General features: G+C 41.8%; 62 protein-coding genes (1 of these 62 only partly in view). 19 read left to right on the top strand and 43 right to left on the bottom strand.

Features of this window, described 5'->3' with window-relative positions; translation table 11 throughout:
- Positions 1-443 precede the first annotated feature (443 nt).
- Positions 444-1,151 carry a hypothetical protein gene (locus tag ACVCDT_RS00005; protein ID WP_447131259.1) on the top strand — a complete coding sequence of 236 codons (708 nt, stop codon included), beginning with the start codon at positions 444-446 and terminating at the stop codon, positions 1,149-1,151.
- Positions 1,152-1,211: 60 nt separating this feature from the next.
- On the opposite strand, the gene rplQ is transcribed toward ACVCDT_RS00005, so the two are convergent.
- From rplQ to ACVCDT_RS00115, 22 genes are all read right to left on the bottom strand, one after another.
- A complete protein-coding gene (gene rplQ, locus ACVCDT_RS00010; protein ID WP_447130692.1) occupies positions 1,212-1,613 on the bottom strand; it encodes a 50S ribosomal protein L17 in 402 nt (133 codons plus the stop codon).
- 37 nt (positions 1,614-1,650) lie between these two features.
- Positions 1,651-2,640, bottom strand: a complete 990-nt coding sequence (locus tag ACVCDT_RS00015; protein WP_447130693.1) for a DNA-directed RNA polymerase subunit alpha — start codon at positions 2,638-2,640, stop codon at positions 1,651-1,653.
- A 22-nt stretch (positions 2,641-2,662) separates the two neighbouring features.
- Positions 2,663-3,283, bottom strand: a complete 621-nt coding sequence (rpsD, locus tag ACVCDT_RS00020) for a 30S ribosomal protein S4 (protein WP_447130694.1) — start codon at positions 3,281-3,283, stop codon at positions 2,663-2,665.
- 24 nt (positions 3,284-3,307) lie between these two features.
- Entirely contained in the window at positions 3,308-3,697 is a 390-nt protein-coding gene (rpsK, locus tag ACVCDT_RS00025; protein WP_007625676.1) for a 30S ribosomal protein S11, read from the bottom strand.
- 12 nt (positions 3,698-3,709) lie between these two features.
- The gene (gene rpsM / locus ACVCDT_RS00030; RefSeq protein ID WP_235313407.1) at positions 3,710-4,066 is read right to left on the bottom strand and encodes a 30S ribosomal protein S13; all 357 of its coding nucleotides are present in this window, start codon (positions 4,064-4,066) and stop codon (positions 3,710-3,712) included.
- Between the two features lie 124 nt (positions 4,067-4,190).
- Entirely contained in the window at positions 4,191-4,307 is a 117-nt protein-coding gene (rpmJ, locus tag ACVCDT_RS00035; protein ID WP_007104309.1) for a 50S ribosomal protein L36, read from the bottom strand.
- Between the two features lie 24 nt (positions 4,308-4,331).
- Positions 4,332-5,651, bottom strand: coding sequence for a preprotein translocase subunit SecY (secY, locus tag ACVCDT_RS00040; RefSeq protein WP_447130695.1), 1,320 nt, complete (start codon positions 5,649-5,651; stop codon positions 4,332-4,334).
- Positions 5,652-5,656: 5 nt separating this feature from the next.
- Complete coding sequence (gene rplO, locus ACVCDT_RS00045) at positions 5,657-6,091, bottom strand: 50S ribosomal protein L15 (protein ID WP_215927680.1); 435 nt, start codon at positions 6,089-6,091, stop codon at positions 5,657-5,659.
- On the bottom strand, positions 6,092-6,277 hold the full coding sequence (gene rpmD / locus ACVCDT_RS00050; RefSeq protein ID WP_447130696.1) for a 50S ribosomal protein L30: 186 nt from the start codon (positions 6,275-6,277) through the stop codon (positions 6,092-6,094).
- 6 nt (positions 6,278-6,283) lie between these two features.
- Entirely contained in the window at positions 6,284-6,787 is a 504-nt protein-coding gene (gene rpsE / locus ACVCDT_RS00055) for a 30S ribosomal protein S5 (RefSeq protein WP_215927676.1), read from the bottom strand.
- A 9-nt stretch (positions 6,788-6,796) separates the two neighbouring features.
- Positions 6,797-7,150 (bottom strand): 50S ribosomal protein L18, encoded by a 354-nt coding sequence (gene rplR, locus ACVCDT_RS00060; RefSeq protein WP_215927674.1) that lies wholly within the window; start codon positions 7,148-7,150, stop codon positions 6,797-6,799.
- Positions 7,151-7,161: 11 nt separating this feature from the next.
- Entirely contained in the window at positions 7,162-7,695 is a 534-nt protein-coding gene (gene rplF / locus ACVCDT_RS00065; RefSeq protein ID WP_447130697.1) for a 50S ribosomal protein L6, read from the bottom strand.
- A gap of 10 nt (positions 7,696-7,705) precedes the next feature.
- Complete coding sequence (rpsH, locus tag ACVCDT_RS00070; RefSeq protein WP_447130698.1) at positions 7,706-8,098, bottom strand: 30S ribosomal protein S8; 393 nt, start codon at positions 8,096-8,098, stop codon at positions 7,706-7,708.
- A 12-nt stretch (positions 8,099-8,110) separates the two neighbouring features.
- Positions 8,111-8,416, bottom strand: coding sequence for a 30S ribosomal protein S14 (gene rpsN / locus ACVCDT_RS00075; protein WP_158971311.1), 306 nt, complete (start codon positions 8,414-8,416; stop codon positions 8,111-8,113).
- Positions 8,417-8,427: 11 nt separating this feature from the next.
- Complete coding sequence (rplE, locus tag ACVCDT_RS00080) at positions 8,428-8,967, bottom strand: 50S ribosomal protein L5 (protein WP_447130699.1); 540 nt, start codon at positions 8,965-8,967, stop codon at positions 8,428-8,430.
- Between the two features lie 16 nt (positions 8,968-8,983).
- Positions 8,984-9,298, bottom strand: coding sequence for a 50S ribosomal protein L24 (gene rplX, locus ACVCDT_RS00085; protein ID WP_447130700.1), 315 nt, complete (start codon positions 9,296-9,298; stop codon positions 8,984-8,986).
- 12 nt (positions 9,299-9,310) lie between these two features.
- Positions 9,311-9,676, bottom strand: a complete 366-nt coding sequence (gene rplN, locus ACVCDT_RS00090; protein ID WP_447130701.1) for a 50S ribosomal protein L14 — start codon at positions 9,674-9,676, stop codon at positions 9,311-9,313.
- Between the two features lie 419 nt (positions 9,677-10,095).
- The gene (locus ACVCDT_RS00095; protein WP_447130702.1) at positions 10,096-11,739 is read right to left on the bottom strand and encodes an AMP-binding protein; all 1,644 of its coding nucleotides are present in this window, start codon (positions 11,737-11,739) and stop codon (positions 10,096-10,098) included.
- Positions 11,740-11,810: 71 nt separating this feature from the next.
- Positions 11,811-12,551: a 23S rRNA (guanosine(2251)-2'-O)-methyltransferase RlmB gene (gene rlmB / locus ACVCDT_RS00100; protein ID WP_447130703.1), complete on the bottom strand. Its 741-nt coding sequence runs from the start codon at positions 12,549-12,551 to the stop codon at positions 11,811-11,813.
- Position 12,552: 1 nt separating this feature from the next.
- Positions 12,553-14,913: a ribonuclease R gene (rnr, locus tag ACVCDT_RS00105; protein ID WP_447130704.1), complete on the bottom strand. Its 2,361-nt coding sequence runs from the start codon at positions 14,911-14,913 to the stop codon at positions 12,553-12,555.
- Between the two features lie 150 nt (positions 14,914-15,063).
- Positions 15,064-15,693 carry a tetratricopeptide repeat protein gene (locus ACVCDT_RS00110; protein ID WP_447130705.1) on the bottom strand — a complete coding sequence of 210 codons (630 nt, stop codon included), beginning with the start codon at positions 15,691-15,693 and terminating at the stop codon, positions 15,064-15,066.
- A gap of 101 nt (positions 15,694-15,794) precedes the next feature.
- A complete protein-coding gene (locus tag ACVCDT_RS00115) occupies positions 15,795-16,031 on the bottom strand; it encodes a TIGR02647 family protein (protein WP_447130706.1) in 237 nt (78 codons plus the stop codon).
- A gap of 246 nt (positions 16,032-16,277) precedes the next feature.
- Here ACVCDT_RS00115 and fre point away from each other — a divergent pair, with 246 nt between their 5' ends.
- Positions 16,278-16,976 (top strand): NAD(P)H-flavin reductase, encoded by a 699-nt coding sequence (fre, locus tag ACVCDT_RS00120; RefSeq protein ID WP_447130707.1) that lies wholly within the window; start codon positions 16,278-16,280, stop codon positions 16,974-16,976.
- 9 nt (positions 16,977-16,985) lie between these two features.
- On the opposite strand, the gene trmL is transcribed toward fre, so the two are convergent.
- The 5 genes from trmL to ACVCDT_RS00145 all read right to left on the bottom strand — a co-directional run bounded on the left by trmL (position 16,986) and on the right by ACVCDT_RS00145 (position 21,131).
- Positions 16,986-17,450, bottom strand: coding sequence for a tRNA (uridine(34)/cytosine(34)/5-carboxymethylaminomethyluridine(34)-2'-O)-methyltransferase TrmL (gene trmL, locus ACVCDT_RS00125; protein ID WP_447130708.1), 465 nt, complete (start codon positions 17,448-17,450; stop codon positions 16,986-16,988).
- 75 nt (positions 17,451-17,525) lie between these two features.
- The gene (locus tag ACVCDT_RS00130) at positions 17,526-18,494 is read right to left on the bottom strand and encodes an alpha/beta fold hydrolase (RefSeq protein WP_447131260.1); all 969 of its coding nucleotides are present in this window, start codon (positions 18,492-18,494) and stop codon (positions 17,526-17,528) included.
- 79 nt (positions 18,495-18,573) lie between these two features.
- Positions 18,574-19,005, bottom strand: coding sequence for a CBS domain-containing protein (locus ACVCDT_RS00135; RefSeq protein WP_447130709.1), 432 nt, complete (start codon positions 19,003-19,005; stop codon positions 18,574-18,576).
- Between the two features lie 27 nt (positions 19,006-19,032).
- Positions 19,033-20,439 carry an ATP-binding protein gene (locus ACVCDT_RS00140; protein WP_447130710.1) on the bottom strand — a complete coding sequence of 469 codons (1,407 nt, stop codon included), beginning with the start codon at positions 20,437-20,439 and terminating at the stop codon, positions 19,033-19,035.
- A complete protein-coding gene (locus tag ACVCDT_RS00145; RefSeq protein WP_447130711.1) occupies positions 20,436-21,131 on the bottom strand; it encodes a response regulator in 696 nt (231 codons plus the stop codon). Before ACVCDT_RS00145 ends, ACVCDT_RS00140 begins: the two co-directional genes overlap by 4 nt.
- A gap of 150 nt (positions 21,132-21,281) precedes the next feature.
- On the opposite strand from ACVCDT_RS00145, the gene ACVCDT_RS00150 reads away from it, so the two are divergent.
- Positions 21,282-22,055: a Spy/CpxP family protein refolding chaperone gene (locus ACVCDT_RS00150; RefSeq protein WP_447130712.1), complete on the top strand. Its 774-nt coding sequence runs from the start codon at positions 21,282-21,284 to the stop codon at positions 22,053-22,055.
- 71 nt (positions 22,056-22,126) lie between these two features.
- Here ACVCDT_RS00150 and ACVCDT_RS00155 read toward each other — a convergent pair whose 3' ends face one another.
- The 3 genes from ACVCDT_RS00155 to argE all read right to left on the bottom strand — a co-directional run bounded on the left by ACVCDT_RS00155 (position 22,127) and on the right by argE (position 26,755).
- Positions 22,127-24,817: a TonB-dependent receptor domain-containing protein gene (locus ACVCDT_RS00155; RefSeq protein WP_447130713.1), complete on the bottom strand. Its 2,691-nt coding sequence runs from the start codon at positions 24,815-24,817 to the stop codon at positions 22,127-22,129.
- Positions 24,818-25,137: 320 nt separating this feature from the next.
- Positions 25,138-25,545 carry a methylglyoxal synthase gene (locus tag ACVCDT_RS00160; protein WP_447130714.1) on the bottom strand — a complete coding sequence of 136 codons (408 nt, stop codon included), beginning with the start codon at positions 25,543-25,545 and terminating at the stop codon, positions 25,138-25,140.
- Between the two features lie 64 nt (positions 25,546-25,609).
- Positions 25,610-26,755 (bottom strand): acetylornithine deacetylase, encoded by a 1,146-nt coding sequence (argE, locus tag ACVCDT_RS00165; RefSeq protein ID WP_447130715.1) that lies wholly within the window; start codon positions 26,753-26,755, stop codon positions 25,610-25,612.
- Positions 26,756-27,074: 319 nt separating this feature from the next.
- On the opposite strand from argE, the gene argC reads away from it, so the two are divergent.
- The 8 genes from argC (at position 27,075) to ACVCDT_RS00205 (ending at position 37,373) form a co-directional block, all read left to right on the top strand.
- A complete protein-coding gene (argC, locus tag ACVCDT_RS00170; protein WP_447130716.1) occupies positions 27,075-28,094 on the top strand; it encodes an N-acetyl-gamma-glutamyl-phosphate reductase in 1,020 nt (339 codons plus the stop codon).
- Entirely contained in the window at positions 28,091-28,903 is an 813-nt protein-coding gene (argB, locus tag ACVCDT_RS00175) for an acetylglutamate kinase (protein ID WP_447130717.1), read from the top strand. The genes argC and argB overlap by 4 nt, the downstream gene beginning before the upstream one ends.
- On the top strand, positions 28,900-29,814 hold the full coding sequence (locus ACVCDT_RS00180) for an ornithine carbamoyltransferase (protein WP_447130718.1): 915 nt from the start codon (positions 28,900-28,902) through the stop codon (positions 29,812-29,814). Before argB ends, ACVCDT_RS00180 begins: the two co-directional genes overlap by 4 nt.
- A gap of 116 nt (positions 29,815-29,930) precedes the next feature.
- Complete coding sequence (locus ACVCDT_RS00185; protein WP_447130719.1) at positions 29,931-31,157, top strand: argininosuccinate synthase; 1,227 nt, start codon at positions 29,931-29,933, stop codon at positions 31,155-31,157.
- Positions 31,157-32,527 (top strand): argininosuccinate lyase, encoded by a 1,371-nt coding sequence (argH, locus tag ACVCDT_RS00190; protein WP_447130720.1) that lies wholly within the window; start codon positions 31,157-31,159, stop codon positions 32,525-32,527. The genes ACVCDT_RS00185 and argH overlap by 1 nt, the downstream gene beginning before the upstream one ends.
- Positions 32,528-32,540: 13 nt before the next feature.
- Entirely contained in the window at positions 32,541-33,851 is a 1,311-nt protein-coding gene (argA, locus tag ACVCDT_RS00195; RefSeq protein ID WP_447130721.1) for an amino-acid N-acetyltransferase, read from the top strand.
- Between the two features lie 96 nt (positions 33,852-33,947).
- Positions 33,948-36,095: a prolyl oligopeptidase family serine peptidase gene (locus ACVCDT_RS00200; RefSeq protein WP_447130722.1), complete on the top strand. Its 2,148-nt coding sequence runs from the start codon at positions 33,948-33,950 to the stop codon at positions 36,093-36,095.
- Between the two features lie 144 nt (positions 36,096-36,239).
- Complete coding sequence (locus ACVCDT_RS00205; protein WP_447130723.1) at positions 36,240-37,373, top strand: serine hydrolase domain-containing protein; 1,134 nt, start codon at positions 36,240-36,242, stop codon at positions 37,371-37,373.
- A gap of 4 nt (positions 37,374-37,377) precedes the next feature.
- Here ACVCDT_RS00205 and ACVCDT_RS00210 read toward each other — a convergent pair whose 3' ends face one another.
- From ACVCDT_RS00210 to zwf, 6 genes are all read right to left on the bottom strand, one after another.
- A complete protein-coding gene (locus ACVCDT_RS00210) occupies positions 37,378-38,079 on the bottom strand; it encodes a 2OG-Fe(II) oxygenase (protein WP_447130724.1) in 702 nt (233 codons plus the stop codon).
- Positions 38,080-38,226: 147 nt separating this feature from the next.
- Positions 38,227-38,874, bottom strand: coding sequence for a bifunctional 4-hydroxy-2-oxoglutarate aldolase/2-dehydro-3-deoxy-phosphogluconate aldolase (locus ACVCDT_RS00215; RefSeq protein ID WP_447130725.1), 648 nt, complete (start codon positions 38,872-38,874; stop codon positions 38,227-38,229).
- 6 nt (positions 38,875-38,880) lie between these two features.
- Complete coding sequence (locus ACVCDT_RS00220) at positions 38,881-39,831, bottom strand: glucokinase (RefSeq protein WP_447130726.1); 951 nt, start codon at positions 39,829-39,831, stop codon at positions 38,881-38,883.
- A gap of 1 nt (position 39,832) precedes the next feature.
- Positions 39,833-41,656 (bottom strand): phosphogluconate dehydratase, encoded by a 1,824-nt coding sequence (gene edd / locus ACVCDT_RS00225; protein WP_447130727.1) that lies wholly within the window; start codon positions 41,654-41,656, stop codon positions 39,833-39,835.
- Positions 41,657-41,678: 22 nt separating this feature from the next.
- Positions 41,679-42,371, bottom strand: coding sequence for a 6-phosphogluconolactonase (gene pgl / locus ACVCDT_RS00230; RefSeq protein WP_447130728.1), 693 nt, complete (start codon positions 42,369-42,371; stop codon positions 41,679-41,681).
- Positions 42,371-43,861, bottom strand: a complete 1,491-nt coding sequence (gene zwf / locus ACVCDT_RS00235; protein ID WP_447130729.1) for a glucose-6-phosphate dehydrogenase — start codon at positions 43,859-43,861, stop codon at positions 42,371-42,373. The genes pgl and zwf overlap by 1 nt, the downstream gene beginning before the upstream one ends.
- A 280-nt stretch (positions 43,862-44,141) precedes the next feature.
- Between zwf and ACVCDT_RS00240 the strand changes: the two genes are divergently transcribed.
- The 4 genes from ACVCDT_RS00240 to ACVCDT_RS00255 all read left to right on the top strand — a co-directional run bounded on the left by ACVCDT_RS00240 (position 44,142) and on the right by ACVCDT_RS00255 (position 48,884).
- Entirely contained in the window at positions 44,142-44,996 is an 855-nt protein-coding gene (locus ACVCDT_RS00240) for a MurR/RpiR family transcriptional regulator (RefSeq protein ID WP_447130730.1), read from the top strand.
- A gap of 252 nt (positions 44,997-45,248) precedes the next feature.
- Complete coding sequence (gene pyk, locus ACVCDT_RS00245; RefSeq protein WP_447130731.1) at positions 45,249-46,682, top strand: pyruvate kinase; 1,434 nt, start codon at positions 45,249-45,251, stop codon at positions 46,680-46,682.
- Between the two features lie 158 nt (positions 46,683-46,840).
- A complete protein-coding gene (locus ACVCDT_RS00250) occupies positions 46,841-48,016 on the top strand; it encodes a saccharopine dehydrogenase family protein (protein ID WP_447130732.1) in 1,176 nt (391 codons plus the stop codon).
- 157 nt (positions 48,017-48,173) lie between these two features.
- Positions 48,174-48,884, top strand: coding sequence for a hypothetical protein (locus tag ACVCDT_RS00255; protein ID WP_447130733.1), 711 nt, complete (start codon positions 48,174-48,176; stop codon positions 48,882-48,884).
- Between the two features lie 46 nt (positions 48,885-48,930).
- Here the strand turns inward: ACVCDT_RS00255 and ACVCDT_RS00260 are convergent, their stop codons facing one another.
- From ACVCDT_RS00260 to rsmI, 4 genes are all read right to left on the bottom strand, one after another.
- Complete coding sequence (locus tag ACVCDT_RS00260) at positions 48,931-49,371, bottom strand: nuclear transport factor 2 family protein (RefSeq protein ID WP_447130734.1); 441 nt, start codon at positions 49,369-49,371, stop codon at positions 48,931-48,933.
- A 37-nt stretch (positions 49,372-49,408) separates the two neighbouring features.
- Entirely contained in the window at positions 49,409-50,188 is a 780-nt protein-coding gene (locus ACVCDT_RS00265; RefSeq protein WP_447130735.1) for a PhzF family protein, read from the bottom strand.
- A 54-nt stretch (positions 50,189-50,242) separates the two neighbouring features.
- Positions 50,243-50,905: a 2OG-Fe(II) oxygenase gene (locus tag ACVCDT_RS00270; RefSeq protein WP_447130736.1), complete on the bottom strand. Its 663-nt coding sequence runs from the start codon at positions 50,903-50,905 to the stop codon at positions 50,243-50,245.
- A 118-nt stretch (positions 50,906-51,023) separates the two neighbouring features.
- Positions 51,024-51,857, bottom strand: coding sequence for a 16S rRNA (cytidine(1402)-2'-O)-methyltransferase (rsmI, locus tag ACVCDT_RS00275; protein ID WP_447130737.1), 834 nt, complete (start codon positions 51,855-51,857; stop codon positions 51,024-51,026).
- A gap of 154 nt (positions 51,858-52,011) precedes the next feature.
- Here rsmI and ACVCDT_RS00280 point away from each other — a divergent pair, with 154 nt between their 5' ends.
- Genes ACVCDT_RS00280 through dolP form a run of 4 tightly spaced genes read left to right on the top strand, consistent with a single transcriptional unit; the run spans position 52,012 to position 55,420 of the window.
- Positions 52,012-53,853 carry a penicillin-binding protein activator gene (locus ACVCDT_RS00280; RefSeq protein ID WP_447130738.1) on the top strand — a complete coding sequence of 614 codons (1,842 nt, stop codon included), beginning with the start codon at positions 52,012-52,014 and terminating at the stop codon, positions 53,851-53,853.
- A complete protein-coding gene (locus ACVCDT_RS00285) occupies positions 53,840-54,211 on the top strand; it encodes a YraN family protein (protein ID WP_447130739.1) in 372 nt (123 codons plus the stop codon). The genes ACVCDT_RS00280 and ACVCDT_RS00285 overlap by 14 nt, the downstream gene beginning before the upstream one ends.
- Positions 54,212-54,244: 33 nt before the next feature.
- Positions 54,245-54,838 (top strand): phosphoheptose isomerase, encoded by a 594-nt coding sequence (locus ACVCDT_RS00290; protein ID WP_447130740.1) that lies wholly within the window; start codon positions 54,245-54,247, stop codon positions 54,836-54,838.
- A 3-nt stretch (positions 54,839-54,841) separates the two neighbouring features.
- Positions 54,842-55,420 carry a division/outer membrane stress-associated lipid-binding lipoprotein gene (gene dolP / locus ACVCDT_RS00295; RefSeq protein ID WP_447130741.1) on the top strand — a complete coding sequence of 193 codons (579 nt, stop codon included), beginning with the start codon at positions 54,842-54,844 and terminating at the stop codon, positions 55,418-55,420.
- A 41-nt stretch (positions 55,421-55,461) separates the two neighbouring features.
- Here dolP and ACVCDT_RS00300 read toward each other — a convergent pair whose 3' ends face one another.
- The 3 genes from ACVCDT_RS00300 to ACVCDT_RS00310 form a co-directional block, all read right to left on the bottom strand.
- On the bottom strand, positions 55,462-55,866 hold the full coding sequence (locus ACVCDT_RS00300; RefSeq protein WP_447130742.1) for a ClpXP protease specificity-enhancing factor: 405 nt from the start codon (positions 55,864-55,866) through the stop codon (positions 55,462-55,464).
- Positions 55,867-55,873: 7 nt separating this feature from the next.
- The gene (sspA, locus tag ACVCDT_RS00305; RefSeq protein WP_447130743.1) at positions 55,874-56,506 is read right to left on the bottom strand and encodes a stringent starvation protein SspA; all 633 of its coding nucleotides are present in this window, start codon (positions 56,504-56,506) and stop codon (positions 55,874-55,876) included.
- Positions 56,507-56,688: 182 nt separating this feature from the next.
- Positions 56,689-57,291: the 3' portion of a cytochrome c1 gene (locus ACVCDT_RS00310; RefSeq protein ID WP_447130744.1), read on the bottom strand. Its footprint extends 132 nt past the window's final position; 603 of the gene's 735 nt are visible here — the last part of the coding sequence; the start codon falls outside the window, past its right edge — the gene reads right to left on this strand; it ends in the stop codon at positions 56,689-56,691.

Here is a 57,291-nt window from a genome sequence, read left to right on the forward strand (position 1 = left end):
CACACAGATTGTCTTGTTCTAATTGTTAAAGAGCATTGCTAACCTGAGTTAGCGGCTTAAGATACTGTCCGAAGACCCTCTCAAGCGGGAGGCGCATATTACGCTATCTCCATTTGATGTCAATAAAAAATTTTAATTTATTTTTTATTGTTTCCTTTCATCTATTTTCGCTTTGTTTTCGATTTGAAAAGCATCCCTTAAGCGAGGCGCGCATTCTAGAGATTTATACGCATGCGTCAACCCCTATACTTAATTAATTTGCAATACTTTAACTAAGTGGCTAGTTTTTACACAAAGAGTTTACCTTATGAACAAAAGTTGATAATTTGAATCTTTTCGCGGCACGGATGTCATACTCAGTTCATAAATAAAGTTGTGGTGTTGTAGATATGAAGAAATTAGTAGGTATAACCGTGGTACTAGGTTGCTTTAACCCATTCAACATGGCTATAGCAGAGCAATCATCCTATCCCACTTCTGAAATCAGTGAAAAATTTATACAGTTACAGGTAGATCAAAACATTACTGTCGGGCGAGCGATTAAATCAATTGTTAATCATTATCCACAAAATGCCCCTGCTATTGTGTCTACTGCACTAGATCTTTATCCAGATAAGTATAAAGAAATCATTCATGCTGCAATATCTGCGCAACCCACCTTAGCAGAAGATGTGGTGACCATTGCATTAAGCAAAGGCATAAGTAATTGCACTAGTATTGTAGAAACCGCCATTAACGCTGATCCGAGTTATGTTGATTTTGTAGTAACAGCTGCAGCTAATTCCACCCCGGAAGAATTAAAAGAAATCGTTAGGGTTGCGGTCATTACCGAACCAGATTCAGCAGACTATATAGTGCAGTCTTTGGCAATTAAACATCCGAATAAAATTGTGGATATTTTACAATCAGCTATTAGCGCTGTGCCATTTGTAGGAGAGTATGCGGTTGAAGCCTTATTGGCTATTTTTCCCAATGATGCAGAAAGTGTGATTACTACCGCAGTACGTGAGTCAGGTGCACAAAGGGAGCATGTGTTAAAAATTATTGAAACCGCACATAATGCCGGTGTCGATTTAACCGAACTAGAAACTTATGCGTTAAATGGTGGAGCGACTAAAGAAGAAGTAGCGCAGATAATAAAAGATAAATAAATTTAATTCAGACACAAAAAAGCCAGACCTAAGTCTGGCTTTTTTATTTAGTGCGATTGCTTATTCCGCTTCAGTTTCTTCAATCTCTTCGACTGCTTCAACTTCTGGACGGTCAACCAATTCAACGTAGGCCATAGGTGCTTTATCACCAGTACGGAATCCGCATTTTAATATACGAATGTACCCACCAGGACGCGCTTCATAGCGAGGACCTAGTTCGTTGAACAATTTACCAACAACTTCTTTATCACCAGTACGAGCCATTGCCAAACGGCGATTAGCTACACTGTCTTGCTTAGCAAGCGTGATAAGAGGCTCAATTACGCGACGCAGTTCTTTCGCCTTTGGCAAAGTTGTTTTAATCAACTCATGCTTTACCAAAGAACCAGCCATGTTGCGAAACATCGCCTGACGATGGCTGCTATTACGATTTAACTGACGACCACTCTTACGATGGCGCATAGTTTTATCCTTCTTTACAAATTAGCTTAATAGCTAATTAATCTTTTTCTGCGATTGACTCTGGTGGCCAGTTTTCTAAGCGCATGCCTAGAGACAGTCCACGAGAAGCTAGTACGTCTTTAATCTCTGTTAGAGACTTTTTACCCAAGTTAGGAGTTTTTAACAACTCAACTTCGGTGCGTTGTACTAGGTCACCAATATATTGTATGGCTTCGGCTTTCAAACAGTTAGCTGAACGAACGGTTAGTTCTAAATCATCAACTGGACGAAGTAAAATCGGATCGAATTCCGGTTTTTCTTCTTTTTCAACTGGCTCAGAAATATCACGAAGTTCAACAAATGCGTCTAATTGCTCAGCTAAAATTGTAGCTGAACGACGAATTGCTTCTTCCGGATCGATTGTGCCATTTGTTTCCATATCGATAATTAACTTATCAAGGTCGGTTCTTTGCTCAACACGCGCAGACTCAACATTGTAAGATATACGATCAACTGGGCTATACGAAGCATCTACCAATAAACGACCAATAGGACGATCATCTTCTTCTGAAGAGCGACGAGTTGATGCAGGAACATAACCACGACCCATTTCTACTTTAATACGCATGCTGATTTCAGCTTCGCCAGTTAAAGTACAAATTACATGGTCAGGATTAACAATTTCCACATCGCCATCATGCTGGATATCACCAGCTAATACTGGGCCCGCACCGGATTTCACTAGAGTTAGTGTTGCTTCAGTTTTGCCTTCAAGACGCACGGCTAAACCTTTAAGGTTAAGCAATATCTCAATAACGTCTTCTTGTACGCCTTCTTTGGTGCTGTATTCGTGCAATACACCATCGATTTCAACTTCTGTTACAGCACATCCTGGCATTGAAGACAATAAGATGCGACGTAACGCGTTACCTAGCGTATGGCCAAACCCACGTTCTAAAGGCTCAAGTGTGACCTTTGCGCGAGTTGACGAGACGTTATCAATTTCAACTAATCTTGGTTTTAAGAATTCAGTTACAGAACCCGACATTGTTTCCTCTCTTCTTTAAGCTTTACTTAGAGTAAAGTTCGACGATCAACTGTTCGTTAATTTCAGCAGACAAGTCTGTTCTTTCAGGAACACGTTTAAATGTGCCTTCCATTTTCTTGTTGTCTACTTCAATCCAAGTTGGTTTTTCACGCTGATCCGCTAGTTCCAAAGCAGCAACGATACGTGCTTGCTTTTTCGCTTTTTCGCGAACGGACACAACATCTTCAGCAGAAACGTTAAAAGAAGGAACGTTAACAACCTTACCGTTAACCAAAATGGCTTTGTGGCTTACTAGTTGACGTGCTTCAGCACGAGTACTAGCAAAACCAATACGGTATACAACATTGTCAAGACGCTGCTCTAAAAGCTGTAACAAGTTCTCACCTGTGTTGCCTTTTAAACGTGCTGCTTCTTTGTAGTAGTTACGGAATTGCTTTTCAAGAACACCGTACATACGACGAACTTTTTGCTTTTCACGTAGCTGTACACCATAGTCTGACAAGCGGCCACGACGGGCGCCATGTTGACCAGGTGCGGTATCAATTTTACATTTCGAATCGATTGCTCGAACGCCGCTTTTAAGGAATAAATCTGTTCCTTCGCGACGGCTAAGTTTGAGTTTTGGACCCAAATATCTTGCCATGATCTTTCTCCAACTGTCCGTCGATTAAACGCGACGTTTTTTCGGTGGACGACAACCGTTGTGAGGAATAGGTGTCACATCGGTAATATTAGTGATTTTATAACCAGCAGCGTTCAAAGCTCGGATCGCAGATTCACGACCTGGACCTGGACCTTTAACGAACACTTCTATGTTTTTCAAACCGTAATCCTGAGCGGCTGTACCAGCACGTTCAGCAGCTACCTGAGCAGCAAATGGGGTAGATTTACGTGAACCACGGAAACCTGAACCACCTGATGTTGCCCATGACAGAGCGTTGCCCTGACGGTCAGTAATAGTCACTATAGTGTTGTTGAAAGAAGCATGGATATGAGCCATACCATCAGCAACTTGACGTTTTACGCGCTTACGCGTTTTGGTTGGTGCTTTAGCCATAATATCCCCCGCTTATCGTTTTATAGCTTTGCGAGGACCTTTACGGGTACGCGCGTTAGTCTTAGTGCGCTGACCACGTAGAGGAAGACTACGACGGTGGCGAATACCACGGAAGCAACCTAAGTCCATCAAACGTTTAATACTCATCGATACTTCACGGCGAAGGTCACCTTCAACTGTGAATTTAGCTACTTCATCACGTAACTTATCGATCTGTTCTTCATTAAGATCTTTGATCTTAGTATTCTCTGCAACACCCGCGGCTACACAAATGCTTTTCGCACGTGTAGAGCCAACACCATAAATTGCAGATAGCGCAATTACAGTATGCTTGTGCTCAGGGATGTTAATGCCAGCGATACGGGCCATTAACAGTACTCCTTATATTTAATAGTCGTTAGCCTAAAAAGCCCGATAGGATACTTACCCAACGACTAAATTGCAATTAAGGATTGAGGCGCTAGTGTATCTAGACGACCCCCAATCCAGTCGATTAACCTTGCCTTTGCTTATGCTTAGGGTCAGAACTGCAAATCACACGCACAACACCGTTGCGCTTAATGACTTTACAGTTACGGCAAATCCGCTTGACGGATGCACGAACTTTCATTTCATCACTCCGTAAATAGCTAACTTAACGGCCGTAGCCTTTAAGGTTAGCTTTTTTAAGAACAGACTCATATTGATGTGACATCAAATGGGTCTGCACCTGCGCCATGAAATCCATGATTACCACTACCATAATAAGTAGTGATGTACCGCCAAAATAGAATGGAACATTCCAAGCGATTAACATGAACTCAGGCACTAAACATATAAAGGTTATGTAAAGAGCACCTGCCAAAGTAAGGCGAGTCATTACCTTATCAACATATTTAGACGTTTGCTCACCAGGACGAATACCAGGTACAAAAGCACCAGATTTCTTCAAGTTATCTGCTGTTTCGCGAGGGTTAAATACCAACGCAGTATAGAAGAAACAGAAGAACATAATAGTCGCAGCGTACAACATCACATACAAAGGTTGTCCAGGAGACAACTGTAGTGCCACATCTTGTAACCAAGAAAGTGACTCATTCTGACCAAACCAGTTTGCAATGGTTCCAGGAAACAAAATAATACTTGATGCAAAGATAGGCGGTATAACACCGGCCATATTTACTTTTAGTGGTAAATGCGTGCTTTGAGCAGCAAATACTTTTCTACCTTGTTGACGTTTTGCGTAGTTAACAACAATACGTCGTTGGCCACGCTCAACAAATACAACAAAGTAAGTAACGGCGATAATAATAACGCCCACTAAAATCAAGAATAATAAGTTTAATTCACCTTGACGCGCTTGCTCTGCAACATTACCTAATGCTGAAGGCAAACCCGATACAATACCGGCAAAAATCAGAATAGAGATACCGTTACCAATACCTCTCTCTGTAATTTGCTCACCTAGCCACATAAGGAACATAGTTCCAGTAACTAAGCTGATCCATGCTGTAAAGTAAAAACCAAAGCCAGGGTTAATTACCAAACCTTGAATTAGGTTAGGTAAGTTAGTCGCGATTCCAACTGCTTGGAAAGAAGCCAATACTAAAGTGAAGTACCTAGTGTATTGACTAATTTTACGACGTCCTGCTTCGCCTTCCTTTTTTAGCTCCATCATAGGCGGATGCATATGAGACATCAGCTGTATGATAATTGAAGCTGTAATATAAGGCATGATGCCTAGGGCTAGAACTGACGCACGTTCAAGCGCACCACCGGAGAACATGTTAAACATTTCAACGATTGTGCCTTTCTGTTGCTCAAATAATTGAGCTAACACCGCAGCGTCAATACCAGGAATAGGTACGTAAGAACCCAACCTAAATACTATGATCGCACCAAGTACGAACAACAATCTTGATTTAAGCTCGCTCAAGCCGCCTTTGGCGCTTGAATCCTGTCCTGGTTTAGCCATCTAGCCTATTCCTCTACTTTACCGCCAGCAGCCTTGATTGACTCAAGAGCGCCTTTTGATACCTTTAAACCACTAACCGTTACGGCACGTGAAATTTCGCCACTTTTCATAACTTTAACGAACAACATTTCTTTCTTAACTAGACCTGCTGCTTTTAAAGTTTCAAGTGAAACCACATCACCTTCTACCTTTGCAATTTCGCTCAACGTAACTTGGTCAGAAACCATAGATTTACGTGAAGTGAAACCAAATTTAGGTAGGCGACGTTGGATTGGCATTTGTCCGCCTTCAAAACCAGGCTTAACAGACCCGCCAGAGCGAGACTTTTGACCTTTGTGACCACGGCCACCAGTTTTTCCAAGACCAGAGCCCATACCACGACCCACACGTTTACCAGAATTTTTTGCTCCAGGTGCAGGAGCCAAAGTATTTAAATACATTTATTTCTCCTCCACTACTTCAACCATGTAAAAAACACGGTTGATCATGCCACGGACAGAAGGGGTATCTTCTAGTTCACGAACATGACCGATGCGACGTAGACCTAAACCAGTAAGCGTAGCTTTGTGTTTAGGTAGACGACCGATAGAGCTTTTTGTTTGCTTTACTTTTATCATCTTAGCCATGTTCAATTACCCCAAAATTTCTGATACAGACAATCCACGCTTAGCGGCAACTGACTCAGGCGAATTCATTTCTGTCAACGCATTGATAGTTGCACGCACAACGTTAATTGGATTGGTAGATCCGTAACATTTTGAAAGTACGTTTTGTACACCAGACACTTCTAGTACTGCACGCATCGCACCACCGGCAATAATACCGGTACCTTCAGATGCTGGCTGCATATATACTTTAGAGCCTGAGTGACGACCTTTAATCGGGTGCTGTAGCGTGTTGCCATTAAGATCAACAGTCACAATATTGCGACGTGCTTTTTCCATAGCTTTTTGGATTGCAGCAGGCACTTCACGTGCTTTACCGTAACCAAAACCTACACGACCGTTACCGTCACCTACTACTGTCAAAGCAGTGAAGCTAAAGATACGACCACCTTTAACTACTTTAGATACACGGTTTACGGCAATTAGCTTTTCTAACAGATCACCGCCGTTTTGAACTTCTACTTTAGCCATAATTAACTCCTAGAACTGAAGGCCAGCTTCGCGAGCGGCGTCAGCTAATGCTTTAACTCGACCGTGATATTTGAACCCACTACGGTCAAAAGCAACTGATTTGATGCCTTTTTCAATAGCGCGTTCTGCGATCGCTTTACCAATAGCCGCTGCTGCCGCTGAGTTACCAGTGCCCTTAAGGCTACCTGCTAGTTCAGTTTCAACTGTTGAAGCCGACGCCAATACTTCAGAACCACTTGGAGCGATTAACTGAGCGTATATGTGACGTGGTGTGCGGTTAACAACCAAGCGATGCGCGGCCAATTCACTAATTTTCTTACGTGCACGAGTAGCGCGACGTAAACGAGCTGATTTCTTATCCATCGTACCGACTCCTATTTCTTCTTAGCTTCTTTACGACGCACAACTTCATCTGCGTAACGAACACCTTTACCTTTGTAAGGCTCTGGCGGACGGTAAGCGCGGATGTTAGCTGCAACCTGACCTATCAACTGCTTATCAACGCCTTTGACGACGATTTCAGTTTGACTAGGAGTTTCAACCGAAATACCTTCAGGCATTTCGTATGCTACAGGGTGTGAGAAACCTAAAGTTAAATTTAGTTTCTTACCTTGTGCTTGAGCACGGTAACCAACACCATTTAACAATAATTTCTTCTCAAAACCTTCGGCAACACCAACAATCATGTTGTTTAACAAAGAACGAGCAGTACCGGCTTGAGCCCAACCGTTAGCTTGGCCTTCACGAGGCTTAGCTACTAATTGGTTTTCTTCCTGTACAACTTCAACTGCTTCGTTAAATACACGGGTCAATGAACCGTTTTTACCTTTTACTGTGATTTCTTGGCCAGCGATAGTAACTTCTACGCCAGATAAGATATCAACAGGAGCTTTTGCTATACGTGACATTTTATTCCCCTTACGCTACGTAGCCGATGATCTCACCACCCATGCCCGCTTTACGCGCTGCACGGTCAGTCATCACACCTTTAGAGGTAGACACGATAGCTACACCTAAACCACCCATTACTTTTGGCAACTCATCTTTTTTCTTATAGATGCGAAGGCCAGGGCGACTTACGCGCTCGATGCTTTCGATTACTTTTTTGCCTTCGAAGTACTTTAACGTAACTTCTAATACCGGCTTAACGTCACCAGACACTGTAAAGTCTGTAATGTAACCTTCTTCTTTTAATACTGCTGCAATTGCAACACGTACTTTAGAAGATGGCATAGATACAGAAACCTTATAAGCCATCTGACCGTTACGTACGCGGGTGAACATATCCGCGATAGGATCTTGCATACTCATATCAGCTACCCCTTACCAACTGGCTTTTTTCAAGCCAGGCACTTCACCGCGCATCGCTGCTTCACGCAACTTGATACGACTCATGCCAAACTTGCGTAGGAAACCATGTGGACGACCTGTAATGTTGCAGCGGTTACGCTTGCGACTTACAGATGAATCACGTGGCAGTTGTTGTAGCTTAAGAACAGCATCCCAACGTTCTTCGTCAGAAGAGTTGACATCGCTGATAGTTGCTTTAAGCGCAGCGCGTTTTACCGCGTACTTAGCAACTAGCTTCGCACGTTTTACTTCGCGCGCTTTCATTGATTCTTTTGCCATAACCCTACACCTTACTTTTTAAACGGGAAGTTAAACGCGCTTAATAAAGCGTGTGCTTCCGCATCGGTTTGTGCGCTGGTAGTGATAGTGATATCCATACCGCGTATCTTATCCACTTTATCGAAATCGATTTCAGGGAAGATAATTTGCTCACGAACGCCCATGCTATAGTTTCCACGACCATCGAATGACTTAGGATTTAAGCCACGGAAATCGCGGATACGAGGAATTGCAATTGAAACTAAACGTTCAAAGAATTCCCACATACGTTCACCACGTAGGGTTACTTTACAGCCAATCGGATAACCTTCACGGATTTTAAAACCCGCAACAGATTTACGAGCAACAGTTACAACAGGCTTTTGACCAGCAATTGCTTGCATGTCAGCCGTGGCATTTTCCAATACCTTTTTGTCTGCTACCGCTTCACCTAAACCCATGTTTAGAGTGATTTTTTCAATCCGAGGGACTTGCATGACGCTTTTGTAATCGAACTGCTTAGCAAGTTCGGCTACAACTGAGTCTTTATAGAAATCATGCAGTTTCGCCATCGTACTCTCCAATTAATTAAACTAGTTCGCCGTCTGATTTGAAGAAACGAACTTTCTTCTCACCTTCAAGACGGAAACCCACACGATCTGCTTTACCCGTTTTAGGGTTGAAAATCGCTACATTTGATACGTGAATGGATGCTTCTTTTTCAACAATTCCACCAGCCACACCCAATTGAGGGTTAGGTTTAGTGTGCTTCTTGATTAGGTTAACACCTTCAACGATTAGACGGTTAGAAGCAGGAAGAACTTTAAGGACTTTGCCTTGTTTTCCTTTATCTTTACCAGCTAAAACGATGATTTCATCATCACGACGAATTTTATTAGCCATATCGTGACTCCTTTATAGTACCTCAGGGGCCAAAGAGACGATCTTCATGTTGTTCACACGAAGTTCTCTTGTAACCGGACCAAAGATACGCGTACCAATCGGTTGCTTGTTTGCGTTAAGCAAAACAGCTGCGTTGCTGTCAAAACGGATTGAAGATCCATCAGGACGACGAACGCCTTTTCTAGTACGCACCACCACTGCATTTAGTACATCACCTTTTTTTACTTTACCGCGAGGAATTGCTTCCTTAACAGTAACTTTAATGATGTCACCAATATGTGCATAACGGCGATGCGAGCCACCAAGAACCTTAATACACTGAACCCTGCGAGCTCCCGAGTTATCGGCAACATCCAGGTTAGTTTGCATTTGGATCATGTTAGTGCTCCGCTGTTAAAATTAAGACTCTCCCGAGTCGTTTAGCTGCAAAAAAACAGGCTTTAGCTGCTTTTTTATACATACCCCAGTTAAAAGGGCGCGAAATACTAACAGAAAACTCTATGCTGCGATAGTAGAATTTGAAAATATTCTAACAAAGTTAGGGTAAGCCTGGTTAAGCCAGTATTTATACAATATTAAGGCGTTAAACTAAGGCCGTATAAGGCTCTGGCTAAGGTCAGTTTATTTGTAACTAGAACAATCCACTGTCTTTTGCTTGGCTAAACTAGGTATTTGGCAATCTTTCTATACAAATAATAGTGAGTGACCGATTTATCTTAACTCAGCCTATATAAGCTAAGGCAGGGTTAACTATTTATTAACCCAACCAATAGACAGTAAATCAAAGGCACCTAGTATCATGCCACTTGGTGAACTATAGCTTGTGTATAGTTGTGGTTAATTAAATCGGCATATTGATCTTCTAAACTTTGCCTTTTAATTTTTAAAGTGGGAGTGAGCAGCGCGTTTTCCACTGTCCACTGATCTTTCATTATTATTATTCTGTCGAGCACCGCATGGCTTTCTAGAGTTGCATTAACCTCGTCTAAGGTTTTTGCTAACTCACTTTCAATATGCGCCATAGGCTTTTGCAGCGCAGCTTCAGATAACACCACTAATGCAATGGGTTGTTTTAAGTGCGAACCTGTTACACAAACCTGCTCTATATAGGAATTAGCCATCAATTTAGACTCAATGGGTACAGGGGCGATATATTTGCCTTTAGAGGTTTTAAATATTTCTTTTAAGCGACCGGTAATTCTTATATAACCATCGGCATCCATACTTCCCTGATCACCGGTACGTAAGTACCCATCTTCGGTGAACACCTCAGCAGTTTTTTCTGGCTCTAAATAATACTCTTGCATATTACATGGCGCTTTTACTTGGATTTCGCCGTTTTCTGCAATACGAATATCTACCCCATCATAGGCTCTGCCGATACAACCAATCTTATCCACCCTAAAAGGAACACAGCAGGTACCATAAGCACTATTTTCAGTCATGCCCCAGCCTTCTGAGATATTAATCCCTAGTTTTCTAAACCACTCCAGGGTGCTAGTCGAAATAGGTGCTGAGCCACTGGCACATAACCTGGCCTTAGCTAAGCCGAGTTTTCGGCGGATCTTTTTACGTATTAAGCCACCAATCAATGGAATACTTAATAATTTATCTAGTTTGCTTTGAGGTAAGTTAGCTAACACCCCCATTTGAAAACGTGTCCATAAGCGCGGTACTGAGATAAAGAGTGTGGGCTCTGTTCGAGTAATATCACGCGAAAAAGTCTCGAGTGACTCAATAAAGTCGATACGCATACCCGAATAAAAACTCGCTTGTTCTACTAACACACGCTCGGTTATGTGAGCTAAAGGTAAATAACTTAACATACGGTCGTTTTGATTTACCTGTAACTCGTCTAACGAGTTAGATGCCGCCCAACCAATAGAGTGATATGTGTGTACTACGCCTTTGGGGTTGCCGGTACTGCCTGAGGTATAAACTATTGTCATTACCGAGTCTAAGGGCGGAACTGGGTTTTGTGTTAGAGGCTCAGTTTGTAATAGTTGCTGCCATTGTTTATCGGCTGGAATATCAGGATAAGGCATAGCCCAAATTTCAATACTGTCATCTATAGCCGCTACTTGTTTTGTGGTGTCATCTAACTTACCAACAAAAATCACCGGACATTTAGCATGATTTAACACATATTGAATAGTTTGTTCGCTGGCAGTTGCATAAATAGGTACAGATACATGGCCAGCCAGCATAATAGCCAAATCGGTAATAAACCATTCAGCGCAATTTTTTGACAAAAGTGCTATGTGACTGCCCTTGGGTAAATCCATGGCAAGTAAACTGGCCGCCACCCTTCTGGCCTGGTCGCCCGCTTCTTTCCAGGTAAAGTCGATCACCGTACCATTGACTGGCTGCCTGAGGTAAACCTTGTCAGCAGCATTTTTTTCCCAATGGTAAAACATAGATAACGGTGACTTAATCGACATAATTTTTCACTCTTGTGTGGTTATTATGTCTAGTTATAACTATTGCTCACTCAGAGATCAATCAACTCTTTCTATGCTGTTCTTTGGCGGACAATCTCGTACAAACATATTCCAGTGGCAACCGAAACATTTAAGCTAGATACAGAGCCGGCCATAGGCAATTTAATTAGTTCATCACAATGTTCGCGCGTTAACCGGCGCATGCCTTTACCTTCGGCGCCCATAACTAAAGCCATAGGGCCTTGTAATTTGCAGTCATAAATATTGTTTTCAGCTTCGCCCGCTGTTCCTACTATCCATACTCCTGCATCTTGTAAGTCGCGTAAGGTACGGGCCAGATTGGTTACTTGAACCAAAGGGATCACATCTGCAGCACCGCAGGCCACTTTACGAACCACAGGTGTTAGTGCTGCAGATTTATCTTTAGGCACTACAACTGCGTCAACCCCAGCCGCATCTGCGGTTCGTAAACAGGCGCCTAAATTATGCGGATCTGTTACGCCATCTAAAATTAACAAAAATGGCTGTTTACTAGACTCCACTAACTTAGCTAAGTCGTTCTCATTGTATTGTTTGGCAGGTTTGACTTTGGCCACTACCCCTTGGTGTTGACCACCTTCTACTTTGTCATCTAAGGTTTTTCTCTGACAAAACTGCACAGATACACCAAAACGTCTTGCTTGATTGACTATGGCATGCACACTCTTGTCATCACGACCTTTTAACACAAAGAGTTCAATTAAACGTTCTGGCTCGCGCGCAATAACAGATTCTAAGGCGTGGATCCCGTATAACCATTCTTGTTGTGCCATCTTATTTTTTACCTTTTCTTGAAGAGCTAGCAGGCTTATTGCGACTAGACTTAGACTTGCTCGCAGGGCGGCCTTTTTTGCTTAGGCTCTTTTTACTTTTCTTTTTATCTTTTGTTGGTGTGTCCGCTTTTACTGGGCTTTTTTTGCCTGCGGGTTTGCGCTTATTTACGCGCTTAGTGTTTTTAGCATCAGCACCATCAAGGATAAAATCGATTTTTCGTTCATCTAAATTAACCGCAGCCACTTTAACTTCGACAGCATCACCTAAACGATAAACTTTGCCGGTATGCTCACCAATCAAATATTGTTTGGTTTCATCAAAGCGGAAGTAATCTTGTTCTAAGGAAGTAATGTGAACTAAGCCATCTATATGAAACTCTGCTAAACGAACAAAAAAACCAAAGTTGGTAACTGAGGCAATCACCCCTTCAAACACATCACCCACATGATCTTGCATAAATTCGCATTTTAACCAATCAGACACATCACGGGTTGCATCGTCTGCCCGGCGCTCTGTCATTGAGCACTGCTCACCTAAGGCTTCAACTTCGTCAACTGTATAAGCCTTGCCACCGGTTTTACTTTTTCGTTGCTGCTGTTTATCGATAATACTTTTTAATGCCCTGTGCACTACTAAGTCGGGATAGCGACGAATTGGCGAAGTAAAATGCGCGTAAGCTTCAAGGGCTAAACCAAAATGGCCGATGTTTTCATGATCGTATACCGCCTGTTTCATTGAACGTAACAGCATGGTTTGGATCAGTTCTTGATCGGCTCGACCTTGGATTTTCTCTATGACCTCAGTAAAGTCTTGCGGGCTCACTTCTTGCCCAATGTGGTGACTAATGCCCACTTCAGCCAAATAAGATAAAAACGCCCCTAACCTATCTTGATCGGGTTCGTCATGAATTCTAAACAAAGCCTCAGCTTGGTGCTTTTCAATTGTTTGTGCTGCAGATACGTTGGCCAAAATCATGCACTCTTCAATGAGTTTATGTGCATCGTTGCGAGTCACGGGAACAATATTTTCAATTTTACGTTGGGCGTTAAACACAAACTTGCTTTCTTGAGTTTCGAACTCTATTGCCCCCCGTTGTTTGCGGGTGCGCTTAAGGGTGCGGTACATATCATGCAGATTTTTTAAATGCGGCACTTGTTCAGCATAACGTTTGTGTAGCTCAGGGTTGCCCTGCAAAATATTCCACACCTTGGTATAGGTTAGTCGAGCATGTGAATTCATTACCGCTTCATAAAACTGATGCTGAACCAATTTACCGGTCTGGCTGATGGTCATTTCACAAACCATACACAAACGGTCTACTTGTGGATTAAGTGAACACAAACCATTAGATAATACTTCTGGCAACATGGGGATCACTTGCTCTGGGAAGTACACTGAGTTACCGCGATTTTGCGCTTCGCTGTCTAGCGCAGTTCCAGGTCTGACGTAATAGCTCACATCAGCAATGGCTACCCACAATTGCCAGCCCCCATCATCGAGTGGCTCACAAAATACTGCGTCATCAAAATCTCGGGCATCTTCGCCATCTATAGTTACTAGCGGCAATTGCCTAAGATCGATTCGCCCTGCTTTGGCTTCATCTGGGACTTGTTCGGTTAGGCCTTTTATTTGTTTGTTAACACCTTTGGGCCAAGTATGCGGAATATCAAAGGTGCGCAAGGCCATATCAATTTCCATACCCGGCGCCATATGCTCGCCAAGTACCTCAACCACTTTTCCTATGGCATTGACCCGTTTGCGAGGGCGCTGAACTATATCTACCACCACCACATGTCCCTGACGAGCGCCGTTAGTTTGCTCTTTTGGGATCATAATTTCGTGGTTAATTCGGCTGTCATCGGGGATCACTACCCCTACATTATTTTCAAAAAAATAACGTCCTACTATAGGCTCTGTGCGCGGCTCCACAATTTTAGCAATGCGAGCTTCTCGTCTACCGCGATTATCTGTGCCGCTTTCTTTGACTAAGACAATATCGCCATGTAACACAGTGGCCATTTGAGCATTGTGAATAAATAAGTCTTTTTCACCATCATCACGCTTGAGAAAACCAAACCCATCTCTGTGACCAATGACGCGTCCCTGAATCAATTCTTCTTGCTTTAATTTGGCGTATTTTTTATCTCGATTAAATTCAACTTGGCCTTCTCTTTCCATTGCACGTAAACGGCGCTGGATCCCAATACGACTGTCTTCGTCATGGGCATCAAGGAGTTGGCAAAATTCTAAAAAAGATAAAGGCTTTTTAGCTTGGGTAAGTAATTCGAGTAAATATTCACGACTGGCAACAGGTTTGTCGTATTTTTCTTTTTCGCGTTGGTAAAATGGGTCGTCGCTCATAGGGCGAGGCTTTTCCTGACTTTTGGATGAATTGCCGACAAGTATAACTAAATGGCATCAAGCTATTCGGCTTTTTTTTAATGTTTAGCTATTTATTCGCCAATTTAGCGTAGAAATTGCGCAGATTATAGCCAAAGTACCACTAAAATCTTAGGAGTTTAACGGTCGTTTAGCTTTTCGCACTGCCTTGGGATGCATCAGCTTTTCTAACTCGCTCATACACTTGGCAATCTTGGCGTGTAAGGCTTTGTCGGCAGTTATTGCGTTATATAACCAATGATAGGCATCTTCAAAGTCATAGGGGCTGCCGTAACCATCGATAAAAAGTTCAGCTAATTGAATTTGAGCCTTTAAATGCCCAAGAACTGAGGCTTCGCGCAACAAAACAACGGCTCGCTCTTTGTCTTGTTGGACTAATTTGCCAGTTGCATAGTAACGTCCTAGCTGCTCTAACCCTGCAGCCAAGCCTTGCTCAGCTGCCAAGTTCATATAATAGATGCCTCGTTCAGGATCAGCTTCGACACATACGCCCCAGGCTAACATATCTCCCCATAAAAACTGGTAACTAGGAATTTTTAAGGTTTCGGCTCGTGCACGAATGTCTTGCACTAATTGGCACTTGTCTAAAACCACTCGCGATAAATGTTCATTTTTATTAATCAGCTTTAGCAATTCATCTTGCGAGTACAATTGCACGGCTTTAATTTCATCTGCAGCTTTGAGGCTAAGACTAAACCCACCAAGCAAAATAAATAAAAAAACATTTCTAACACTAAACATAAAAACCGACTATCCCGTGAGCATTTATTGCTGTATCGGCAACAGAGCTAAAATGCTAAAGGCTCACTTTAGCCTGTTTACCTGAACTCAACTCATTAGCCTTATTGAGGCCTTAATGCCAACTGTAAAACATGCGCATGTTCAAACAAATCATGCCCCAAGTCAGTAAGGTAGCCCCCATCTGGCAAGGTGACTATGCCCTTGTCGTGTAGGCGTTTAGCCGCTTCAATTAACTCAGGCTCGGCATCGTGATGTATTTTTATGCCCTGCATTAAACTTTTATTTGGAAACTTCAATAATAGATTTAACTCTGCAATCATATCAGACGTAAAAGTCATTTTTATTCCTCATAATTTATATTGATTAACCGCTTAAATAAGTCCCTTGATGGTTTTACTCTTGTACTTAACCAGCACTTTATTAGGGTTAATGTTAATCCACTGGCGCTTTGCTTAGATTACAACTCGTATAACCGCACGCATGTGTTTATAATCCACCACTTGAGACTAAAGCGCTAATCAATGAATATCAAAGGTTATTTCAATTAGGCTTAGTCAAAGTAGTCAGTTAAGCAGAGAATTTCCATGCAAAGTACACCTTCTAAGGTAGAAACAATTGAACCCCTCACCGACACAGTTAAACGTATTGTCTTAAGGCCTTCTACTCCCCTAACTTTTATCGCAGGGCAGTATGTTCAGGTAGTGATGGGGGAAAATGACAAACGCCCTTTTTCGATTGCTAATGCGCCAAGTGAAGATGGTGCCATTGAATTACATATAGGGGCTGAGCCAGGCAATCAATATGCCGGTGAAGTGATAGAAAAAATGCAACAAGCCGGCCAAGTAGAGCTTGAAGGTGGTTTGGGTGAGGCATTTTTACAAGGTGATCTGGAAAAACCTATTATTTTACTCGCCGGTGGTACTGGCTTTTCTTATACCTATTCTATTTTACAGCAATTGTTAGCTCAAGGGCTTAAACACCCAGTGTATTTATATTGGGGCACGCGCACCATTGAAGATATGTATGCCCTGCCACAACTCACTGAACTCGAAAAGCAACATCCATTATTTCATTTTGTTCCAGTGTTAGAGTTTCCACCGGTAAATTGGCCTGGTAAAACTGGCTGGGTTCATCAAGCTGTTATTAATGACAAACATAACTTTGCCGACTTTGACTTGTACGTCGCTGGGCGTTTTGACATGGCCAAAACCGTACGTGAAGAGTTCTGTAAATTAGGGTTAGATAAAACCTCTTTATATGGCGATGCTTTTGCTTTTATCTAAAAGGCGGGGCTAGACCGCCCCTTCAAAGTCAAGTTGACGCCAAGCTTCATAAACAAACACTGATACCGCATTGGATAAATTCATACTACGGCTATCGGCCAACATAGGGATACGTACTCTTTGCTCGGCTGGCAAAGATTGAATGATATCGTCTGGTAACCCTCGGGTTTCGGGCCCAAACAACAAGGCATCACCTGCCTGATAGTCAACTTTAGCAAAAAAGGCTTTACCTTTAGTGGTACAGGCAAATAAACGTTTGGGTGCGCGCGCGTCTAAGTAAGCCTGTAAATTTGGGTAGCGCTGCACTTTGGCAAACTCGTGATAATCCAAGCCTGCTCTACGGACTTTCTTATCATCCCAATCAAAACCTAATGGTTCAATTAAATGCAAAGCAAAACCCGTATTTGCACACAAGCGAATAATATTGCCTGTGTTTGGGGGAATTTCAGGTTGATACAACACAATGTCGAGCATAATAAATAGTCATTAAAAGAATTAGTGACGGGGATTTTAACAAACTCCCCTTGCTTCTCTAGTATAAATTAGCTTTTAAACTGGCCGCGCGGCAAAAAAGTCTAATAAAGTGTGCATACATAGATTTCTATAATTATCGGTTTCTGCCAGCAATTCATGTTTAGCGCCGTCTATCACTATGGTTTGGGTATTTTGCATTTTTTGCGCCACCCGCCCTTGACGTTTGTTGTCGACAATTTTGTCTGCCCCAGCTTGGATAACTAACGCTGGAATAGGAAAGTCCTGAGCTTGCTGCTCTATAGTATCCATAGCTACTACCGCGGCCTTTAACCAATCTGCTGTTACCCCCCCTAGTTGTAACTCGGGTTGTTGCTGATATTCATGGCGAAAAAACTCATAACGAACCTCACTATGCGTAAGCTCATTACTAGTAAAAGCTTGGTTTTCATAATCTTTTTGCCCAAAGAAATAAGCGACTTGAGAATTAATTTTAGTATGAAAAGTTAACAACAAGGTGGTTAGCCATTTAGGTAGTACCGGACGAATGCCAAACATAGGGGCAGAAAACACCGCTTTTTCAAACAGATCTGGATATTTCAACACAGTTAAGGCACCAATAGCTCCACCCATTGAATGACATAGCAGCCTAGGTTTGTGTTGTGTTTTAGGGTTGACAATTTGTTGCATAAAAATAAAAAAGTCTGCTACATAGTCTGCAAAGTCTGCCACATAGCCCATATGCTTGTTAGGCTGCAATCGTGCCGACAACCCTTGCCCTCTATGATCGTGAATAAACACCGAGTAGCCATTTTGGTAGAGATCGTAAACCACCTCTTTATATTTTAGATAAGACTCTATGCGGCCACTAGATATCACTATAGTGCCTAGCGGCTTTGGATGAAGTACAAAGGCATAGGCAAGTTGAACTTGGTCTTTGCCTAAAAACTGCCCTTGTTCAACTTGAGATTGCCAAAAAGGCTGGATGACCTCTTGATAAGCCGTTGCGAGTTGCGTTTGATTAAACAGTTTATAAGCAGTAGACATTGACATTGGGCAAATACATTTTTTTGAAAAAACTTGCCGGCTAGCTTACCTGAAAATGCCTACTTTATTACATCAGTTTTTACTGCTTGCTGGCCATCTTCTTATTGTGGATAGCTTCTATGGTTTGCAAAATATCGCGCCAACTCATTATGCCCAGCACCTGATTATTGTCATCTACAATAGGGATACAAGAAATACTATGTTGATTAAATAAGTGGATGGCATCGTAAACATCGGCATCGGCTTTTAGGGTAATAGGCTTGCGACTCATGATTTGATGTACCCTTTTATTTAGGGTCACTTTGTCGTGTATAGTTTCTTGTTCTGTGCCTAAAAACGGACTGATGGCCTTAAGTAAATCGCGATCTGACAACACCCCATACAATTTGCCTTTTTCTACCACTAATAAGTGGTGAAATTTAGCGTTATCAAAAATTTCTTTCACTACAGCTAATCTGTCGTCTAGTTCTACTGTGACCACAGGTTGCGTCATGATTTGTGCTACCCGCATATTTAACCCATGCCTATTTATTTAATCTTAGTTTATAGGAATGCTTACTGTGACTTGCAAGCCACCAGTTTTACCATTTTTAGCGGTTATCGTGCCTTGATGCTTTTGAATGGCTTGATGCGCTATGGCTAATCCTAGCCCCACTCCACCGCTATTTCTATCTCTGGCAGTAGACTCACGATAAAAAGCATTAAAAATCAGCGAAATTTGGCTTTCTTCTATACCGCTGCCATCGTCTTCAATTTGCCAAACTAACTTTTCTCCTTGCCTTTGCACCAATACCATTATGTCTTGCTGTGAATAATGGATAGCATTTCGAATAATATTTTCAATGGCACTGGTTAATAATTGAGGCTGAATATTTAACAGGGTTTCTTCTGCAACTTGGTTTTGATATTCAAGACGCTTATTATTTTGCTGTGCTTCGAACTTAGCATCAGCGATAACAGGTGACATAAACTCATCTAGCCTAATTTGTTGGATCCCCTGCATAGGCTCTGCATTGTCTAGCCGAGACAAGGTTAAGATTTGCGCAATCATATACTCAATTTGCAACGCTTCTTTTTCGATTCGTAGTAATGCATCTGGACTTTGCTGGCCTTGTCCTGACTCTAGTTGTTGTTGAGCAATGCCTATGGCTAATTGTAATCTGGCTAGAGGTGAACGTAACTCGTGTGATACATCGGCCAATAAGCGTTTTTGGCTACTGAGCAAGTTTTCAACTTGTTTAGACATAGTATTAAAATCACGGCTTAATTGGCCAATTTCATCTAACCTCTTGCTGGCGCTACCAACCTGCACTCCTAGCTCGCCCTCAGCCATGCGCTTTGAAGCCTGCCTTAATTGCCCTATGGGTTTTAATAAGCTGCGTACAAACAGGTAACACAAGCCACCACTTAGTGAAAACATTAAAAATGTGAACAACCAAGGGTAGTCGCGTCTGATAGTACGCATACTATCCATAGGTTTGGGATAGGCTAAAAAGACTAAAAATGATTGCTGCTGATGGTTAATGTTACTGGGACCTAAAATACTAAAGCCCTCAACTAGGATGCGCAAAGGTGGGCTGTGTATATCAAAATTTTGAAAGGCCGACTGGGCTGGTTGTCTGCGTCTAAAGCCATAATAATGAATTTCACCAGTATCAGGATCCACCACAACCCAAGCATAGGGATGACGGCTTGCATTGCGGCTAATTATTTCAGCTAGCTCATATTTTGTTTGATGTTTGCTGATATAACCCTGCAGCCTTTTCGTTGCCTGATTTAAGGCCTTTTGATGGCGCGATTCTAATGGTAAATACCTTGTCTCAGAATCTATTTGTTTGGCTAACCAAATTGCACTAAAAAATATCACTAAGGTAGCTAACCAAAAGTATAAAAATACCTTTAGAAATAAATGTTTTGCAGGATTGATATTAGCTATCCAGCTCATGAGTTCACCACAAATACGTACCCCGCCCCTCTGTGGGTTTTGATTTTTTCTGTGGGGCTATACGCGGCTAATTTTTTGCGTAAATTACTCACGTGCATATCTATACTGCGATCAAAGGCTGCCAACTTTCTACCTAAGACTTTTTCACTAATATCTTCTTTACTAACTAAACTGCCCTGGTTAATCATCAGTAGGTGCAAAATGGCGTATTCAGTGCCAGTGAGTTCTAATAATTGTCCAGCGCAGTGCACTTGTTGTGCAGTAGGCGACAAGGTCACATCATCTAGAACTAAGGTTTTCTGAGTACTGTTACTGGGCAATAACGCCATTCTGCGCACTAAGGCGTTAATTCTGGCCGATAATTCTCTATGATTAAAAGGTTTCGCTAAATAATCATCCGCGCCCATTTCCAAGCCAAAAATTTTATCGTAATCGTCACCTTTAGCGGTGAGCATTAAAACAGGTGTAAGATGGCTTTTTCTCAATCTTTGTAACACTTCAAACCCATCCAATTTAGGTAACATCACGTCTAACAAGATTAAATCATAGTGGTTATTTGAGGTGGCTAAGTTTAAACCTGACTCTCCATCATGAGCCATTTCAATCTCATACCCTTGAGGCCTAAGATAAGCTTCTAATAACTGACTAAATTCAATGTCATCGTCAATCAATAATATTTTTTTTGCACTCATGAAAGGTTTTGCTCTAACTCAAACTAGTAGACACTATAACTCAGCTTATATTGACTAACCTGATACCTTTACACAAGCTTTACACTGCCTTTGCGTTTCTTTGCATTGAGTGACTTAAACTTGTTAGCACTTAATCAAGAGGATAAAAACATGTTCAATAAAACATCTATTAATGCCCCGCGCATCACCCCTATTGCTTTATGCCTAGTGCTAGCTTTTTCAGCGCCAAGCTTTGCTCATAAAGGCAAGGAGCAAAACCACCAGTCAATGCGTCGTATGTTTTCTGAGTTAGATTTAAGCGATGCTCAGAAGCAAGATATTCGCCAATTAAGGAAACAAAACAAAGCAGACAAAGGCTTAATGAAACAAGATGCAAAATTACTTAATGAATCATTACGTAGCTTAGTCCAAGCTGATCAGTGGCAAGCCACAGAAGTTGCGAATGTAATTGCTGAGCAACAAAAATTATTTGCCCAAAAAGCTTTGCAACAAGCCACTAACAAACACCAAGTATGGCTTTTACTGACAACTGAACAACAAGCTCAGCTTGCACAGCAAATGACTGACAAAAAAACCAATAAAAAAGCCAAGAAGGCCAAAAAGCGCAAACAACATAAACGCATGAAAGCCTTAGATTTAACAGACCAGCAAGTGAGCGAATTGGCAGCAATAAGAGAGGCTAGCCAAGCTGAGATGCAGCCAGTTCAAGCTAAAATTAAAGAATTTAAACAGTCTGAGCGTCAATTGATCCACAGTGCCGAATTTAGTCAGGCTGCATGGCAAAGTTTGTGGCAGCAATACCAGGATGATTTTACCACCGCCAAAATGCTAAAAACTAAAGTGAAGCACGACTCTTGGAATCTTCTGACTCCAGAGCAGCAAGCTAAAGCCGAGGCTAAAATGCGTAAGCACAGCAAAAAATAAACACAGGTATTTTGACTAGGGTCAAACTAAAAATAAAAAGCCACCTCAAGGGTGGCTTTTTGATGCGCTAATTAAAAGTGGTAAGCGCCGCGTATGTAGAATAAGCGTCCTCTAGGATCATGATGTTTAGGATCATAACTAAAGTTAGCTGCGTCATATACTTCAGGTGGCGCTTGGTCAAATACATTAATTAAGCCTAAGGTCACTTCAGCTGCCCCTTCACCTAATTCCATGTTGTAACGGTATTGAACGTCCACAGGACTATAAGAATCAATCTTATCGGTTAATCCCGTAGATGCTGGCACCACACGTGTATTGGTATAATCCGACACATAATTTAAGCGTGCATAAATGCTGTGTTGGTCGTTTTTCCATTGTACAGATAGATTGCCTTTAGTTTTTGGCATAGAGCGTACAAAGTTATTGTGATTAAACAAACCAGATACGTCTGTACTCACGCCATTTAATGGCACTTCGTAATTCAGAATGTGCGCTGCAGCAACTTTAAACTCAAGTTCTCCTTCGCTTACATCTAATGCGTAAGTGGCTTCAAAATCAATGCCGCTGGCATCAATAGTTTCAGCGTTAAAGTAGTTAGTAATTACACCTGTTAACTCACTGGTAGGATCCCCAGGTACTAGACGAATAATATCTTCGCCATCAGGATCGGCTAGCAACTTACCGTTAGCATCTTCAATGGTAATAACGTCTTTATAATCCACTTTCCAAAAATCTAAACGGGCTTGTATCGCATCGCTATTCCACACTATGCCATAGTTATAGTTTGTAGCTTGCTCTGGTTCTAGGTCTTGGCTACCGTTTTGGGTTTCGCGCACAAACAATGTGCCACCTCTAGGCGTAATTTGCCCATTAGCATCAAGCACAAAGTTACCATTTGCATCTAACACAAAATCTTGAATGCCTTTTGTGTTTACGTTTTGTGCATAAAATTGAGCAAGTGAAGGCTCTCTAAAAGAGGTACTCGCAGATGCACGCACAATAATGTTGTCTGTTAATTGATAACGTATAGATAACTTAGGATCAAAACTGTTAGCTGTGTCTAACACTTCGTAACGCACTGCCGCGTTTAGATCTAAGCCTTCTGCTAAAGGAACTTCACTTTCAACAAATAACGCATAGGTCGCTCTAGATTCGTCAACAGTATTGACCCCACCTAAGAACAAGAAATCATTACTTAAAGGATTGCCTTGTGCGTCATATCTTAAAGTTGATACTTCATCTGGCTGTACTTTGTAACTTTCATGACGTACTTGTGCACCAACCGCAATACTGGCAAAACCATTAGGCATTTCAAACCAATCACCATTGGCTACACCATCCCACACTAACAAGCTAGTGCTAGTTTTAGATGCAAAAGCAGTAGATGCCCACTCGCGAACAAGTAAGTTATCGGCCGCTAATGGATCAAAAGGGTTATACAACAAATCACCGCTTGTTCCGCCTTGCCCTAATGTTGCTAAATCTAGTTTAGAAGGAGATAAGTCTGGCTGGGTAATGCTGTAATCATTTGCACTATAGGCAACAGAAGTTAACCAATCAAAGTCATTACTAAAGGTACCAGACAAGCTCGCATCAACACGGAAAGTATTGTTTTGTCTTGGGGCGGGTAATGTGGTTTCTCTGGCTAAAAATGGATAAGGACGACCTAACCATACAACATCTTCACCAAATGGATTACTAGGATGATTCGCAGGTACAGTAGGGAAAGTAAGGTTAGGATACGAAGGTACAGTGTAATTATCTAGTACATCATAATCTGTATACATAGCGGTTAATTCAAAGTTTGTATCTTCTAACTCGCTAGAGATGCCTAAATATAATTGCTCTCTTTCTTCTTCGTTAACCACATTGTAATGCAAGCCATAGTGGTAACCACAACGTTCGCCATTGCCTTGCGGAATACGAATACCACCAACAGCCTCACAATTTGGGTTAGGCACATTTTCACCCGCGCTGTAGTTACCTTGGTAAGGGCCAGACTCCACTACTACATCAGCTGGTAAAATAAAACTAGTACCTAAGCTACTAATTGCACGGTTTACCAGTTCTGGTCTTTCACGCGCATTTAAGGTGCCCCTGCGCAACATAGTGGCAGCCAAAACTACATGGGTATTGTCGCTAATATCAAAGCCGCCTATCACGCCAAGATTTAAATCTTCTTGACTATCGCTGGTCGTAGTTTGCCACGAACCTTCTACTCTAATGCCATCAAATTCTTTACGAGTAACAAAGTTAACTACCCCGGCTACTGCGTCAGATCCATAGGTTGCAGCCGCCCCTTCTTTTAAAATATCAATTCGCTCTAATGCTATGGCTGGTACCGAACCTGTATCCACAAAAACACTGCCATCTTGAGCCTTGGCACCACTGATAGTTTGACGTTTACCGTTAATCAAAACCAAAGTAGAAGAAAGGCCTAAGCCTCTAAGGTTAACGTTAGCAGTACCTTGGCTGTAGAAGCTGGTAAAAGTATCAGGTCTATTTTCGGCACCACTGTTCACCGAAATTTGGCTTATGATCTCAGATACATCGGCTCCGCCAAGATTTTTAATATCACTGCTATCAAAAATTGACACTGGGTTAGCTTCAGAGGTTTCAGACCCTTTCACATAGCTACCGGTAATATTTATTTTTTCGACATCTTGTTTGTTGGTATCAACTTCTTGCGCATAAACCGAGCTTATACTTGAGCTAATTAGTAAAGGCAGCAGTGCCTTTCTAAAGCGAATTGTTTTTTTCATAAAGGTAGTTCCCTGTTCTTTTTCTAATTTGACCAACCTTTAGGTCAGCCAAGTGGGCATCAATTAGTTTTTTCTGCAACTTAGATTCGACTAAAAAGTTACGCAGTTAGTGTGGGTAAAAGATTGGGGAAGTTGAATAGTTCTTTAGTACTGTGAAAAACCAAGAAGATGCTAAATGCCAGAACAACTCTAGATTTAATTTAAAAGTTGAGCATTTTAGCAGCAATTTCAATGATAGTAGAATTAGGTTAACAACCGTCTACATGGCTAACATAGCCATTAACCTAACTCTCTTTAGCCTAGTACTGGAGCATAATTTATTAGAAAACAGGTACTTCAGGTTGATAACTTCCCTCAGTAAAAAGCGGCGAAGTGATAATCATATCTGCGGTTGCTATGTTACAAGCAACGGGTAAATTCCATACAGAGCACAATCTTAATAAAGCTTTTACATCAGGATCATGAGGCGCAGGGTTTAACGGATCCCAAAAAAACACTAAACAATCTAGTTTTTGCTCAGCAATCAAGGCACCTATTTGTTGGTCTCCGCCTAAAGGCCCGCTATGAAAACGGTGTACATCTAAATTTAATTCTTTTTGTAAAATGCCACCTGTAGTGCCCGTTGCCACAAGTTTGTGCTTACTTAGCTCAGTTTTGTGTTTTAACGACCATTTCACCAGATCAGGTTTTTTATGATCATGTGCCACCAAAGCTATGGTTTTTTGCATCTAAAACGCCCTCTTTTGTTTCAACTTAACGATAAAATAAACAGCTTAAAAACTCATATACAAGTTACAGACACACCTTAGTGATCATTTGTGTTAAAACCTGCACTGTGGGATTGATATAATCCAAACACATAAACTCATCTGGCTGATGTGCTTGTTCTATACTGCCAGGCCCTAATACTATAGTGTCACAGCCGAGTAGATTGATAAATGGTGCTTCAGTGGCATAGTTGGCGCTTTTAGGCTTTTTCCCTGTTAATTGTTCGGCTAAGGCTAATATATTCTGCTCATCTTCACAGGCAAAGGCCGGGGCAATGGGGTACATCAAATCTAAACTCAAGCGGTTTGGATATTTGGTTTTTATTGGAGCTAAGGCCTCGTCTATTAGGGCTAAAGCTTGCTGCTCACTAATTTCGGGCACCAAGCGCAAATCAAAATTTAACTGACAATGACCACAAATACGATTTTCTGAATCTCCACCATGAATGTGCCCTAGATTCATAGTGGCATAAGGCACACTAAAAGCGGGATCATGCACTTTGTTTTTTAGCTGTTCTTGTAAGTCCATTAACTGGCCAATGGCTTGATAAACAATTTCAATGGCATTCACGCCTTTTGCTGGATCACTAGAATGCCCAGATTGCCCTTGAATTTGTAAACTCTGGGCTATATGGCCTTTATGTTTATAAATTGGGATCAATTCGGTTGGCTCACCAATAATAGCCATGTCGGGTTTAATCAGTTGCTGCTCGGCAAAAAAACGCGCGCCAGCCATAGAAGTTTCTTCGTCAGCGGTAGCCAAAATATATAAAGGCTTAGTTAATTTTTGCAAAGGAATGGCCTTTAAAGCTTCGAGTATAAAAGCAAAAAAACCTTTCATATCACAGCTGCCTAAGCCAAACAGTTTATTATCTTTTTGTTGTAATAAAAAAGGATCAGATTGCCATCGGCCTTCATCAAAAGGCACAGTATCTGAATGACCGCAGAGTAATAATCCCCCTTCACCACTGCCTATTTTGGCTAAAAGATTAAATTTATTTCTAGAATCAGGCACTGCTTGAATAGTTATTTCAAAACCAAAATCTGAAAACCAGTTTGATAAGAGCTCAATTAGCGGCTGATTTGATTGATCAACTTTTGGGTCGAAGGCACTGATAGATGGCGATTTAATGATTGAGCCATAGGCTTCTAAGAAAGATAAATTTGGCATAAACACCTTAAAAAATAATTATTCACTTTTATTGCATAAATATATAACACGTGGCATGCTATATCCATCAAAAACAAATTTAACTTATATGTGTTTAATCGGCACAACTTGGATAGCGACTTTTAAACTTTATGTACAAAAATTTATTACCAGTTATTTCCCTGTCTAGCTTCGCCAGTGTGTATTATCGACAAAGGTCGATTCTGTAGCGTATAGCTCACTCTTTGCATTATCCCAAGTATTTTGCAAAGAGTGCTTTTTTTCTCCTATCTTTTTTAACTTTACCTTTTTACTTATTCCACCTTTAGGGAACGATGAGATGATCAAAACTTGCATAATTGGGGCCAGTGGCTACACGGGCGCAGAATTAGCAGCTTTGGTAGAACAACATAGTGGCTTTGAATTAGCGGCGATTTTTGTATCTAGTCATAGCGAGGATGCTGGCAAGAGTTTAGGCGATCTGCACCCTCAATTTTTTAATCGCTTAAATTTAACTTTACAGCCTATTGATGAAAATAACCTAGCGCAACTGGCCAAAAGTTTTGATCTGATATTTTTAGCTACGCCCCATCAGGCGAGTCACGATTGGATGCCAGCCTTAACTAGCGACAAGGCGATTGTGATGGATTTGTCTGGTGCATTTCGCTTAAAAAACCCACAAACTTTTGCTCAATATTACGGCTTTGAGCATAAAGCTGCAGAGCTATTAAGCCAAGCTGTGTATGGCTTAGCAGAGTGGCATCAAGCTGACATAACACAAGCCAAACTTGTGGCTGTACCTGGTTGTTATCCCACTGCCTCACTAACAGCTTTAAAACCTTTACAGGAAGCAAATATTTTAGATCCTGCATTTAGACCAATTATTCATGCGGTGTCGGGCGTTACCGGTGCAGGCAGAAAAGCTTCACTTACCAACAGCTTTTCTGAAGTTAGTTTGCAAGCTTATGGTGTGTTAGGGCACAGACATCAGCCAGAAATTTCTGACTATTTAGGGACCGAAGTAATTTTTACCCCGCACTTAGGCAATTTTAAACGTGGAATATTAGCCACCATAACCATTAAAGTGGCCAAGCAAGTCAATGCTTCTCAGATTGCTGAAGCCTATCAAAATGCTTATCAGAACAGTGCGATTGTGCGTTTAAGAAACACTTGGCCTAAAGTCGATGACGTAGTAGGAACAGCCTATTGTGATCTGTTTTGGAAGTTTGATCCCAATAACGGTTATTTGGTGGTCAGCAGCGCTATTGATAACTTGTTAAAAGGTGCGGCTTCTCAGGCCATGCAATGCGCAAATTTAAGATTTGGGTTTAAATCAGAATGTGAATTGGTGACGTCATGAGTGCGAATAAAAAAGTTTATGTAATAAAAGTCGGCGGCGCTTTTATGCAATCTGGCGCAGAGGCGCTTAAGTTTTTAAGCACCCTTAAAGAGCTGCAGCAACACTTTACCTTAGTCTTGGTGCATGGTGGCGGCGCCATAGTAGAAGATTTGCTTAGTGCGTTAAAATTACCTACCCAAAAAATTGACGGTTTGCGGGTCACACCTAAAGAACATATGCCATATATAGTTGGTGCCTTAGCTGGCACCGCAAACAAAGAATTATGTGCATTAGCTTTATCAGCAGGGCTAACCCCTGTGGGTTTAAGCCTTCTAGATGGAAAAATGTGCATTGCCAAAACCATTAACCAACAACTTGGTGCAGTCGGCACAGTTGAGCCTGGTGACCCTAACCTTTTAACAGCAATTGCAAGCAGTCAAATGTTAGCCATCATTAGTTCTATTGGGGCAGATCAACAAGGTAATTTGTTAAACATCAATGCCGATCAAGCCGCCACCGCTATTGCCCAATTATTAGACGCGGAATTGTTATTGTTATCCGATGTACCTGGGGTATTAGATGCCAACAAACAACTTATTCAAAGCCTTAGTCATCAACAAATTCTAAAGCTAACCCAGGACAATATCATTAAAGATGGCATGGTAGTAAAAGTACAAGCCGCACAACAGGCGGCCAATAGTTTAGGTCGAAGTGTGACCATTGCCAGTTGGAAAGACAGCAACACTTTATTAGGTTTATCTCAAGGAAAACATCTAGGCAGCACCATATTGCCAGACTCTTTTCCTGCAATAGAAAAGGAATCAGCATGAAACAAGATCTTCTGTCATTTAAAGACTGGAGCAAACCCCAGCTAGAAGCGCTAATTAAGTTAGCCACTCAAATTAAACAACAGCCAGCTGACTATAAAAATGCCCTAGATGGATTATCTATTGTGGCCTTGTTTGAAAAGCCTTCTCTAAGAACTCGTGTAAGTTTCGATATTGGCATCAACAAACTGGGTGGTCACATGGTGTATTTAGATTGCCAAGCCAATCAATTAGTTGGCCGCGAAGATACACATGATATGGGCGCAAACTTAGCTTGTTGGGCAGACGCCATAGTGGCTCGGGTTTATGCACATAGTACCCTTGAACAACTAGCCGAATCAGCCAAAGTACCAGTAATCAATGCGCTTTGTGATCTTTATCATCCTTGCCAAGCTTTGGCTGACTATTTAACTATTAGCGAACACTATCAAGATTTAAGTAAAGTAAAATTGGCATATATTGGTGACGGAAATAATGTCACTCATTCCCTAATCATAATGGGCGTCGCTTTAGGCTGCGAAGTGATAGTGGTGACCCCGCCAGGTTATGAGGTAAACCAAGATATTATTCAATTAGGCCAGCAGAGAGCTGAGCAGTTCGGTGGTAAATTAACAATTAGTAATGACATTGAAGCCGCAGTAGGCGCTCACATACTTTATACCGACACCTGGATATCTATGGGTGATACTACCCCGCTTGAACAAATAAAAGATACCTTTGCAGACTACGCCATTACGCCAGAATTAATGACAAAAACAGGCGCGCAATATGTTATGCATTGCCAGCCAGCACATCGAGATTTAGAGATATCTGGAAGTTTAATTGATAGCGAATACTCTTTACTCATGCAGCAGGCTGAAAATAGAATGCATGGACAAAACGCGATATTAGTTAAGCTTTTAACTAAGTCATAAAGCAAATTTTTTAGCGCCTAATTTAGGTCTATTATTTAACCCAATTAAACATTAATGCAGCCAGAGATGCTATTACACCAAACACTTATAGTTTTGGCTGCTTTTAAGGAAACATTATGGCAATTGCAAAAAATAAACCCATCAAAAAAGTAGTGTTGGCCTATTCAGGCGGTTTAGACACCTCAGCTATTATCCCGTGGTTAAAAGAAAATTATGCTTGTGAAGTGGTGGCATTTGCCGCTGATGTAGGCCAAGGTGATGAAGAGTTACAAGGCTTACACGACAAAGCAATTCAAACTGGCGCTAGCGAGTGTTACATAGTTGACCTAAAAGAAGAGTTTGTCGCTGATTATATATTCCCTACTATTACTACAGGTGCAGTTTACGAAGGTGAGTACTTACTAGGCACCTCAATGGCTCGTCCTATTATTGCCAAAGCTCAGGTAGAAATAGCTCGCAAAGTTGGGGCTGATGCCCTTTGTCATGGTTGCACTGGTAAAGGCAATGACCAAGTTCGTTTTGAAAGCACCTTTGCTGCCCTCGCCCCTGAACTTACTGTTATTGCACCTTGGCGAGAATGGGACATGGTTTCTCGCGAAGACTTGCTTGATTATTTAGCCGAACGCAATATTAAAACCTCGGCTTCGGCTACCAAAATATACAGCCGAGACGCCAACGCTTGGCATATCTCCCATGAGGGGGGGGAATTAGAAGATCCTTGGTGCGAACCAAGTAAAGCGGTTTGGACTATGACAGTTGATCCTGAAGATGCACCCAACACTGCCCAGCGTGTAAAACTGCACTTTGAACAAGGCCAGTTAACCCATGTAGATGAGCAAGCCTTGTCCCCTTATCAGGCGCTTATGCAACTAAATAAGATAGCCGCTGCCCATGGCGTAGGTCGAATCGACATAGTAGAAAACCGTTTAGTTGGCATGAAATCTCGAGGCTGTTATGAAACCCCTGGTGGCACAGTAATTTTAAAAGCCTATAAAGCCCTTGAGTGTTTAGTGCTAGATAAAGCCTCGCTAAAATATCGTGAACAAATTGGCTTAGAGTACTCCCATGTGATGTACGACGGCCGTTGGTTTACTGCCTTAAACGATTCACTATTAGCTGGCGCGGCTAGTTTTGCCAAAAAAGTCACTGGCGACATAGTAGTGAAGTTATATAAAGGCCAAGCCACAGTAGTACAAAGACAATCACCCAATAGCCTCTACTCTGAAGATTTTGCCACTTTTGGTGCCGACGATGTCTACGACCAAAGTCATGCTGAAGGCTTTATACGTTTATTTAGCTTATCTAGCCGCATTGAAGCTATGCATAAAAAAGGACAAAAATAATGAGTTTATGGGGCGGGCGATTTCAATCTGGCAGTAGCGCCATGTTTAGGCAAGTGAACGACTCACTACCTTTTGATCGAGCACTAGCCAGCCAGGATATTCGAGGTTCTATTGCCTGGGCAAAAGCCATCTATAAAGCAGGGGTACTAACCCAAGATGAACATCAACAACTAACTCAAGGCTTACAAGACTTGCTAACCCAAGCAGAAGCCGGCAGCTTAGATTTTGATGCCAGTAGTGAAGAAGATATTCACAGCTTTGTGGAGGCTAGCCTAATTGAAAAATTAGGGGATATTGCTAGAAAACTACATACTGGCCGTAGTCGAAACGATCAGGTTGCCACAGACTTTAGGCTCTGGACCCGAGAACATATAGATTTATTATTAGCAGATCTAACTCAGGTAAAAGCCTCGCTAGTGGCCAGTGCCGAACAAAACAAAGAGGTGATTTTACCCGGCTATACCCATTTACAACGAGCACAACCAGTTCGCTATCCGCACTGGTGTTTAGCTTATGTAGAAATGTTTAAGCGGGATATAAGCCGCTTACAAGACTTGCGTAAACGCATTAACCAATGTCCTTTAGGTTGTGGTGCATTGGCAGGTACCACCTACCCCATTGACCGTTACGAAATAGCGCAAGATTTAGGTTTTGATGGTCCCTGTTTAAATAGTTTAGATGCGGTGTCTGACCGTGACTTTGTATTAGAACTACTATTCTCAGCCAGTACCAGCATGATGCATATGTCGCGCATGGCAGAAGACTTAATATTCTTTAATTCAGGAGAAGCAGGCTTTATTACCTTAGGTGACGCTGTCACCTCAGGCTCTTCTTTGATGCCACAGAAAAAAAATCCTGATGCTTTAGAACTAATGCGCGGTAAGTGTGGCCGAGTGTTTGGCAGCTTGCAGGCCATGCTAGTCACAATGAAAGGTTTACCTTTGGCCTACAACAAAGACATGCAAGAAGACAAAGAAGGCCTACTTGATGCCACAACTCAGTGGCATATATGTTTATGTATCGCCACAGAAGTAATAGATAGCATCAAGTTAGACCAACAGGCCTGTGAAAAAGCCGCCCGTGAAGGTTACGCCAACGCCACTGAACTGGCCGATTACCTAGTCGCTAAAGGCATTCCTTTTAGAACCGCGCATGATATTTCAGGTCAAGTTGTGTTGGCAGCTATTGAGCAAAACAAACCCATAGAAGCGCTAACCTTGACTCAACTACAAGGTTTCTCTGAGTTAATCCAAGAGGATGTTTACCCTATATTGCAACTCGACTACTTAGTGGATAAACGCAATGTGATAGGTGGCACCGGAATAGCGCCAGTAGAAAAAGCATTACAAGCAGAATTAGCCAACAAATAACAAGGAAGCCAGTGTGGCAGTATCTCATATAGACAGCGTTAAAGTTATTCGCAACTCAGCCCCCTATGTTAATGCACACAGGGGCAAAACCTTTGTGTTAATGCTAGGTGGCGAAGCTATAGAAAACGATAACTTTGCCAATATTATTCATGATATTGCCTTATTAAATAGCTTAGGAGTGCGTTTAGTTTTGGTGCATGGGGCCAGACCCCAAATCGACCAGAGAGTGGGGTTGCGCAACTTAACCCCACGCTTTGCTCAGGATATTCGTATTACCGATAAACCCACTCTCGAGTGTGTTAAAGATGCCGCGGGCTCGGTGCGTGCACAAATAGAAGCCTTATTAACCATGGGGCTGGCCAACTCACCTATGCATGGCGCGCGTATTCGGGTGTGTTCAGGTAATTTAGTGGTGGCTATGCCAATAGGCGTGCGTGACGGCATAGACTTTGAAAATACTGGCTTAGTTCGTCGTATTGATGTTGAGGGGATCAACGATCACCTTAATGATGGCTCAATTGTATTGCTGTCGCCTATGGGCTATTCAGCCACGGGAGAAGTATTCAATCTCAGCCATGAAGATGTGACCACCAGTGCCGCTATTGCCTTAAAAGCCGATAAACTGATTTTGTTTAGTCAATATGATGGCATTTTAGAGCCGAATGGAAAACTACTTAGAAATATTGAATTAGAACAAATTTATAGCCTACTAAAGTCGTCATTTTATCAGCCCCAAAAAGCCAGCTTACAAGCTATTACTAGTACTTTAGAAGCGGGGGTGAGTCGTTGTCACTGTGTTAGTTACGTGCAAGATGGCGCTTTATTGCAGGAGCTGTTTACCCGCGATGGTGCGGGTTCGTTAATTTCAAAACGCTTATACGAACAACTGCGTCAAGCCAACATTGATGATGTTGGCGGCATCATTGAATTAATCAAGCCACTCGAAGAAAAAGGCATGTTAGTGAAACGTTCGCGCGAGCATTTAGAGCAAGAAGTAGAACAATTTACGTTAATTGTTCGTGACGGTATGACCATAGCCTGTGCCGCCTTGTATCCTTATCAAGAAGAACAAATGGGTGAACTTGCTTGCATGGCCACCCACACAGACTACAGGGGCGGAAACAGAGGTGAACGCTTACTCTCAGCTATAATTGAGCAAGCTCGTGAACAACAGTTAAAAGCTATATTTGTATTAACTACAGTGACTGCTCACTGGTTTTTAGAGCAAGGTTTTAAGCAGGCGCAATTAACTGACTTACCTAATAAAAAACAGCAGCTATACAATTATCAACGAAACTCTAAAGTGTTTATTTTACACTTGTAAGCTTGCCATTTTTAACAGATTTTTTACTTCTGCTTAGCAATAAGATATAAAACACGCGGTAAAATTTTGTACTTATCTAACCAGAGTGGATTATCAATGAAAAGAATACTTCTTTTGGGCATACTCGCTTCATCAATGATGGCCTGTACCCCACCTCAAAACACAACAAAAACCACAGAAACAGAGCAAAAAAGCAAATTGATTAGTTATCCAGATACCCGTAAAGACGATGTCGTAGACACATATTTCTCAACCGAAGTCCCAGACCCTTATCGTTGGTTAGAAGACGACATGAGCGAAGAAACCGCTGCATGGGTAAAAGCACAAAACAAAGTGACCTTTGACTATTTATCGCAGTTATCATCAAGGGATACGCTAGAAAAACGCTTAACCCAACTAGTCGATTATGAAAAATTTGGTATGCCTTTTGTAGAAGGTCAATACACCTATTTTTATAAAAATGATGGGTTACAGAATCAGTATGTTTTGTACCGTCAAAAAGGCGATGCAGAGCCTGAAGTATTTTTAGATCCTAATACCTTTAGCGAAGACGGCACTGTCTCTTTGGGCGGGGTGTTTTTTACCGAAGATGGCAGCCAAGCTACTTACCTTCTGTCTGAAGGTGGCAGTGATTGGCGCACCGCGGTGACCATAGATACCGAAACCAAGCAAGAAATCACCACCCGCTTAAACGACATTAAATTTTCTGGCATTGCATGGCGTGGCAATCAAGGATTTTATTATTCAAGCTACGACAAACCAGAAGGTAGCGAACTTTCGGCAAAAACCGATCAGCACAAAGTGTATTTCCACAAATTGGGCACTGAACAAGCCAGCGACCAACTTATTTTTGGTGGCACAGAGGCGCAAAAACACCGTTACGTAGGTGCAGATGTGACTGAGGATGGCCAATACTTGTTAATTAGTGCTTCAAACACCACCTCTGGAAACAAGCTCTACCTACAAGATCTAAACGCCACTGATAGTCAGTTAGTTGCGATTGACGAACAAGGCAATGCCGATACCTATTTACTGGATAGCGAAGCTGATAAATTATATTTGGTCACCAATCTAAACGCGCCTAACAAACGTGTGGTAGTGGCCAATGCAAACAAGCCTCAGGCTGAAAATTGGCAAGACCTAATAGCAGAAACCGAACAAGTGCTTTCACCTAGCACAGCGGGTAAGTTCATTTTTGCTAAGTACATGCAAGATGCAATTTCTGTAGTAAAGCAATTTGATTACAAAGGCCAGTTGGTACGCGAAGTAACCTTACCAGGAGTAGGTACAGCCGGTGGTTTTTCGGCAAAAGAGCAAGCAAAATCGCTATACTTTAGTTTCCAAAACTACAAAACGTCTTATTCTATTTACACACTAGACATTAAAACCGGTGAGTTTCAGTTAGACAAACAAGCTGAAATCGACTTTAACAGCGATCAATATGTCTCTGAGCAAGTGTTTTATAGCTCAAAAGACGGCACTAAAGTGCCTATGATCATTACCCACAAAAAAGACCTAAAGCTAGATGGCACTAACCCAACTATATTGTATGCCTACGGCGGCTTTAATATCAGCCTTACCCCAAGCTTTAACCCCTACATTGCAGCATGGTTAGAACAAGGTGGCGTGTATGCGGTAGCTAATTTACGCGGTGGCGGTGAGTACGGTAAAACCTGGCACAAGGCCGGCACGCAGCTACAAAAACAAAATGTATTCGACGACTTTATTGCCGCAGCTGAGTTTTTAATTGATGAAAAGTATAGCTCGCCAAAACGTTTAGCCATTCGTGGTGGCTCTAATGGTGGTTTATTAGTTGGTGCTGTTATGTTGCAACGTCCTGAACTCTTTGCTGTAGCTCTACCTGCAGTAGGGGTGTTAGATATGTTGCGTTACCATACTTTCACCTCTGGTGCGGGTTGGGCCTACGACTATGGTACGTCGGCCGATAGTAAAGAGATGTTTGAATACCTATTGGGTTATTCACCCTTACACAATGTAAAATCAGGTGTTGATTACCCTGCCACTTTAATTACAACTGGTGATCATGATGACCGTGTTGTACCAGCTCATTCGTTTAAGTTTGCTGCTGAGTTACAAAGCAAACACACAGGTAGCAACCCTATCTTAATCCGAATCGAAACCGATGCTGGACATGGTGCAGGTACGCCCACTAGTAAAGTCATTGAACAATACGCCGACATCTTTGCTTTTACCCTACATAATATGGGATTAGAAGCTAAGTAACGAGCAACTAAACTTAAGCAGCAATAAGCTAGCATGCTAGTTTATTGTTGCTTCACTCCTCTTCACTTGTTTAACGCCTAATCATTTAGAAAGCTCACTAAAAAGCCGCTATAGTCAATTTCATACCAATTATAGGAAAAGATAATGATGAAACTTCTGGCCCTAAGCGCAGCTTTATTTTGTTTTAGCTGTAGTGCAACTACCGCCAAGCTTAACTCTCAATTACATAACTTGTTTGCCCCCACAGTCACTAGCCCCACTGTTCCTGGTATCAATGTAGCCATAGCAGATCAACAGGGCATAGTATGGGCGCAAGCCTTTGGCCTGGCCGATGTTGAAAATCAACTGGCCATGACCACACAACATAAAATGCGTGTAGGCAGCATAGCTAAACTTATTACGGTTGCAGCTATGATGCGCTTTTACCAGCAACACAAAGTATCATTAACCACGCCTGTTTCTGAATATGTGGCGGCCTGGCCTCAACACCATGCACCTATAAGCTTGTTGCAATTGGCAGCGCATACCTCTGGCATTCGGCACTATAAAAATAATGCTGAGTTCATTCTGAATCAAACCTTCGCTGATACTCAGTCAAGCTTGGCACTATTTAAAAACGATGATTTATTATTTGCACCTGGCACCGCACAGCAATACTCTACTTTTGCATTTAGCCTTATCGCTGCTGCACTTGAAGGGGCTGATGGTGCGCGGGATTTTAAACAGATTATCCAGCATGAAGTGTTTACACCGCTTAATATGCAAGACACCGCTTTTGATGATCAAGCCCCTATTATTCCCCTCAGGCCCAGACCATACGCGGTAAAAGATGGCGAACTTGTAAATGCCCCTCAATCTGATCATTCTTATAAATATGCTGGTGGTGGTTTTATTGCGTCGGCTTCAGACATCTCTCGCTTCGCTGTTGCCCATAGTTTGCCTGATTATTTACCAGCAAAAACCACTAGTTGGATGTTTCAACCCGCCCAGCTAAATACCGGAGAAAAGCTGCCCTTTGGGATTGGCTGGTTGATCGGCTTTGATACCTATAAAGATCGCAGTTATTACCAAAACAATGCTAAAGCTCAGCTGATGATGAGCAGCATGCCAAATGCAGTCATGCATGCAGGGGGAAGCAATGGTGGCATCACTATGTTGATATTGTGTCGTGACCATAAACGGGCAGTGACAGTAGTAAAAAACGTACACGGAGAACACAGTGCGGATGTATTTTTGTTGGCTTTAGAGGCCTTACACTTATTTCACCAAGCTCACTAAAGGCTTATTGCCCATATAATTGTGCTGCAGGTCTAAACATAATCCAAGACGCCAACACATACTTATCGTTAGACTTGGGCACTACGCCTCTGTGCGTATGAGTAAAACCACAAGGTGATAAAATAATACTGCCTGTGGTAGGTTTAATTTTAGCTTGTTGATATAAAAATTCGGTTTCGCCACCTTCTTCTACATCATTTAAGTAAATTAACCACAGCAAGGTTCGGTGCAAACTTTTTTGTTGTTTATCACTAGGGTGTGGAAAATGTTCCGAATGCCAATGTTTAAAATTGCCCTGCCCTTTTTTATACTTTTGCATATTGATGGCATCGATATCAAAAATACTATGAATAATGCCTGCTAAATATTCGTCATTAAGTTGCGGAATATCTTCAATCGTAAGTACATGAGGTTGCTGCGTTTTAGGGTGCAATATACTTGGACTTAATGCCCCAATTAACATATGTGGATAAGCTCGTACGTACTGCACAAGAGCTTTTAGCATGGTATCCACTATGGCTTGTTGCTCTTGCTGCCAATGGGGCAAAGTAGATAGGTATAAATCTAAACTGTCTTTTTTGTTTACATCAACCCCAGATCCCATACGACCTTGGGTAATATTAGGGTCAGACTCAAACTTTTTAATTAAACTAGCGCAAAAGTCGGCAGATAAGGCATTTTTAAATTCTACAATAAAATGCTGCATGGCAAGTAATGCTCGTTTGTTATTATGAGAGCAATTCTACCGCTTTAGTTGGCGGATTGTTAGTTAAGATGATTATAAGCACAAAAAAAGGAGCGTCATTTACGCTCCCATAACACTCACTCAATGTTTAAGTTTTCTAACACTAGCTTAGTTTTTTTTTACACCTGCTACAGCTTGTTTGGCTATCTCAGTGATCTTATCCCAATCACCATTTTGCATAGCCTCTTCGGGCGCTAACCATGAACCACCACAACAGGCTACATTGGGTAAAGCTAAGTAATCATTATAATTGCTTGGGCTAATACCACCTGTAGGGCAAAAAGTAATTTCAGGGCAAGGGCCACCAATGGCTTTTAGGGCTTTTACGCCGCCAGATGCTTCCGCTGGAAAAAACTTAAGATGAGTATAACCCAGATCTTTAGCGGTCATTAATTCAGAGATAGATGAAACCCCCGGAATAAGCGCAATACTGCTTTCGTTTCCGGCTTTTAATAAATCTGTGGTTAAACCCGGGCTGATGGCGAACTTGGCACCAGCATCGACCACTTGTTGCAATTGTGCGCGATTAGTTACAGTACCTGCGCCGATTATAGCTTCAGGCACTTCTTTGGCAATTTTAGCTATGACTTCTAAGGCCGCGTCAGTACGTAGAGTCACTTCTAATACTCGTATCCCACCAGCTATTAAGGCTTTGGCTAGAGGTACAGCATGTTCAACATCTTTGATTACCAATACAGGTACAACCGGACCTTGGCTGAATATTTCCTCGGATGTCATTTTCCAATTCTTTGTCATTACATATTAACCTTTAAAATTTTGATTTAAATAAGCCATAGCGCCAAGTAAACCATGGTCTGGCTCGGTGATAATAAAAGTAGGAATATTCGCTACATAGTCTTTAAAGCGGCCTTTAGCCTCGAATCGCTGACGAAAGTCACTTTGTTGAAAAAATTGAGTAAAGCGTGAAACAATGCCTCCCCCAATATACACGCCACCTCTTGTACCGAGGTTTAGCGCGAGATTTCCGGCAAAACTGCCTAAAATTTTGCAAAATTGCTGCAAGCTAGCCACACACAAAGGGCAACTGCCCGACAAGGCTTGTTCGGTGATCTTAGCCGGGTCATCGACTTCTTCCGGCTGCTTATTTTGCGCCGCTATAGCTTGATAAATATGTACTAAACCCCGACCAGACATCACTTCTTCAGCAGAAGCATGGCCAAGTTTTTGGGTTAGAAAACGCCAAATAGCTAGGTCTGTTTCATCCACTGGCGCAAAGTCAACATGCCCACCTTCGCCGTCTAAAGCTAGCCAGCCTTTATCTGTATAAGTTAAATGCTTAACTCCCAAGCCAGTTCCAGGCCCAAAGACTGCAATGTTGTCAAAATCCACTGCTTTACCTGGGCCAACTTGTTGCTTTTGTTGGTCATTTAAGACTGTCACAGCATGGGCAACAGTGGTAAAATCATTGATTACACCTAACCAAGTTAAACCTAAATCAGCTTGCAATTGCTCGATAGAAAAGTGCCATGCATTGTTGGTCATAACAACTTTGTCGCCTGTTACAGGGCAAGCTACACCTAAACAACCTGCACTAAATTTTAGTTCAGGGTAGGCTGAAAAATAGGCTTTAATGGCTTCATCGATATTGGCAAAATCTTGGCACAAGTATTTTTTAATCTCGATTAAAGCGCCATCTTTAATTTGCGCCAAGCGAATATTGGTGCCACCTACATCTGCAACAAAATGCGTCATCTTATATGTCCTGCCCGTTAAACAATGAACACGCCCCTTGTTCTGCCCCTGTTAAGGTGGTGCGCATTCCAGCAAACATTTCGCGGCCCATGCCAATTTGATGTTTAGCCACGTCTGTTACTTTGGCTTCACGTTGATTAAGCTCTTCGTCACTAACCAGTATATCTAGCGCGCCAGTTTCGGTATTCATTTCTACCAAGTCGCCTGTTTGAACTTTGGCTAACAATCCACCTTTAATGGCTTCTGGCGTCACATGAATGGCGGCCGGTACTTTACCTGACGCACCAGACATACGTCCGTCTGTGACTAAGGCCACTTTAAATCCTCGGTCTTGTAACACGGCTAAGGGCGGAGTAAGGCTATGTAGCTCTGGCATACCTATGGCCGAAGGGCCTTGGAAACGCACAACCACAACACAATCTTTATCTAGCTCACCGGCTTTAAAGGCGGCATGCAGTTCAAATTGATCTTCAAACACCACAGCTGGTGCTTTAATTTTACAATGAGGCTCACGTAAAGCTGAGGTTTTCATTACAGCTCGACCTAAGTTACCTGACAGAACAGATAATCCACCGTCTACTTTGAAAGGTTTGGCCACGCTGGCCACCACTTCTTTATCAAAAGATTCGGTTGGACCATCTCGCCACACTAACTCGCCATTGTCTAACATTGGCTCTTTAGTATATTGCTCTAAGCCTTGGCCACATATGGTGTTTACATCGTTATGTAATAAGCCTGCATCTAACAATTCTTTACACAGCAACGCCATGCCGCCCGCAGCTGTAAAGTGGTTGATATCGGCAGACCCATTTGGATAGATACGAGTTAATAAAGGTACGGCTTTAGACAGATCAGCAAAATCATCCCAATTAATGATGTAACCTGCTGCTCTTGCAACTGCCACCAAATGCATAGTGTGGTTAGTAGACCCACCTGTAGCCAATAACCCCACTAGGCCATTAACTATAGCTTTGGCATCCACAATCTTACCTATAGGTCGATATTCACTGCCTAAATCGGTAATTCGGGTAATTTGACGACCAGCAGCATCTGTTAAGGCGTCACGTAGTGGCGTACCAGGGTTCACAAAAGACGAACCTGGCAAGTGCAAGCCCATAATTTCTACCACTAATTGGTTACTATTAGCAGTGCCATAAAAAGTACAAGTACCAGCAGAGTGATAAGAATTAGACTCAGCATCTAACAACTCTTCGCGAGTGGCTTTACCTTGTGCGTAGGCTTGTCTTACACGCGCCTTTTCTTTATTTGGAATACCAGAAGGCATAGGCCCAGCAGGCACAAATACAGTAGGTAAGTGCCCAAAACTTAACGCGCCTATTAATAAGCCGGGTACAATTTTATCGCATATACCTAACATTAAGGCGCCGTCAAACATATTGTGCGACAGAGAAACCGCGGTAGACATGGCAATCACATCACGGCTCATTAAACTTAGATCCATTCCCGGCGTACCTTGAGTTACGCCATCACACATAGCCGGTACCCCACCAGCAAATTGCGCCACACTGCCAACCGAACGAATGGCTTGTTTAAGTTGCTGTGGGTAAGCTTCGTATGGTTGATGCGCTGAAAGCATATCGTTATAAGAAGACACTATGGCGATATTGGCTTTAGTCATGCTGCGCAAGTCAGCTTTATCTTCAGCACCACAAGCGGCAAAACCATGGGCTAAATTACCGCAAGACAACACCCCACGGTGTGGCCCTTGCAAGCGCGCGCTTTCGATTTTATCTAAATAGTCTTTACGCGTTTTAGCACTGCGTTGAATAATTCTATCGGTGACTTCTTGGATTACAGTGTTCACAATTTATTCCTATGGTATCTAATTAAGGCGCCCACATGAGCTTAACTTCGGCTTGTTTAATGACGGCCCGTATAGGCATGGCAAGCTCGTCGTCAGCAGACAATGCGCTGTCTAATACTTGTTTTTTGCTTTCCCCAGTTAGGTGCAAAAATATATGCTTGCTGTTTAGCAAAGCAGGCAAGGTTAGCGACATTCTTTGATTTGGTGCAGTAGTGGGTTGCACGGCAATATAATCTTGCCCTGAGTCGAGATCTAATCCTTGTGCAATTTGCGCTGAACAAGGGAACAAAGATGCGGTATGCCCATCTTCGCCCATACCTAAAATTACTACATCAAACGGACGATGCATTTTTTGCAAGTTCTCAGTGCAAGTCATTACCGCATCTTCAGCATTTTCATGGGCAGTTTTTAAGGGCACAAAATTAGCGTTTGCGGCATTGTTGATTAACAGCTTTTCACGCAACATTTTTTCGTTAGATGCGTCATTTGTGTTATCTACCCAACGTTCGTCGGCCAGACTCACATCCACTAGCTGCCAAGGTAAACTAGATTTTGATAAAGCCTCAAACAATGCAGCTGGCGTGCGCCCCCCTGAAACAATTAGGCTGGCACGGCCATTTTCTTCTATACCTTCGCGTAATAACGAAACTATTTTACGGGTAAAGGCTAAGTTTAACTGCTCAGTGCTTCTGAATTTTGATTGCGATAATGCCATTATTTTTTCCCCACTCGACTTTCATACCAGGCACGATCTTCACGCGCTAATAATGCGATAGAGGCTACTGGCCCCCAAGTACCCGCTTGATAAGGTTCAGGCGGCTCGTTGTTGGCTTCCCATGCAGCTAAAATGCCATCAACCCATTTCCATGCCGCTTCAACTTCGTCGCGACGCACAAATAAAGCTTGGTTACCTAACATAACTTCTAACAAGAGTTTTTCGTACGCATCAGCAATACGTTCTTCACTGAAAGTGTCTGAAAAACTTAAATTCAATCTAGATTTTTGTAAATTCATTGAACCCGAACTAGTTAAGCCAGGCACTTTATTCATTACAGTCACTTCAACCCCTTCATCAGGCTGCAGACGAATGGTTAATTTGTTGGCGGGTAACTGCGGGAAACTATCTTTAAATAAGTTATGCGGTTGGCGTTTAAAGAAGATAACCACTTCACTGGTTTTGTTAGGTAAGCGTTTACCAGTACGCAAGTAAAACGGCACACCAGCCCAACGCCAGTTATCTAATTCCACTTTTAAGGCAATAAAGGTTTCTGTTTCACTGCTAGTGTTGGCATCGGGTTCGTCTAAATAACCAGGTACTTCTTGGCCTTTAACAAAACCGCCCACGTACTGACCTCGAACGGTATTTTGGCGTACATTGGAAGCGTCGATAGGACGTAAAGACTTTAATACTTTGAGTTTTTCGTCACGAATACTGTCTGCATCTAAATTGGCAGGCGGCTCCATGGCAATCAGGGTTAAAATTTGCAACAAGTGATTTTGCACCATGTCACGCATTTGTCCGGCTTCGTCAAAATATCCCCAACGCCCTTCAATGCCAACACTTTCAGCCACACTAATTTGCACATGGTCAATACAGTTGTGATCCCAGTTAGTGGCAAAAATCGAGTTAGCAAAACGTAGCGCAATCAAGTTCAATACCGTTTCTTTACCTAGATAATGGTCGATACGGTAAATCTGTTTTTCGTCAAAGTATTCTGCCACTTGATCGTTAATGACTTTTGATGAGGCTAAATCATGCCCAATGGGTTTTTCGAGCACCACCCGCATACTTTTATCGATAATTTTAGCCGCTTTTAAGCCACGGCATATATCGCCAAAAATAGAAGGGGGTGTAGCAAAATAACACACCATCATACGTTTAGGATCAACATGCTCTTTAAAGGCTTTGTAAGCTTCAGGATTTTTCATATCCAAAGCCACATAATCAAGCTTGCTCTCAAACCTTTGCCAGGTTTCTTCACATAACTCTTCTTTAGTGAAGTTAATGATATTCTCTTTAACTAACGCTATGTATTCTTTAAGACTAATGTCTTGTCTGGCCGCACCTATTACTTTGGTTTCTGCATGCATTAAATCAGCTTTTTCTAGCTGATAGAGTGAGGGTAATAGTTTACGACGCGCTAAATCACCTTGGGTGCCAAACAGCACAAAGTCACAAGGTTCAAATGAATTTTCTAAAACCATTTCTATGCCTACTTATGTTAAAAAGATTATCTACATTGTGCTAACAATACAAAAATCAGGCTAATCAACCACGTTATGCGTAAAATTTAACATTAAATGTAGTAATTTTACAACTTTTGACTGAGTGATCAGCCTTTAAATTGCGGAAGTGCCCTTAATTCATGGGTTAAATCGAAAGATTTCCTGTTAAAAAATTACAATTATAGTAATCTAAACAAACTGGAAATAAGGCTAACCTTGTAAAAGAGTGCCACATTATAATGAAGTTTTTTAAGCTCGTATGAATATTCTAGAAAAAATAACCCAACATAATTCAGCCTTTAGTAAGTCTGAACGTAAGGTTGCAGAAGTGATTCTTGCTAACCCTCAAACCGCAATACATAGCAGTATAGCTACCCTAGCTAAAATGTCAGGTGTAAGTGAACCTACTGTAAATCGATTTTGCCGTAGGCTAGATACTAAAGGCTACCCAGACTTTAAATTGCACTTGGCGCAAAGCTTAGCCAATGGTACGCCTTATGTTAATCGCCATGTAGAAGAAAATGATGGACCTGAGGAATATACCAACAAAATCTTTGAATCGACTATGGCCTCACTCGAAGTTGCCAAACAATCGGTAGATATTAATACCATTAATAGAGCAGTAGATTTATTGACTCAAGCTCAAAAGATTTCATTCTTTGGACTTGGCGCTTCGGCCTCGGTGGCTCACGATGCCTTAAATAAGTTTTTCCGCTTTAATGTGCCTGTGGTTTACTTTGAAGATATCTTAATGCAACGCATGAGTTGTATGAACTGCGGTGAAGATGATGTGGTGGTACTTATCTCACATACAGGTCGCACCAAAAGCTTAGTTGAAGTAGCTCAGATAGCGCGCAGCAACGATGCAACTGTAGTGGGCATCACCTCAGCAAACAGCCCGTTAGCCAAAGAGTGTAACTTAGTTTTATCTTTAGAAGTGCCTGAAGATACCGACATGTATATGCCTATGGCGTCTCGGATTGCCCAGCTGATTTTAATCGACATTTTAGCCACAGGCTTTACCTTAAGGCGTGGCAATAAATTTAGAGAAAACCTAAAACGTGTGAAAGATACCTTAAGGGGTTCGCGTTTTGATAAATACGAAATAAAATGATCTAAGCACGCCATTTCGCTCAAATAACCAGCAAATGGCGTTTTTTTCCTAGAAAAATTTCACTTTCAGTCTGATTTGCACTACCCTTTCTGTAATAAAATTACAGTAATGTTAATTTAGCACAGTTTCTTATTAGGCAGCCTTCAATTAGTTGTCTAATGACAATAGGTTTAATTAAAATAATGTAGGCATATTTGGCTCATCCCAAATTCCTCACTCATTGAATGAGTTACCCCAACAGAGCAATAAATAATGTTAAGACGAACAAAAATACTGGCTACTTTAGGTCCATCTACAGATACAGTGGAACAAATTGAAGCCATTATAAATGCTGGTACCAATGTAGTACGTATGAACTTTTCCCATGGCAGCGCAGATGATCATATTGAACGTGCTAAGAAAGTACGCACAGCGGCAAAAAAATTAGGTAAATACGTAGCAATTTTAGGCGATTTACAAGGACCTAAAATTCGAGTAGCAAAGTTTGCGCAAGGGTCCATAACCTTAAAAGTTGGCGACCACTTTATTCTAGACGCAGATATGCCTACCGACGAAGGTAATCAGCAAGCAGTAGGTATTGATTACAAAGCTCTTCCGCAAGATGTTAAAGCTGACGATATTTTGTTATTAGACGATGGCCGCATTCAATTAAAGGTTACCCAAGTTGAAGGTAACAAAGTGCATACCAAAGTAACGGTAGCGGGCAAATTATCAAATAATAAAGGGATTAACCGTCAAGGCGGTGGTTTATCTGCCGAGGCGCTTACCGAGAAAGATAAAAAAGACATAGTCACAGCTGCCAAGATTGGCGTTGATTATTTAGCTGTGTCTTTTCCAAGATCTGGAGAAGATTTACGTTATGCGCGTAAGCTAGCCGAAGAAGCAGGCTGCCATGCCTTGATTTGTTCAAAAGTCGAACGCGCAGAAACCGTAGCCTCAGATGCAGCCATAGACGACATTATAAGCGCATCTGACGCGGTGATGGTGGCACGTGGTGATTTAGGAGTAGAAATAGGTGATGCAGAATTAGTTGGGGTACAGAAAAAACTTATTTCTCGCTCACGTCAACTAAACAAGGTAGTGATTACCGCCACCCAAATGATGGAGTCTATGATCACTAGCCCTATGCCAACTCGTGCCGAGGTTATGGATGTAGCCAATGCTGTGTTAGATGGAACCGATGCAGTAATGTTATCAGCAGAAACCGCAGCGGGAGAATTTCCTGTGGAAACTGTAGAAGCCATGTCACGTGTGTGTGTGGGTGCTGAAACTCACCCTAGTGTTACCATTTCAAAACATCGCATGGATGAAAAATTTACTTCGGTAAGTGAAACTGTGGCCCTAAGTGCAGTGTATTCAGCCAACCACCTAGCTAGCATTAAAGCGATAGTTGCATTAACAGAAAGTGGCAGTACGCCTTTGTTGATGTCGCGTATTACCACTTCGCTACCGATTTTTGCCCTTTCTAGGCATGAAACCACCTTAAATAAAATGGCACTATACCGTGGGGTAAAACCGGTATTTTTTGACTCTAGAGGCAGTGATCCTGGCCAGTTAAAAAATGACGTGGTGGCGATTTTATTAGAAAAAGGCATTTTACAATCAGGCGACCAATTTATTATGACCTATGGCGACGTGATGGAAACCATAGGTGGCATCAACGCTTGTAAAATAGTCACCGCCTAACCTTAATTGCTGACTAAAAATCACCATAAAATAAAAACGCGAACTTTAAAGTTCGCGTTTTTTTATCAATCACAACTATAGTTTGCCATTATTCAAATAAAGTAAAATTATCTACTTATCGTTTTACACTTTAGCCACATACTAAAGAGGAAACTCACATGAGTCAGAATAAAGAATTCGATATTGTCATTTATGGCGCAAGCGGCTTTACCGGGCGACTGGTTGCCGAATACTTAGCCAAACATTATACAGGTGACAACAAGATCAAGTGGGCAATGGCAGGCAGAAGCGCACAAAAACTTGCCCAAGTGCGTGATAGTATTCAAGCACCTAAAAACACACCTTTAGTAGTAGCAAATTCTGCAGATCTCGACTCTATTCAACAGATGTTAGATCGCACTAAATTAGTGTTAACTACAGTAGGACCTTACCAACTATATGGCTCTGATTTAGTCGCTATGTGTGCAAAATCGGGAGTAGATTATGTTGATCTATGTGGCGAGCCAGTGTGGATGAGTGAGATGATCCAGGCTCACCATCAAACAGCACAAAATAGTGGCGCTCGTATTGTTTTTTCATGTGGTTTTGATTCCATTCCGTCAGATTTAGGCGTGTATCACTTGCAGCAATTGGCCAAACAACAGTTTGGTAAGGTGATGCCAAAAGTCAGATGCCGCGTGAGAAAAATGAAAGGCACTTTTTCTGGTGGCACTGCCGCTAGTTTTAAAGCCACTTTGCTTGCCGCCAAAATTGATCCAGCCAAAATGCAAGCTTTGTTAAATCCCTTTTCATTAACTCCTGGTTTTACTGGCGCTGCTCAACCCTATGGCAACAAACCCTATTACGAAGAAGACCTTGGCACTTGGGTAACCCCTTTTGTAATGGCAGCTATCAATACGCGTAATGTGCAACGTTCTAACTTTTTATTAAACCAAGCCTATGGTGAAGATTTTGTGTACGACGAGATGTTTATTACTGGCCCAGGGGAAAAAGGCGAAGCCATTGCCCAAGCTATGGCAAATGACAAAAGCCTAGGAGGCGATGGCGGCCCTAAACCTGGTGAAGGACCAAGTAAAGAAGAACGAGAGGCTGGCTTTTACGATATGCTTTACCTTGGCTCAGATGGCCAAGGCAACAGCATTAAAGTCGCAGTAACAGGAGATAGAGATCCTGGTTATGGCTCTACATCTAAAATGATCGCCGAAGCCGCAATTTGTTTAGTCAAAGATTGCCAAGATACTCAAGGCGGAATTTGGACAACCGCACCAGCTATGGGCGACAGACTCATCAAGCGCTTGCAACAAAACGCAGGTTTAACCTTTACTCAAGAATAATCAAGAACTCAAAACAGGACTGTAATTTTTTTACTGTCCTGTTTTGTTAGTAGTCAATTCACTGCCACCAAGGCACCTAACCAAATTGAATAAATTCTAGTAAGTGTTTATGCTGCGTACAGAACCCTCAAGCTAATCATTCACTAAAGGAGTTAGGGTGTTAAATAAACAAAAATGGATGCCACGCATAATAGAAGGAGCCGTAATTGTAGCCAGTATTTTATTAGCTTTTGCTATTGATGCATGGTGGCAAGAACGCCAAAAAGTCTCGCTAGAAAAACAGATAATTTTAGCGGTTGTTTCTGAAATTGAGGCAAATACGGTCATGGCCAATGAGGTTATTAAATCTCATAAATCGGTTCTAAAAGGGCTTCAAACCTTTTTACAAACTGAGCCATCTCAACTTACTGAAAAATCACCAGACGAAATATTTGAAATCATAGTAAATTTTCCCTTTTCTTTTGATTTTGTTGCAAATTTAAGTGCTGCAGACATGCTATTGCAATCTCCTGCCAATGACAAAAATGGCATTCGAATTCGTCGCGCGGTAGACAAATACACCCGTTTAGTACGGGAGCAAGGCAGTATTTCAATTGATATTGAAAGGCGTAATATGCTCAAACTCATGTCGGGGCTGATTGCCGAACAAGCTAACTTTGAATTTAGTTCAGTGGACTCTATTTATACCCATTATTTACTATCTAACTTAGGTCCAGATATACTCAAGCAGATGCGTTCAAATCCAGCAGTAATCAAAAGTTTGATTGAAAAAGCGCACATACAGCAAGTGCTTTTGTGGCGATTAGAAAACATAGTGGAAAATATGAATCAGCTTAAACAAGAGTTGCAAACTTTGAGTCACATCTAACAAGTCCAGCAAGATTAGGGTAAGTTTTTTAAACTACTATTTTGCCCTAATTCACTTTTTGACTAGGAAAATAATAAACTCGGCGGATCAGTCCGTCTTGCAACTCGTATACAGTTAACGCACTTTGCCCTTGCGCCTTGCCTGTTTTATCTAACCAATGCGCGGTTTCGGTTACTGCTACATAATTGCCATTGATACTCCAGTCTCGCAAAGACCCTGTGGGCAAACTAGGAACTGAAAACCATGTTTTTAACTCAGCCACTAAAGCGTCTTTGCCTGCTACTTCTATTACAACTGCACCATCTACTACACTAGCCCATTCAATATCTGGGTGCATAAGAGCCGACATTTCCTTGAGATCCTTACTGTTCCAAGCCGCAGAATAGCTGGCAATCACAGGGTGGGCAGTAGGTGTTTGTTTAGTAACACAACCAGAGAATAAGGGAAAACAAATCACCCCAAACAAAATATACCAGCTAGCTTTCATGCTGTGTCCTTATAAGTCGTTTGCCAATCGCATTTGCTTACAGATTAATCTGACCTTGCATATAGTCACGCGCCTGACCAATTAAGATTACCCTATCTCCTTGCACTTGGCACTGCATGGCACCAGAGCGGGCAGATAGCTGCTTTGCGGTTAAGTGGTTTTTGCCAAGTTTTTGCGCCCAGTACGGGGCAAGTTCACAATGGGCAGAGCCCGTTACTGGATCTTCATCTACCGCTAATTTAGGGAAAAAACAGCGGCTAACAAAGTCACAATCTTGACCTTTTGCGGTCACTACTACGCCACGTAGATCAAGTGCTTGCCAAGCCCTAAGGTTAGGTTTTAATTGTTCGAGACTGGTTTGACTATCTAGTTCTATTAGGTAATCAAAGGCCGCAGATACGGCAATTGGGGTTACCCCTAATCCAGCTAATAAGGCTTCGGGGGCATCTATGGCAGAAGGTAAAGACCCAGGAAAATCCATCGCCAAGCCCTCTTCGCTTTTAGTCACCACTAGCTCACCACTTCTGGTGTAAAAAACAATGCGCTGTTGCTGATAAGCCAAATGCTTAAAAATAACATGGGCTGTAGCTAGGGTGGCATGCCCACATAAATCTACCTCACTAGAAGGGGTGAACCACCTTAAATCAAAACCACTTTTATTAGGTACAAAAAAAGCCGTTTCTGACAAATTATTCGCCTCGGCAATTTGTTGCATCAATTGGTCACTGGGCCAACTTTTTAGCGGGCACACTGCCGCAGGATTGCCAGTAAATCCCCGTGTAGCAAAGGCATCTACCTGAAATATATCTATTTGCATATCTAATCAACCTTAGTTTGGAATACTAACCCTTGTTGAGCTGCGCAACGCCAATTAGCGCGCGGGATCTATACATTGCGAGGCATTATTATTCACCCTAAACCAACCTGCAATACTGTATCTATCTGTTTGGCTGGCTAGCACCTCATGAGGAAAACTATCACTTAAAAATACAATACATTGATTAAACTTAGGGGGGACTTTTAGCAACACTTTATCTGGTTGCTCTGCATACAAAACTAACTCTCCGCCATCTGTTTGTTGCCAATTAGGGTTTAAATAAGTCACTGTACTTAGCACTCTGTTACTGCGATCTGAGGCGATATCGGGTTTAAAGGCATCAAGGTGTTTTTTATAAAAACTGCCCTTAGCATAATGAGAAAAGTGGCATTCAAAATCAAACAGCCCCATAAACAAACGTCTATTTAACCCCAATCTAAGTTGGTCCATATAAGCTAAATATTGTTGTTGAGGGTCTGACTCACCGCTTAACCATAAGCTTTGATCAGAGCGAATTGTTTTGGCTAACTGTGCAGAAGCCTGACGACCTATAGCTGCAGGTTTAAACTCTGACAAGGCTTTATTTTTGGCTTCCACAAACAAACTCTCTGCCAATTCAGTTGGCAAAAAGTCACTTAATAATAAGTAGCCCTGTTGTTGCAATGCTTGGGCAACTTGGTCAATGGTGTGGTCTTTAATACAAGCTGTGTTCAACATAAATCAATCTAATTTGTGGGTTTAATTAAAGCCCTAGTGGCTTTAGTAAAAGCATTAAAGTGGGTAACATTGCTTGGTAAATTGCTGCTAATGGCTTAGTTCACGCATTGTCACCCGACTACATACTTAACCCCAATTGATAGAGCTGATTTTTCTTTAAACCAAACTGTTGGGCGGTAATTGCTGCGGCCTTTTTTAAAGGTAACTCTGCCATTAATAAAGTTAATAATTGCAAGGCCTCACTGGATACTGTGTTTTGGTCGGCTTTTTTTCCGGCTATCATTAACACAAATTCACCTCTTTGGTGATTCGCATCGGCTTCTAGCCAATTTACACAGGCAAGTGACGAACCTGAATAAAAAGTTTCAAAGGTTTTAGTGAGCTCTTTAGCCAGTACCAGTTCACGCTCTGGCCCTAACTCCTCAACTATGGCTTTGACTGTGTCTAAAATTCTGCGTGGTGATTCATAAAACACAGAGGTTTTAGACTCAGCCAATAAAGTTTGCAAAGCTTGTTGTTTAGCTTGAGCTTTTACTGGCAAAAAACCTGAGAAAATAAACTTATCTGTGGCTAATCCAGCCGCACATAAAGCGGTAATAGCCGCACAAGGCCCTGGTAAAGGTACAACCTTGACCTCTGCAGCACGACACTGACTCACTAACCCATAACCAGGATCACTAATAAGCGGAGTACCTGCATCAGATATTAGGGCAATGTTTTGGCCTAGTTGTAATTTTTCAATAAGCTGAATAGCGCGCTGACTTTCATTATGATCGTGCAATGAGATAAGTCGCGTATCAATAGCATAATGTTGCAATAAACGCTGGCTATGGCGGGTATCTTCTGCGGCAATTAAATCTACCTCAGCTAAAATACGAATGGCCCTTTGGGTCATGTCTTCTAAGTTACCAATAGGAGTGGCAACGATATAAAGTGTTCCTGTTTCGGTCACAGTGTATTCTCCATGTTTCTTTGGCGCGTCAATGTATAAGTTTGCGCTAAGAAACCTTTGCAGGCCTAGATATTTATTCCCGTTACTATAAACTATTCGGCACTATCTTTTACGGGTTTGTGTCATGAGTGTTAGGTCTTTTTTGGTTTTTTGTATGGCAACATTATTTTTGCAGTCTTGTGCAAATAATGCCCAAAAGCCGTCTCAGAAACCCCTTGTAAAAAACTCTGAATCGGTGTCTCAGCCCGAAAAAAACAGTGGCTATTTTTTGGCTCAAGCTAAACAGCAATCAGACCTTTACACCCGTAATGATCTATTACTGCAAGCTGCACAAGCCCTACAAACTGAACAAGAGTGCGAACAGAGCATTCGAATGTTAGCGCTGTTACAACCTGAGCTTCAGGATAGTCGACAACTCACTCTAGCTAACTTAATTCAAGCTGAATGTTATTTATTATTATCAAATCAAGGGCTAGCCAAAGCCGAGCAGCTATTTAATCAATTATCCTTTGATTATGGCTATTCAGCACGTATAGCGGCATTAGCCACCCAAATATATCAATTAAAAAAAATGTGGTTAAGCGCAGCCCGTGCAGTACAAAAACTCGATACCCCACCACTAGAACAAGCTCAGTTAACTTGGCAATACATTAAAAGGTTAAGTCTTGCCGAGTTAGAAAAAGCCCGTTTAACTGAAAGCAGCCTACAAGCCTGGCTGCAATTGGCCATTATTACCAAGCGGTATGCCTTGCAACCCGAGCAATTTAATCAAGAGTTGGCTAATTGGCAATTGCGCCACAGCGGCCATCCATTAGTAGAAACACTGCCAGAAGATATAGTGCAATTAATGGCACTGCCCCCTATTGAGCCACAAAAAGTGGCGATTTTACTGCCCTTGTCAGGACGTTTAGCTAATCAAGGAACAGCTGTAAAAGAAGGGATTTTAGCCGCCTATTTTAATCAACTATCAGAGTCCGAAAACAAAGGAATGTTATTTGATAAGCAAATTAGTTTTATTGATACAAACTTAAAAACGGCTGCAGAATTAAACACTTTAGTTGCAGACTATGATGTGGTGATTGGTCCTTTAGTCAAAGACAAAATAGCTGAGTTAAGTAAACTTTTACCCGCAGACAAACTTTTACTCGCGTTAAATAGACTAGCCGAAAATCAAACAAGCCTGGCAACCTTAGGTCCAGAGCCTAAAGTTGAAGTGCATAAAGAACAGTATTATTTTGCCTTAGCCCCTGAAGATGAAGCCGAGCAACTTGCTGAACATATTCAGCAACAAGGCTTAATTAGACCTGTTATTTTTGCCGCCAACTCTGAAGCTACCCAAAGAATGGCCGAGGCTTTTATTAATAAATGGCAACAAACGGCTAATGCCATGCAACCCGATTTAAGTATTTTTACCGATAATAAAGATATGCGAGAGCGAGTGTCTGACATGTTAGATGTAAGCCAAAGTAAAGCTCGCATAGGTCAAATAGAAAGACTAGCCGATGTTGAAGTCTTTGGGGTAGAACGCAACAGACTTGATATAGACGCCATAGTATTGTTTGCCAACTCTGAACAAACTGAATTGCTTAACCCTATTATTGAAGCCAGTCTTAGTCCATTTGCTCGCAATGCGTTTTCGGTGTTTGCTTCTTCTCGTAGTTATAGTTTGAATCTGTCAAACAACAGCATACGCGATTTACGCAACCTGACCTTTACTGATATGCCCTGGATGCTACCTGAGCATAATTGGCAAACCTTAGCGGATGAAATCCAGCAATTATGGCCACAAAAACACGATGCTTTATTACGCTTATTTGCCATGGGTTATGATGCTTACCATTTACTGCCTAACCTAAGACGCTTAAAAACCTTAAGCCATACGGCCAGCCAAGGATTAACCGGCGACATCTATATTGATCCCGAGGGAGTGATTCATAGACGCCTACCTTTAGCTAAAGTCTTGCAAGACAGAGTACAGGTTCTTGACTTGGATTAAGCAAGCATTATCAAGTGTAATTGGTAACAGAGCCGAACAACAAGCCCGGCAGTTTTTAACGCAACAAGGACTAGACTTTGTCTGCCAAAATTACCGATGTAAAAGCGGCGAAGTTGACCTTATTATGCGGGATAAACAAGAATTAGTTTTTGTAGAGGTAAAATACCGTAGTAAAAGTCAGCATGGCCAAGCTATAGAGTTTTTTCACCTACACAAAAGACGTAAATTTGAATCAGCAGTGATGCACTATTTACAAGAGCAACAATTAAACCCTAGTGTGGTTCCTCACCGGATTGACTTAATAGGAATAGATGGTCAAGGGCAGCAGGCAGACATCACTTGGCTAAAAAGCGTATAAATGGACGACTTAACCCATTAATTTTGGAGCATTATGTTAGAAAACATTAAAGCAAACTTTACTGAAAGCATTCAGATAAAAATTGCTTCTATCGAGTTATTACCAGAGTCTATCTCTAATGCCACCTATATGATGGTAAATGCCTTAGTCAATGGCAATAAAATATTGTGCTGTGGTAATGGCGGCTCAGCGGTAATAGCTCAGCATTTTTCGTCATTATTATTAAACAAATTCGAACGAGACAGACCTAGCTTACCCGCATTTTCATTAACAGCTGACGGTGCCACCTTATCGTCTATTGCAAATGATTTTGAGTTTGACGAAATCTATTCAAAGCAAGTTAGAGCACTCGGCCAAGCCGGAGATATATTGCTGGTGATCTCTACCAGTGGCAATTCTCAAAATGTGATTAAAGCCATGGAAGCCGCATTAAGCCGCGATATGACAATAGTGGCATTAACTGGCAATGATGGTGGCAAAACCGCAGGCTTAGTCAGTCAACATGATGTTGAAATTAGAGTGCCGTCTAACCGCACATCGCGTATTCAAGAAGTGCATTATTTAGTGGTAAATAGTTTGTGTGAAGGCATTGATAATTGCCTTTTCCCAGAAAATTTTGAGGAATAGTCTATGTTAAAACCCAATCAACTCGTGATCACTTCTTTGCTCATCTCTAGTTTGTTCTTACAAGGCTGCGCAGGCTTAATTATAGGCGCAGGCGTGGGGGCAGTATCCTTAGCCCATGACAGAAGAACAATTGGCACTCAAGTGGACGACACCACCACTGCCAGTAGAATTTCTGTTGCCTTATCTAAAGATAAAGCCATAGATAAACAAACTAGCATTACCGTACAAGTATTTAATGGCACGGCTTTATTAGTTGGCCAAGCGCCAACCCAAGAATTAATCGCCCAAGCCGAAAAACTAGCGGCCAGCGTTGAGCATATCAAAAAATTACACAATCAAATTCGCTTAGGTGCGCCTATTCCACCAAGCGTGATTGCTAAAGACGCCTGGATTGCCTCTAAGGTGAAAGCCAAACTCTTAGCCGATAAACGCATAGACGGCCTACACATTGAAATTGAAGTTGAAAATGCGGAAGTCTTTCTCATGGGTATAGTCACTAAAGACGAAGCCAACACTGCAGTAGAAATTACCCGCAATGTAGAAGGGGTTAAACAGGTAATCAAAGCCTTTGAATACCAATAAAAAAAGCGCCATTTAGGCGCTTTTTAGTATTTTGAGTAAGCTTACTTAACTACTGTTAGAGTTGGTTTACCTTTTTTAGGTTTTTGTTCACTTGTTTGAGGCTCACTTGAACTTTGTGGCTCACTGGGTTCAAGGTTTTCTTCGATAGTAAACACAGTACCTGCACCATTTTCTTTAGCATATATAGCTAAAACTGCTGGGCAAGGTACCACTATATTACGTGGCACACCGCCAAAACGGGCATCAAAAGTGAGTTCTTGTAACCCTAAGTGTAACTTGCCAGTAGAGGCAGGCGACACATTCAGCACAATTTGACCGTCTTGCACAAATTCTTGTGGAACTTGGGTGCCGGCATAATGCGCATCAACCACTATGTAAGGAGTAAGATTGTTATCTACAATCCACTCATAAAATGCGCGTAATAGGTAAGGCTGATTAGGTGTCATAACTTCACTATAAAGGGTTAAGAATTTCGCGTTCTTGATCGGTCAACGAAGCTTTAAACGAAGGTCTTTCGAAGATTCGATTCATGTACGCGCGCACATCTTTGCTGCCATTGCCAGTAAGCTCAATACCTAGAGCCGGTAAACGCCATAACAGCGGAGCTAAATAACAGTCTACTAGGCTGAATTCTTCACTCATAAAATAAGGCGTTTCAGCAAATAGTGGGGCTAAGCTTAATAAAGCTTCACGTAACTCATTACGGGCAGTATCAAGATCACCTTTCTTCGCTAAAATTTGCTCAGCTAACACATACCAGTCGTTTTGAATGCGGTGCATAGTAAGACGGCTTTGACCACGAGATACTGGATAAACTGGCATCAAAGGTGGATGTGGGAAACGCTCATCTAAATATTCCATAATGATATGTGAGTTATATAAAACTAACTCTCTATCAACTAAAGTAGGCACTGTGCCATAAGGGTTTAAATCTAATAAATCTTCTGGCAGGTTGTTAGGATCGGTATAGGAAATCTCAACACCCACACCTTTTTCCGCCAACACTATACGCGTTTGGTGACTGTATATGTCTAGGTTATCTGAGAACAACGTCATAATTGAACGTTTATTTGCGGCTACAGCCATTTAAATATCTCCTAATTTCTAACTTATTCACACCCAAGCCTTAGCTAAGGTGTCGTATTTTCGGTTTTGTTCGACTGCTTCAAACTAAAATAATCGAATAAAAACGGAAAAGAAGGGGCTTAAAGCCCCTTCTAAAAAATTTTGCGGATTATACACTAGATTCGTTTCAAAAGTGTGATGAATTAGTGTACATCTCTCCAATATTCTTTTTTCAGTAAGTACACCAAAATAAACAGTACTAATAAAAATACCATTACCCAGCGGCCAATACTTTCAGACTCCAAACGCGAAGGCTCACCTATGTAAACCAAGTAATTCACTAAGTCCAATACTGCTTTATCGTATTCGGCTGCACTTAGTTCACCACTGCCGTCGGCTTTAATGCCCACTTCACGGTCAACCATTTCACCATCTACCAACATTTTTTCTGTGGCTTGGCGAGGGATCCCCTGAAGCTCTTGCAACACGTGCGGCATACCCACTTCTGGAAAGACTAAGTTGTTAACCCCAAATGGGCGGCTGTCATCTTGGTAGAAAGTACGCAAGTAAGTGTATAACCAATCTGCGCCACGAACACGGGCCACCAAAGTTAGATCTGGAGGTGGTGCACCAAACCATTTTGCCGCTGACTCTACTGGCATTGCATTTTTAATATGCTCGCCAGGTTTTTCACCAGTAAATTGTAGGTTTTCTTGACCTAGCTCAACAGGAATACCTAAGTCTTCAAAAGTACGTTGGTAACGCTGATACTGAGTTTGGTGACAACCTAAACAATAGTTCATGAA

This window comes from Paraglaciecola aestuariivivens (assembly GCF_052983255.1).

Coding starts and splice junctions, on each gene's coding strand:
- ACVCDT_RS00005 (WP_447131259.1), top strand. CDS start 444: ATGGCTATAGCAGAGCAATCATCCTATCCCACTTCTGAAATCAGTGAA.
- rplQ (WP_447130692.1), bottom strand. CDS start 1,613: ATGCGCCATCGTAAGAGTGGTCGTCAGTTAAATCGTAATAGCAGCCAT.
- ACVCDT_RS00015 (WP_447130693.1), bottom strand. CDS start 2,640: ATGTCGGGTTCTGTAACTGAATTCTTAAAACCAAGATTAGTTGAAATT.
- rpsD (WP_447130694.1), bottom strand. CDS start 3,283: ATGGCAAGATATTTGGGTCCAAAACTCAAACTTAGCCGTCGCGAAGGA.
- rpsK (WP_007625676.1), bottom strand. CDS start 3,697: ATGGCTAAAGCACCAACCAAAACGCGTAAGCGCGTAAAACGTCAAGTT.
- rpsM (WP_235313407.1), bottom strand. CDS start 4,066: ATGGCCCGTATCGCTGGCATTAACATCCCTGAGCACAAGCATACTGTA.
- rpmJ (WP_007104309.1), bottom strand. CDS start 4,307: ATGAAAGTTCGTGCATCCGTCAAGCGGATTTGCCGTAACTGTAAAGTC.
- secY (WP_447130695.1), bottom strand. CDS start 5,651: ATGGCTAAACCAGGACAGGATTCAAGCGCCAAAGGCGGCTTGAGCGAG.
- rplO (WP_215927680.1), bottom strand. CDS start 6,091: ATGTATTTAAATACTTTGGCTCCTGCACCTGGAGCAAAAAATTCTGGT.
- rpmD (WP_447130696.1), bottom strand. CDS start 6,277: ATGGCTAAGATGATAAAAGTAAAGCAAACAAAAAGCTCTATCGGTCGT.
- rpsE (WP_215927676.1), bottom strand. CDS start 6,787: ATGGCTAAAGTAGAAGTTCAAAACGGCGGTGATCTGTTAGAAAAGCTA.
- rplR (WP_215927674.1), bottom strand. CDS start 7,150: ATGGATAAGAAATCAGCTCGTTTACGTCGCGCTACTCGTGCACGTAAG.
- rplF (WP_447130697.1), bottom strand. CDS start 7,695: ATGTCACGTATAGCAAAAGCTCCTGTTGATATCTTATCTGGCGTAGAA.
- rpsH (WP_447130698.1), bottom strand. CDS start 8,098: ATGAGTATGCAAGATCCTATCGCGGATATGTTCACCCGCGTACGTAAC.
- rpsN (WP_158971311.1), bottom strand. CDS start 8,416: ATGGCAAAAGAATCAATGAAAGCGCGCGAAGTAAAACGTGCGAAGCTA.
- rplE (WP_447130699.1), bottom strand. CDS start 8,967: ATGGCGAAACTGCATGATTTCTATAAAGACTCAGTTGTAGCCGAACTT.
- rplX (WP_447130700.1), bottom strand. CDS start 9,298: ATGGCTAATAAAATTCGTCGTGATGATGAAATCATCGTTTTAGCTGGT.
- rplN (WP_447130701.1), bottom strand. CDS start 9,676: ATGATCCAAATGCAAACTAACCTGGATGTTGCCGATAACTCGGGAGCT.
- ACVCDT_RS00095 (WP_447130702.1), bottom strand. CDS start 11,739: ATGTCGATTAAGTCACCGTTATCTATGTTTTACCATTGGGAAAAAAAT.
- rlmB (WP_447130703.1), bottom strand. CDS start 12,551: ATGGCACAACAAGAATGGTTATACGGGATCCACGCCTTAGAATCTGTT.
- rnr (WP_447130704.1), bottom strand. CDS start 14,913: ATGAGCGACGACCCATTTTACCAACGCGAAAAAGAAAAATACGACAAA.
- ACVCDT_RS00110 (WP_447130705.1), bottom strand. CDS start 15,693: ATGTTTAGTGTTAGAAATGTTTTTTTATTTATTTTGCTTGGTGGGTTT.
- ACVCDT_RS00115 (WP_447130706.1), bottom strand. CDS start 16,031: ATGACTTTTACGTCTGATATGATTGCAGAGTTAAATCTATTATTGAAG.
- fre (WP_447130707.1), top strand. CDS start 16,278: ATGCAAAGTACACCTTCTAAGGTAGAAACAATTGAACCCCTCACCGAC.
- trmL (WP_447130708.1), bottom strand. CDS start 17,450: ATGCTCGACATTGTGTTGTATCAACCTGAAATTCCCCCAAACACAGGC.
- ACVCDT_RS00130 (WP_447131260.1), bottom strand. CDS start 18,494: ATGTCTACTGCTTATAAACTGTTTAATCAAACGCAACTCGCAACGGCT.
- ACVCDT_RS00135 (WP_447130709.1), bottom strand. CDS start 19,005: ATGCGGGTAGCACAAATCATGACGCAACCTGTGGTCACAGTAGAACTA.
- ACVCDT_RS00140 (WP_447130710.1), bottom strand. CDS start 20,439: ATGAGCTGGATAGCTAATATCAATCCTGCAAAACATTTATTTCTAAAG.
- ACVCDT_RS00145 (WP_447130711.1), bottom strand. CDS start 21,131: ATGAGTGCAAAAAAAATATTATTGATTGACGATGACATTGAATTTAGT.
- ACVCDT_RS00150 (WP_447130712.1), top strand. CDS start 21,282: ATGTTCAATAAAACATCTATTAATGCCCCGCGCATCACCCCTATTGCT.
- ACVCDT_RS00155 (WP_447130713.1), bottom strand. CDS start 24,817: ATGAAAAAAACAATTCGCTTTAGAAAGGCACTGCTGCCTTTACTAATT.
- ACVCDT_RS00160 (WP_447130714.1), bottom strand. CDS start 25,545: ATGCAAAAAACCATAGCTTTGGTGGCACATGATCATAAAAAACCTGAT.
- argE (WP_447130715.1), bottom strand. CDS start 26,755: ATGCCAAATTTATCTTTCTTAGAAGCCTATGGCTCAATCATTAAATCG.
- argC (WP_447130716.1), top strand. CDS start 27,075: ATGATCAAAACTTGCATAATTGGGGCCAGTGGCTACACGGGCGCAGAA.
- argB (WP_447130717.1), top strand. CDS start 28,091: ATGAGTGCGAATAAAAAAGTTTATGTAATAAAAGTCGGCGGCGCTTTT.
- ACVCDT_RS00180 (WP_447130718.1), top strand. CDS start 28,900: ATGAAACAAGATCTTCTGTCATTTAAAGACTGGAGCAAACCCCAGCTA.
- ACVCDT_RS00185 (WP_447130719.1), top strand. CDS start 29,931: ATGGCAATTGCAAAAAATAAACCCATCAAAAAAGTAGTGTTGGCCTAT.
- argH (WP_447130720.1), top strand. CDS start 31,157: ATGAGTTTATGGGGCGGGCGATTTCAATCTGGCAGTAGCGCCATGTTT.
- ACVCDT_RS00200 (WP_447130722.1), top strand. CDS start 33,948: ATGAAAAGAATACTTCTTTTGGGCATACTCGCTTCATCAATGATGGCC.
- ACVCDT_RS00205 (WP_447130723.1), top strand. CDS start 36,240: ATGATGAAACTTCTGGCCCTAAGCGCAGCTTTATTTTGTTTTAGCTGT.
- ACVCDT_RS00210 (WP_447130724.1), bottom strand. CDS start 38,079: ATGCAGCATTTTATTGTAGAATTTAAAAATGCCTTATCTGCCGACTTT.
- ACVCDT_RS00215 (WP_447130725.1), bottom strand. CDS start 38,874: ATGACAAAGAATTGGAAAATGACATCCGAGGAAATATTCAGCCAAGGT.
- ACVCDT_RS00220 (WP_447130726.1), bottom strand. CDS start 39,831: ATGACGCATTTTGTTGCAGATGTAGGTGGCACCAATATTCGCTTGGCG.
- pgl (WP_447130728.1), bottom strand. CDS start 42,371: ATGGCATTATCGCAATCAAAATTCAGAAGCACTGAGCAGTTAAACTTA.
- zwf (WP_447130729.1), bottom strand. CDS start 43,861: ATGGTTTTAGAAAATTCATTTGAACCTTGTGACTTTGTGCTGTTTGGC.
- ACVCDT_RS00240 (WP_447130730.1), top strand. CDS start 44,142: ATGAATATTCTAGAAAAAATAACCCAACATAATTCAGCCTTTAGTAAG.
- pyk (WP_447130731.1), top strand. CDS start 45,249: ATGTTAAGACGAACAAAAATACTGGCTACTTTAGGTCCATCTACAGAT.
- ACVCDT_RS00250 (WP_447130732.1), top strand. CDS start 46,841: ATGAGTCAGAATAAAGAATTCGATATTGTCATTTATGGCGCAAGCGGC.
- ACVCDT_RS00260 (WP_447130734.1), bottom strand. CDS start 49,371: ATGAAAGCTAGCTGGTATATTTTGTTTGGGGTGATTTGTTTTCCCTTA.
- ACVCDT_RS00265 (WP_447130735.1), bottom strand. CDS start 50,188: ATGCAAATAGATATATTTCAGGTAGATGCCTTTGCTACACGGGGATTT.
- ACVCDT_RS00270 (WP_447130736.1), bottom strand. CDS start 50,905: ATGTTGAACACAGCTTGTATTAAAGACCACACCATTGACCAAGTTGCC.
- ACVCDT_RS00280 (WP_447130738.1), top strand. CDS start 52,012: ATGGCAACATTATTTTTGCAGTCTTGTGCAAATAATGCCCAAAAGCCG.
- ACVCDT_RS00290 (WP_447130740.1), top strand. CDS start 54,245: ATGTTAGAAAACATTAAAGCAAACTTTACTGAAAGCATTCAGATAAAA.
- dolP (WP_447130741.1), top strand. CDS start 54,842: ATGTTAAAACCCAATCAACTCGTGATCACTTCTTTGCTCATCTCTAGT.
- ACVCDT_RS00300 (WP_447130742.1), bottom strand. CDS start 55,866: ATGACACCTAATCAGCCTTACCTATTACGCGCATTTTATGAGTGGATT.
- sspA (WP_447130743.1), bottom strand. CDS start 56,506: ATGGCTGTAGCCGCAAATAAACGTTCAATTATGACGTTGTTCTCAGAT.